We start from the raw sequence: 57,671 nt of genomic DNA on the forward strand, positions 1-57,671 counted from the left end.
ATACACTTGCTATATCACACCCTCCCCCTCCCCCACCCTCTCCCCTTCTCATGGGGGCGCTTTGCCACCCCCCCCCCCCGCCGGGGGGGGGGGGTCGCGCTCCCGCTCCGCGTGAGCGCTGGCGGATGGCTGCGCCATCCGCACAACCTCGGCGCTGCGCGCCGAGGTTGACGCTCCGTCCGCTGCGCTCCCGGAGTCGAGGAACTTTCCCCCGCTACCCTGGGCTTTCGTTTCACTCCAGCCCAGGGTCGGCGGGTCCGCTGCGCTCCCCCGCCTCAACGGTCCTTCCGGCTGCGCCTCCAGAACCGTGGGGCCCGCTGGCGCGGGCCGAGCTGGCTACGAGGATGGGGGTCGCTCGATCGGGTCGGGTTTCAGTGTAGCGGCTGCATCAAACTGATGCAGCACGTAGCGTTGGCAAAAACGTGGGGCACCCCCGTCCCGAGCTGTGGCGGGCCGCTGCTCACAAAAAGAAAGAGAAGATCATGTGGAGTGCTCAGGACGTAGCGCGAGATCGGGTCAGGCGCCACGCAGACGGCCTCAATATGGCCGCTGTTTCCGAGAAGGACGAGGAGGCCGCTGTCCGCGAGCGTGAGACGGCGGAGCAGGTGGGGCGGGACGGGCCCGCCTCCGAGTTCGCGGAGGAGCCGGAACGGCTGGCTGCCATTTGGTCGGCCCAGCACGCGGAGTGGCAGCGCGTCAGGGCCTTGATGTCTTCGCTCAATTGGGACGAATATGAGCCGGAGCAGGATGCCCAGGGCTCGTCATGGGCTCGGGAGCGCCAGGAGCGGCGGGAGGGTGCTCTTGCGGCCCGGGCTGCTTTCGAGGCGCGGCGGCGGGAGGAAGCGGATGAGCTGCGCGCAGAACTGTGGCTGTCCGCGGCGCCCAGCCGTCTCATCAGGGCGGCAGCAGATCGGGCCGGCCTTCGGCCCGCCCAGGTTCTGGCGCAGCTGGCCGAGCGGGTGGTGGTGGGTGAGGACGGTAAGGTTTCCGTCCCGCCGTTCATGCCGTCCCGGTAATTCCCGAAACAGTCACTAAAAGAGGTAGGGAAAGCTTCAGAATGCCAGCTATTCAGCTTCGGGAACACCAGGTAGACCAGAAGGTGGCTTTCCGTAAGTGGGTTGGATTCCCTGCAAGGACACCTGTCCCCCCTCGGGGGGCGCGAGGCACGATCGTGTCAGCGACTGGATCCGGGAAGACGATCACCGCCGCCGCGTGCGCGCTGGAGTGCTTCCCGGGCGGCCGGATCCTCGTCACTGTCCCGACTCTGGACCTGCTGGCGCAGACTGCCCAGGCGTGGCGTCTGGTGGGCCACCGGGCGTCGATGGTCGCGGTGTGCTCGCTGGAGAACGACCCGGTACTGGAGGAGCTGGGGGTGCGCACCACCACCAACCCGATCCAGCTCGCCCTGTGGGCCGCGAACGGGCCGGTCATCGTGCTCGCCACGTACGCCTCCCTGGTGGACCGCGAGGACCCGGACGATCCGTCGGGCCAGCGGAAGGTTCGCGGGCCGCTGGAGGCCGCTCTGGCAGGCGGGGAGCGCCTGTACGGGCAGCGGATGGACGGCTTCGACCTCGCGATCGTGGACGAAGCGCACGGAACCGCAGGTGATCTTGGACGGCCGTGGGCGGCGATCCACGACAACCAGCGGATCCCGGCGGACTTCCGGCTCTACCTCACCGCCACGCCCCGCATCCTGGCCTCGCCCCGGCCGCAGAAGGGCACGGACGGCCAGGAGCTGGAGATCGCCAGCATGGCCGACGCCCCGGACGGAACCTACGGCGCGTGGCTGGCCGAACTCGGGCTCTCAGAGGCCATCGAGCGCGGCATCCTCGCCGGGTTCGAGATCGACGTCCTGGAGATCCGCGACCCCTCACCGGCCCTCGGACTGTCCGAGGAGGCGCTGCGGGGCCGGCGCCTCGCGCTCCTGCAGACGGCGCTGCTGGAGCACGCGGCAAGGTGGAACCTACGCACCGTCATGACCTTCCACCAGAAGGTCGAGGAGGCGGCGGCCTTCGCGGAGAAGCTGCCGGAGACGGCAACGGAGCTGTACGTCAACGAGACGTCCGACGACGACCTGGCGCAGGCGGAGGAGCTGCCGGCGTCGTCGATCGACGCGGAGTTCTACGAGCTGGAAGCCGGCCGCCACGTCCCCCCGGACCGGGTGTGGTCGGCATGGCTGTGCGGCGACCACCTCGTCACCGAGCGGCGGGAGGTGCTGCGGCAATTCGCCAATGGGATCGACGCAGCCGGCCGCCGGGTGCACCGCGCCTTCCTCGCGAGCGTTCGCGTCCTCGGGGAAGGCGTCGACATCACCGGCGAGCGCGGAGTGGAAGCGATCTGCTTCGCCGACACCCGCGGCTCGCAGGTCGAGATCGTCCAGAACATCGGCCGCGCGCTCCGGCTCAACAAGGACGGCTCCACCAAGGTCGCCAGGATCATCGTGCCCGTCTTCCTGGAGCCCGGCGAGGACCCAACCGACATGGTCGCCAGCGCCAGCTTTCGACCTCTTGTAGCGGTGCTCCAGGGCCTCCGCTCCCACTCGGAACGCCTCGTAGAGCAGTTGGCCTCCCGCGCCCTCACCAGCGGACAGCGCAAGGTCCACGTCCGGCGCGACGACGACGGCCGGATCATCGGCGCCGACGACGAGGACCAGGAGCAGGACGGCACCCAGGCCGCCGCGGAGTCGGCGCTGCTGCACTTCTCCAGCCCACGCCACGCGGCGACCATCGCGGCGTTCCTGCGCACCCGGGTCTACCGTCCGGAGTCCCTGGTGTGGCTGGAGGGCTACCAAGCCCTCCTCCGCTGGCGAGCCGAGAACGAGATCACCGGCCTGTACGCGGTGCCGTACGACACCGAGACGACGGTGGGCGTCACGAAGGACTTCCCTCTCGGGCGGTGGGTGCACCAGCAGCGCAAGGCGCTGCGGGCCGGAGAGCTGGAGGACCGGCGCAAGACCCTGCTGGACGCGCCGGAAGCCGGAATGGTGTGGGAGCCGGGCGAAGAAGCCTGGGAGAACAAGCTCGCCGCGCTCCGGTCCTACCGGCGGGCCACCGGACACCTCGCACCGCGACAGGACGCCGTCTGGGGCGAGGACGAGACCATGGTGCCCATCGGACAGCACATGGCCAACCTCCGGCGCAAGGGCGGCCTCGGCAAGGACCCGGAGCGGGCTCGCGTGCGGGCGCGGCAGCTGGCCGCGGTCGACCCCGACTGGAACTGGCCCTGGCCGCTGGACTGGCAACGCCACTACCGCGTCCTCGCCGACCTCGTCGACGCCGACGGAGCCGGCGTACTTGCCGAAATCCAGCCCGGAGTGACGTTCGAGGGCGACGACCTGGGCAAATGGCTGCAGCGGCAGAAACAGCCAGGCACCTGGGCGCAGCTGTCCACCGAGCAGCAAGAACGGCTGACCAAACTGGGCATCAAGCCACTGGAGGAGCCGGCGCCCGCCCCGACGGCCGAGCGAGCGACGAAAGGCCTGAGCAAGGCGCAGCAGGCGTTCCAGCGCGGTCTGGCAGCCCTCAGGCAGTGGGTGGAACGGGAAGGCGCGGACCGACCGGTGCCGCGCAGCCACAGCGAAGAGATCGCAATCGACGGCGAGGCAGAGCCGGTGGCAGTGAAGCTGGGGGTGTGGGTCTCGAACACCAAGTCAAGGCGCGACAAGCTCACCCAGGACCAACGCGACGCGCTCGCCGCGCTCGGCCTGAAATGGGCGAGGGCGTAGAAGCCACTCGGGCTACTGTGCGTCGATGCAGGGCCCTTGGGCGCGGAAGCGCGCGCGGGTTTCCGGCCAGGGCGTCGCGCTGTCGTGGCCGGAGCAGCCGACGCCTCCGCAAAGAGGTCGTGAGTCGCGCGTCGGCCTGCCGTTGATCAGCGCCACCCGCCCGTACGCGTCGTAGCGCTCGCGGCTGTCCTCGCCGTCCACAAGATCATTGGCGAGCTCCTGCTTGGTGGAACGCACGAGATCCGCGATCGGAACACCCCACCTGCTGCGGATCATGGCTACGAGCTGTGCCTTGGAGTGGTCGCGCATCAGAGCGTTTCTCCGCTGGAGCAGCTCGTTGGCGAGCTCGGCTTCGGCTGCGGGAATCGGCGTGATCGAGCCACGGATGTACTCGGGGTCCTCGTACGCGTCGAAGATCATGATGCAGGCCGCGTGCGGCGCGAAGACGACGATCGCATCTGGATTCTCAGCCTGTGCCTCGGCGGTGGCACGTACCCAGTTGAGGGCTTCGTGGTAGCTGGAGTGTGTGCCCTGCTCGTGTGCGGTGCGCTGGAGTTCGCGGGCGCGCTGCTGCTCGGTAGTGCGTTTGGTCATGGACGGGTCCTCTCGGCACCGGGTCCTCACCCCCACACGGCAACCCGGCTCGATGGATCCTCAAGTTGTTCGTCAAGCGGTCCGTTGATCCCGGAAGACCTTCCACCATTGTTCCGGGCAGTGTGGGTGTCCGGGTGCGGTGTGGGCGTCGGCGAAGCCCAGGGCGTCAGCCCTGCGGGCAGGATACCGGCTCGGCCGTCGGCTCTTCCCTTCGTCGGCGACGGCGAAGGCGGTGGTGTTCTCCGTGTACGGGTCGTTCGGCTCATGTGCGTGCCGGACGGCGTCGCGGACAAGGCGCAGCCGAAGGACTGCGCCAGTTCTCCATCCGGCGAAGTGCTCCCGCCTCGCCCTTTTGGGACTCGATACCAGGAGGACAACACCGGGATGCCGGCGACGTCCGTCGTGAACCGCGCCGCCAGCTTGTCGCCGATGCTCGCCCAAGGGCTCGTAGCTTGCGTCAGCCAGCACTGTCCCGAGAATGCAGGAACTGGCCAGCAGGAGCGGGCGGTATGGCAGAACTGACGCGACGGACTGCAGGTGCCGACCCTGTCGGCTGGCCGCTTCGAGAGGCGGACGTGGGACAGATCAAGCAGGGTTTGGAGCGCGCGTTGCGCACCCGGTCTGTTCCCTCAAGCACCGAGGCCCGCCTGCGTTTTCTGCTGGCAGCGCATCGGGGTTCCACCCAGAGGGTGGCCACCGTGCTGGGGGTGTCGCAGCGCACCGTGCAGCGGTGGGTGACGAAGAAGCCAGGAGCACGTCGTCCGCCGGGTCCGATGCAGGTCCGGGCGATCGAGGAAGCGGTCCTGGCTCGGTGGCAGCCCCGGATACGAGCCCGTCGGCGTGCCCAGGCCGAGGCGGAAGGCTTCGTCTTCCACACCAGGGTGCGATTCGGATTCGCCGCGCCAGCAGGGTCTTCGGATGATCCGCGGGTGCGGTGGATCACCCAGGACCTTCCGGGAGAGGTCGCCCGGGAGCTGTTCGCCGCCTGGGATGCCGGCGCGGGCGAGCAACAGCAAACGGTGATCCTGGCCCGCGCGCTGGGACACGCCTACTTTCACGAATGGGGCCGCCGGGCCCACGGTCTGCACATCGCTTTCAGCGACGTCGAGTTCGCCGACTTCTCGATCGGCTGAGGCTGACTCTTCGAGCGACCGCGTCAGGGGGTTCAGCGTCGCGAGGTCCTGACGCGGCTGGCCGGCGTCGCTTCGTACCTCTCGGCTTCCTGCCGCTCGCGCCAGTCCCACTCCACACGGCCGACCGAGCCTTGGCGGCGGGCTGCGGGCGGCTGTGGCGAGCGCAGCCTGGCCGTCTCCGCCACGCGCAGCAGGTGCCCACGGTCACCTGGCGCGGCGAGCAGTTCCTGCTCCTCGCTGGATACCAGCCGGGTGAAGCAGGCCGCAGCCCGCAGGAAGACGCCCGCCCAGGGCGGTACGGGGTAGGCGGCGCAGCCGTCGGTGTAGCGGGCGCGGTCGTGCAGGGCGAGCGTGGCCGCGGCGTCGTCGTAGTCGCGGGGGCGTGCGGTGGCGAGTTGCTGGAGGGAGGCGCCGGTGATCAGTGCGGCGGCGACGGCCGCGGCGAGGTGGGGATGTGCGGTCGCCGCGTGCAGCCGGTGGGCGACCTGCTGGGCGATGTGCGCGGTGAGCGGCACGGGCGGTGGGCGGTGCCGCCAGACGATCGGGGGCGGCGTGCACGGGGCGGTGCAGGGGTGGGGGCTGTCGTAGGAGACGAGGCGGTCCAGTGCGGGCAGGGTGAGCCAGCGGTCTGCCGGCCCGGCGTGTTCGTCTGCCGGCGGGGGTTCGGTGATAGGCGTGCCGTAGTAGTGGCGGCGGGCTGCCTCGAAGTCGGCGGTGAGGGCGTAGTCGGCCGTCCGCAGGGCCTGGTGCAGAGCGGCGGGAAGGTGAGGGCGGTGGCAGACCAAGGTCAGGTGGATACCGGTGAGGGCATGTAGCTGTAGCAGGCGCATCGTGCGGCGGGCGGTGAGGCGGTGGGCGCGCAGGACGGTTAGCCGGGTGATGGGAAGGGCGGTCATCCAGGCGGCAGCGGCTTCCCAGGCGGGCTGACGGCCGCCGGGAAAGCGGCCCGGGAGTAGGGGCGGTTTACCCAGGGCGACGAGAAGGTCGTGGGCGAGGCCGGTTTCGCTGGTGGTGCCCGGGCCGGGGTGCAGGGTGATCCGGCCGGACGACGGATGGTGGGCAGCCAGGGCGGTGTGCGTGTGGATCGCGTCGTCGCCGGGGTCGATGACCACGGCGACGGGCGGCGGTGGCGCGGCGAGGGGCATGGCGGTGTGGTGGTGTGGTGGTCAGGCGAGGCGGCTGAAGGCCCAGCGCAGCAGTTCTTGGTCGACGCGGGGGCGGCCGGTGCGTGCCAGGGCGGTGCGGGTGTGGGCGGTCAGCTGGGCCCAGGCGCGGAAGTTGCCGTGTGCGGCGTGCTGGTCGGCGAACGTGATGTCGTCGGGGTCAGCGTCGGCCCAGACCGGATGGAACAGGGGGATGGCCTCCAGGACCTCACCGGGCGTGAGGCGGGAGAAGTGCTGCCAGATGAAGATGCGGGAGGACAGCATCGGTTCACGGCGCAGCACGGTGTGGCAGCCCTCCCCGCCGACGAAGATGATCGCGAGCTGAGTGGCGGGTTCGTCCCACAGGTAGCGGAAGTATTCGAAGGCCTCCCCGTTGAGCCACTGGGCCTCGTCCACGAGGAACGTACGGGGGCGCTCGGCCAGGGCCATCTTCAGCAGACGGTCGAACTCGCTGGGATGACGCGGTGGTTCACCGGCCAGATCGAGCGCGGTGAACAGCTCGTAGCGCACCGCGCGGGCCGTGGGACGGGCACGGAAGGTGACCCGTCGGACGTCCTCTACGGGTTCGAGTTCGTGCAGGCACGTGTTGACCGCGAGAGTCTTGCCGAAGCCCGCGCCGCCGTGGATGCACATCATGGCGCGCGCGGCGACGGTGTCGGCAATGTTCTCCTGTGCGGTGAGCAGGGCCCGGGTGATGACGACGGCCGCGTCGGGGAGGTCGACGTACTGGTAGGTGGCCGTGGTCATCAGGCGTCTCCTGCGGGGTGGGTGCCGGGCTCCGGCAGAGTGTCCGCTGGCAGGTCGGCTGGAGCGGGGACGGGGGGAGGTGACGCGGTGCCGGCAGCGAGGGCGGGCGGGGTGCGCCAGTGCGCTGGAGGCGGGGCGGGCGGGATCAGGTCGGGCAGTGCCAGCCGTGCGACGTCGGTGTAGTCGGCGGCGGCGAGTTCACGGTCGGCCTGGGCGGCCGTGATGGCTCCCAGCCGCTGGGCGGGCTCCGCGCTGGTGGTGGGGGCGAATCGCTGGCGGCGCAGGCGTTCGGCGGCCTTCGCGTCGGCGCGCAGGCGCCGGGCGCGCTCCGCACGTGCCTCGCGCAGCGCCTGCAGTTGCTCGGGGGTGGCCGCGTCCGCGAGGTGCGCCGGGCCGAGGTGGCGGCCTCGGGCGTCGCAAACCTCGATCTCGTGGTCGTGGTGCGGCATGTAGCGCACGCGGACCTGGCGGCCGGCCTGGCCGGTCATCCACGCGGCGGTGTAGGTGCGGCCGCGCCAGCTCACGCCGTGGCTGGTCAGCTTTCGGGGCCGCCCGTCGTCCTCGAGGGTGAAGGCCCACAGGTCGGCGGCGGGGATGTCGGTGACAGGGGTCGGATCGGCCTGCCACGCCTCCAGTGGCGTAAGGCCCGACAGAGCTTTCGGGCGATGCGCGGTGTTCCACCAGTTCGTCCACGCCAGGACCTCCGTGGTGAAGTCCTGGAACGACAGGGCGGACACCGCCCCTGCGGTACGTCCGCGCCGGTCTGAGCGGGGCCCGGTGGGCCCGGCGGTGTAGCCGGGCAGGGCGGCGAACAGCATCCGGTCCGCAGCCCGGTTGAGGTTCTCCACCGTTCCTTTCAGATGCGGGCTGTAGGCGGGCAGGTCCTTGACCGTCACGCCCATCGCGCCGAGCGCGGTGGTGACGGCGGCCGACAGGAAGTCCTTGCCCCGGTCCACCCTCACCAGCTCCGGCACTCCCCCGGCCGGGCCGTAGGGCTCATCCCGCACTACTGCGGCGCGCAAGGCGGCCAGTACCGACGCGCGGGAGGGATGGCCCGGGGTGACAGCGGTGCCGGTGATGACCTTGGTGGCGGTGTCGATGAACCAGGTGATCCACGGGCGCACCAGGTCGCCGTCGGCGTCGACCAGCACCGGGGCCTGGACGTGGTCGGTCTCCCAGGCGTAGTTGCGCCATGACGCCGGCCGCTTGCCAAACACGTCATGGGCGCGTGCTGTCGCCGGTCCGATGGCGAGACCGGCGCGCTCCCCCGCCGTCAGGTCACGGCGCAGCGCGCGCAGGAACGTCGACAGGGACGGGACCGGATCCAGCAGCGGCACCTGCGACAGGGCTGCCCCACCCGGAACAGCCACGATGTCCGGCGGGACGGGCGCGGCAGTGCCGGACGTTTGCGCGCGTACGCCTCCGGCCTCGGCTGCGGCGCGCTCCATGAGCTGGCGGTGGACTGCGGAGGCGTTGCCGTGCCAGTACGCCAGCAGCACCCGGATCTCCGCGGTGATCTCGAACCGGCCGGTGTGGCGGGCTCCGGGGTGCGCAGCCGCCGCCGGGCTCTGGGATGCCTCGGCCAGCCATCGCCACACCGTGCGCTCCGATGCTCCCAGGCACTCCCCCGCCAGCCGCACGTGCTGCCGCGTAAGACCGCCCCGGGCCCTCAGCGCCAGCAGGCGACGCACTGCGGGCGCCCGCAGTGCAACCAGCGACTGCTTTCCGAGCACACCGGCCGGATTCCCCGGCAGTGGCAGCCACTGCCCTCCCGCGTCAACGTCGTGGCCGCCGTTGGTGTCCTGCGGTCTGCTGTCTGTCATCGCGCTGTTTCCCTCCTCGCCGAACGGGGTGAGGTTCTCTGCCGTCGGAACTGGTGTGTCCCGGGCATGTGAGAGGGGCCGTCATGGGTACGGGCCGAGCCGGGCGCAGGCCTGGTCGATCGCGTCCCGCCCCACGCCCGCGTCGGGGTCGCGGCCCCGGGCGGCGCAGACATGCGAGGTGATCTTCGCCCAGGTGCGGAAGTTGCCGCGGGCGATCTGCTCATCCGCCCGTCCCAGGTCGACCGGGTCCGCGTCCTCCCACACCGGGTGAAACAGGCGCAGCGTCTGCGGCACGTGCTCCGTGTCGAGGCGGCTGACCTGGTGCCAGGTCAGGACCCGGGAACGCATCGCCGCTGCCCGGGCGAGCGCCCGCTCACTGCCCGCCCCGCAGAGCACCAGGGCGGCCGCACAGCCCGGCGAGTCCCACAGCTGCCGCAGGTAGTCCAGCACCGGCGGTGACAGACGCTGCGCGTCGTCGAGGAACAGCACACCCGGCTCGGCCAGCGCCTCCGTCAGCGCCTGGTCGACCGGTCCGGCACGGTGGGTCAGGGACCCCGATGGCAGCCCCAATGCCTCGCACAACGCGGCCCGCACCTGCGGCAGGCCGGGCCTGACTCCCACCATCACCCGCCACACCGGCACCCGGCCGGGCAGCAGGTGCAGAGCCTGCTCGACCGCGACCGTCTTCCCCAGTCCCGTGTCCCCGTACACACAGCCGATCCCCCGCGCGGCGACCGTGTGCCCCACCGCCTCCACCACCCCGGCCACCTGCCGCGTGGACACCAGTCGCGCCCCCGGCGCGTACAGGCGCACCCCGCCGGCCACCCGGGTACGCGTCACCGCGCCGGGCCGCTGTTCACCGCCCGTACCGGACGGCTCGGCATCCGGGCCGTCCACGACCGGCGGACCGTTCGCACCATCTGCGAAGCCGAGTTCGGCCAGTGCCCGGTCATACAGGCTCGGCTCCACCCGGCCCGACGCCGCGCGGGCGACCTGAAGCACCCGGCCCGCACGCAGCTCGTCCTTGATCGCACGGTGCAGCGTCGCCAAGGACGGCACAAACTCCGCCCCCCAGTGTTCCAGCACGCCCTCGTCCTGCGCCTGGAGCATCCTTCGGCGCAGCTCGGCGACGTTCCCGCCGGCCTGGGTGAGCACCTCCCACAAGGCGTCGCCCACCACGAACCCGCCCTGCCGCGGCCGCGCCTCCACCCGCCCCTCGCGTCCCTCGGCCAGCCACCGCCACACCGTCCGCTCCGTCACCCCCGCCAAACCGGCCGCGATCCGCACGTGCAACGACGACAGACCGCCCTCACCCCGGTCCACCGCCAGCAGCCGCCGCACCACCACGGCCCGCTCCACCCGCCCGGCCACCGCCAAAACAGCCGGACCCGGCACCGCCTCCCCCACCGGGGCCTGTAAAACCGTCACACGGCCAACCCCACCCGCCCCGGCCACCCACCTGTACAGAAACAGGCAAACCCAACACAGTTGGACCGCGACCTGCTACTAACCACACCGTGACAGCCACCCGGTCACCCCACGACAGCAACCAGTTCCACGACCCGGCCCGTGGACTGCTGTCAGCACCCCGCCCCGCTGACATCGCCCTGTACTGGCCCTGGCCCACCTACGAAGGCACCTGCATGCCAGCAGTGGTGGCAACTACCGTTCCGGCTCAGCGAGCCTCACGTCCGACCGGTCAAACGGCATCTGCGACAAGAAGGCGTCCCAGCGCCTCTTCCCCAGTCAGAGGTGGGGCGCTGGCAGTCAGCGACGTGCCCGGTGGAGGCGTCGGTCCAGTATTGGCTTGTGGCGTCCGGGCCGACTCTCCAAAATGTGCTCGCATGTTCGCGCTCCTGCCGCGAACTCGGCGCCGGTGCGTGCCGTCATCGCCCGGAAGAACGCCCGACCATCCGGGGACTGGCTGCTGGTCGTCCAGCGATAGCCGGGACCGTCCAGGAGTGCCCTGTCGACGAGGCGTGTGCCGAGACCTTGCCGCTGCACTTCCGGGGAGAGCGAGATTTTCGAAATGACGCCCCGCTCGCACTGATGACAGACCTTCCACACGAGCCGCGCATCGGATATCCCGTCGCGGCCGTAGACGCGAATATCCTGGAAACCAGCAGGCCGCGTCGCGGCGCGCAGCAGAAAGAACCACTCGGTCCTCGGACGGCGAAGAAGCATCCACCGCCAACGAAACTCATCCAGCCCGTCAGGCGTCCTCATCGGAGCTCCTTCGCCAGTCCACTGCCGAGTCCGAGTCTCGCGGGCGTTGCTGCGGTTGTCCTTCAAACGGTAGGAACAGCCACCTCCACGACAGCCGACCTACCCCACACTGGTTGGAAAACAGCAGCCGCTTGGTCACCTCATGACAGCGGACCTGGCCGCAACTATCCCCATGACCAGGCACCCAGCATCCCGTCCTGCTGACACCCACCCAATGCCACCAACGCGCCCACTCACACACAGCGCAGCCACGGCCCGCTCGAGCCCGCCGGCGGCTTTCCCACCACCCGCTACAGCCTGGACAAATAGCTGCACCTGCAGGGCACCCGCCGCTCGTTCCTGCACCCGAACAACAACGCCCCTCCTCACCCAGATCGGCATCAACACCGCGGTGACGACCGCCGCCAGCCCAGACGGCGCAACCTTAAGACCGGCACCGAAGAAGCCCTCACCACGCCCGCTCCTTGCCGCCGAACACGACAGCCTGGCCTGCGTAACCTCCGCAACGCCCACGACGGCTTCCGCCTGGACAGTGGCCCGCCAACCCGCACAACTACCAGCACACCAGCCACCCCCCTGCCCCTGCCCGCCGGCGCCCAGGCCCTCAACGCCACCGCCCTGGTGGGCCCGCCCTGGAACCCGAAAGGGCAGCGCAGCTACGACCGCGCCCGCGACGCCGCCGACGGCCGCCTCCTGCGGACCGAGAACGGCTTCAACGACCTCCCCACGACTGCGGAACCGACCACTGACTGTGGCGCCGGTGCGCCATGTACGACGAGCTCCCTCGAGCAGCGGCAACTCCTCACCGACACCGGCAACACCACCGAGCAGCCCGTACGGCCCGGGAACATGCACGTACAGCCCGAGAACACCAGCTGCGCCCGGCCTTGGAGACACAAGACAACGTCGGTCAAGCCAGACTGCAGATACCGGCACACTGCCCTCGCCCGCAGACACACCACAACTGATCAGCGCAGGCCAGACCACCTGGTCAGAAGAACCGCTCCTGGACACGGTGATCTGTGCGTGAGCGCGGTGATGACGAACTGTGCGGTGTCCGTGGCCTGGCACTGGCGTGGTCAGCGCGTAGTTCGTTGAGGTGCTGCTCGATGGCGGGCAGGCAGGAGGCGAGACGATCGAAGCCGCTTCCGGCGCGCCGGAAGCGGATCGGGCAGGCGATGCTGACGGCTTCGAGCACGCCCGCGCCGGCGAGCGGATCGGCGGATGAGCGGATGGGCGGTCTCTGTCATCCACCGGGAAGCCGCTCGGATGTCTTTACTGAGTGGCACCGAGGAGATCACGAAGAAGCTGCTCGACCGGATCGGCTCCTCTGCACCGCCGCGCAACGAGCCAGGGCATCACCACGCCACTGGACACCTTCCCGCGCCGGCCCTCATCAGCCGCTGCCTGAGCGCCCGCCGGCGTTGTCTTCGTCCCTGCACCTGCGCGGTCTGCGGTCTGCGGTACGTACGGGCTCGCCAGGAAGCCACCGTTGTCCTTGATGCGCCGCTTCCTTCCGCGGCCGGCCACCAGGCATGGCATCGCCGCGGCGGATTGGCGCCTCCCCGCGCCGTTGACGGGCGAGGCGGCCCCTCGCTCCCGCTGCCGCAGGTGCGTGGGCGCAGGGTTCGGCCGGCCTGGTGAGTGGGCCCTGCTGGCGGCCTGGGAGCACGATCGATTGTCAGTGGCGGGTGAGAAGGTAGAAGCATCGAGGGGAAAAGGGGGAGCGGTCATGTCTGGAAACCAGAACTACATCAACCACGTTGCTCTTGTCCTGGATGCCAGTTCATCCATGTCGCATCTGAGCCGCAAGGTCGTCGACGTCGCCGACCAGCAGATTGCCTACCTGGCCCGCCGGTCGAAGGAGCTGGGCCAAGAAACCCGCGTCACGGTGTACGTCTTCGCCGACACGGTGGAGTGCGTCATCTACGACAAGGACGTGCTGCGGATGCCGTCCCTGAAACAGCTGTACCGGGTCGGCGGAATGACGGCGCTGCTGGCAGCCACGCTCAAGTCGCAGCGGGAGCTGGCGCAGACAGCCCAACTGTACGGCGACCACAGCTTCCTGACGTTCGTGCTGACCGATGGACAGGAGAACGCAAGTCATCGCTGCCCCGATGCCCCTGCCGGGGATCCGCGTGAGCTGGTGCAGGCCGTGACAACGATGCTGCAGAGGCAGCAGGACAACTGGACGCTGGCCGTCCTTGTGCCGGATCAGATGGGCAAGCGCGAGGCCATGCAGTGCGGTTTCCCCAAGGACAACATCGCCATCTGGGACGCCACCAGCACGCAGGGCCTGGAGGAGGCCGGGCAGGTCATCCAGCAGGCCACCGAAAACTTCATGAGGGGCCGGGCCCAAGGCATCCGGGGATCGCGGGCGGTGTTCTCCACGGGGTCGGAGGCGGTCAACACCGACACGATCCAGGCAGCCGGCCTCACCCCGGTAAACCCCTCGCAGTACCAGCTGATTCCCGTGGCACGCGCAGCGGCGATACGGGACTGGGTCACCGAATGCGGCCACACCTACCGCACCGGTTGCGCATTTTATCAGCTGAGCAAGTCGGAGAAGATCCAGGCGCAGAAGCGGATTGCGGTGCTGGAGAAAAAGACGGACCGGGTCTACACGGGGCCCCAGGCCCGCTCCCTGCTCGGCCTGCCGGACGCGGAAGTCCGCGTCAACCCCGACCGCAACGACGACTTCACCATCTTCGTGCAAAGCACCAGCGTCAACCGGAAACTGGTACCGCACACCCGGCTACTGTTGATGATCTGAAGCCCTCTTGGAACCCCCGCCGGCCGGGCTGACCGAACCCCTCCTTCGGCGTTCGGCACGCCGCCTATGCCGACTGCTTGACCTAAAGGCGACGCGGGCTGGGACGTGAGCCTGGTCCGTCGAGCTGAGCCAAGGGGTCGCGCCTTTCGGTCTTCGGGGCGCGGCCCCTTCAGCATGCGGCCATGCACCCGGACACCACCGACCTGCGGCCACTACCAGCACAGACCACGCGCACCCACACCACAACCACACACACCCGGCCCCGGAACCACCGGCGCCTGCCCGGCCTCCCACCTCTGCACCACGACGGGCAGTGCGTGGTCCCGTAGCTGGTGGATGAAGCCCGTGGACCTGGTGATCCGACGCTCTAGGCGCTGGTCACCGACAGAGACCAGCAGACACCCACGCCTTTCCGCCACCACCGAACCACCCACCTCACACACCGCAATGCACTCGAGGGCACCCGGAACGGTGACCCGCCGGCAGGCTTTTCGTGCCGGCGGCCAACGGGCACCAGCGATCAGGGATCGGTTGCCCGCATGTGCGGCCCGGGAGGGCGGCCTACCGGGGAAGTCCTGTCCCCTCGCGGCCCTGGGCAGGCCTCAGAGCCCGAGCAGAGCAGCAGAGCCGGGGGGCGGGAATGTCCTGCCCCGTGCTCGCTTCGCTGCCGGTGCCCGGCCTGGGCGACCGTGCTCATGCCCGCCTTCAGCTTGGGCACCTTGGGTGCCCGGCCGTAGGACGCCGGCATCGCCTCGGCCATGGTCAACACCTCCCAGCAGGCCCGCGGTGCGATCGGCACCGCCCTGCTCACCACCACCGCCACCGCCACCGCTACTGCCGCCGCCTGCATCCGCCCCGCCACCATCCGGCCGGACGACCCAGGCCCTCGGCCACGGCTACAGCAAGCAGTGCCCTGTGGTGGGCCGCCGGCATCATCCCTCGCCACACTCCCCGCCCCGCCCGCTCCCGGACACCTCAAAACCTCTAAAGCCCGAACACGCCCGCCCACACGCAGCTGCCCCGCCCCCTGACCAGCAGCCCAGCGCTAAGGAGTGACATGTCCGTCCTGACCACCGACATCGACGCCCTCACCGGCGGCCCCGCCGACCTGACCCAGTACCAGAGCAAGGCCGTACTGATCGTCAACGTCGCCTCCCAATGCGGCCTCACCCCCAATACACCGCCCTAAAAAACTGCAACAGCACTACGACCGCGCGGCTTCACCGTCCTGGGCGTGCCCTGCAACCAGTTCATGGGCCAAGAACCCGGCACCGCCGAAGAGATCGCCGCCTTCTGCTCCACCACCTACGGCACCACCTTCCCCATGACACAGAAGACCGACGTGCACAGCGACACCCGCCACCCCCTCTACGACAAACTCACCCACACCCCCGACACCGAGAGCTACACCGGTGAAGTGCGCCGGAACTTCGAAAAAATCCTCCTCACCCCCAACAGCACCACCGCAGCACGCTTCGCCCCCAAACCCAACCCGACGCCAAGGAAGTCACCACCGCCATCGAAACCGCCCTGCCCCACTGACCACCACACACCCAGCACCGAGACACCGCACCTCTGCGCGCCACCACAACCACCCGCCCCCGCCACCAACACCCTCCCCCCACCACGACCACCACCGGACCACGCACGAGACCACAGCCATCCACCCACCACCACGCAAGGAGCAAGGCTGGAGCGGCCCAACACCCTGAAGCTGGTTCCGGTGCCTGAGCGGCACAGCCAAACCACACCACACCCCAACGCGACACCGGCGCAGCATCGGCGCGGCATCGGCGTGACGTCGAGCAAGCGCCCCCGCCCCAGCGACAGCGGCTCACGGAGCCACGGAATCAGAGAGCCGAACGGCCCCAGCGACTCAGACAGCCAGCCTGCTGGGACCCCTACCGCCGCCCCTCGCGGTGCCCACGACACACGACCGCAAGCACCAGACGCTGCAGCTCGACCGCCCCCAAGACCTCGGCCTCGGGCCGGGCCACCGCACGAGCCCGTCGACGCCGAAGCCGTGCGCGCGGGCCAAGGCGCGGCCGACGCGGATCATCCCGTGTTGCCTTCCGCGGCCGAGCGGGGCTTCAGGCTGAGGTCCGCGACGGTGACTCGCGGGCTCGTGTGCGCAGTTGCTCGTTGATGCGCTGGGCTTCTTCCAGCTGGTCTTCGAGGATGACGATGCGGCAGGCGGCCTCGATGGGGGTGCCCTGGTCCACGAGTTCGCGGGCCCGGGCGGCGATACGCAGCTGGTAGCGGGAGTAGCGGCGATGGCCGCCCTCGGAGCGCAGAGGGGTGATCAGGCGGTGTTCGCCCAGGGCGCGGAGGAAGGCGGGGGTGGTGCCGAGCATCGCGGCGGCCCGGCCCATGGTGTAGGCGGGGTAGTCGTCATCGTCGAGATTGTCGAGGGGGCGGGGACTGGCAGGGGGCATAGACCTCTTCTTTCGCGGACGCGTCGAGGGGCCCGGGTGCCAGTACCGGCACCCGGGCCCCGAGCTTTCAACACCATCTACCGGCTACCTGCGCCGGCCTTCTTCATCCGCAGTTCCGCCTGGGAGGACGGGGCTGCGGGGATCGAGGATGCGTGACCGGGGACCACCTTCCCATCCGGGGCCTGCGGTACCCGGGCGGGCTTCTCCCTCGCCCGGGCGATCCTGATGGCGTCGGCTCCTTACCTCATTCGGTTACTCGGTCGTACTGCTGGATAACGCGGGTAACGCGGGTACTGCTCGCGGCCCTGGCCGCGTCCTGCTTGGCCTGCATGCACGGCAGTTCACCTCTGCCGTGCCCACATCGACTTTCTGGGTACGACGAAAACAGTAACCCCGCAACGAGCCAATGTCTACTGTTGCCATGGTAGGTTTTCTTCAGAGTCGATGTGCGAAGTCCTGCTGCAGGCACACCTGGAAGAGTGCTTTGCCTACTTGAAGCCCGGGCCGGCGGGTACGTGCTGAGCCTGGCGGCGTAACCGATGCAGGGCGGGGGCCACGTAGGGCCGACACGGAGGCGACCCGCATGCACGCCCCAAGGCCTGTGTGGTGGTTGAGGGCGGCAGCCCCGCCGGCACCGCTCGCGCGCGCGGCGTCGCCCGCGCCTTCGCCGATGGCCGACGGAATCGATCGCGCTCGCGGGAACGATCGCGCTCGCGGAAGCGATCGCTGTCCTGGTCTCCGAGCTCGCCACCAACGCCCTGCGCCGTGGCGGTGGCCGCCGTCGAAGACGGCCACCGCCACGGTGACGAGGTCATGGAGCGGCAGGACCTGGCCGGCCCGGCCAGATCACGGATCGCGCAGCACACGTCTCACCGCCGTGCACCGTCTCCCCCCCCGGCGCGTCAGGCCGCCTGGGTGAGCTCGGCGCGGCCGAACAGCAAGGCGTAGCCGGAGGGGAGCTGGGCGAGGATGCGGCCAAGGAGCTCCTCACCGGCGAGCTGGGCCACGACGCGAAGGACGGTACCGGTGTCCCAGCGGGTGGTGGCCACCGTACCGCCGGTACGGGACGCCAGATCCTTGACGAAACCCCAGCCGGTGAGAGGCTCGGTCGCGGGGATCTGGGAGGTGAAGGTGAGGGCGGCCTCGTACGGCAGCCTGGCCGCGAGCTCCACGCGCTCATAACCCGTGACCTGGCGCCCGAGGGCAGCCAGCACGGCACGCACGCTCTCCTCGGCTCGTACACGGGTGGGGTAGGCGCCTTCGTAGCGCACTCTTTCCAGCATCTGCGCGAACGTCATGCCCACGGTGGACCGGCACGGCTCCTGCTGGGGAATCATCGGTGACTCGGTTGCCTTTCTCATCTCTCATCCGAAGTGGTCGCGTCTCATTCGAAATGGGCGCGAGGCGGTGGCCGGGGCTCGCTCGCCGCCGGCCACCGGTATCGCTCGGTCGGGGAAGGGGGGTGCCGCCCATGGGCTGTGCAGCACTGTCGCTGCCTGTGGGCTATGCGCGCTGTCGCTGCCCCGGGGGCTGTACGCGCTGGGGTGGCCAGGGGCTATATGTGCTGGGGATGGCCGAACAGCAGGTCGTAGCCCGCCGGGAGCTGGAGCAGGACCCGCCGGGTGAGCTCTTCGCCCGCGGCGTCCGCGGCCACGCTGAGCACCGCGCCCACATCCCACGCCGCGGTCCGTTCCGTGGCCCCCTCGATCCATGCCGCGGTGGCCCGCACGAACCGCTCAGGGGAGAGTGGCTCGTGCGCCTGTAGCGGATTGAGCAGGATCAGCGCCAACTCCTCCGGCAGCCGGGCTGCCAGTTCCGCCCGTACCTCCCCCACCAGGTGCGCGCCCAGCAGCGCAAGCACCGTACGGGCCGCCCGCTCGGCCTCCTCAGTGGTCTTGTACTCACCGCGTTCCTTGACCTGGTCCAGGAACACTTCCCATCGCATGGCCATCGCTGCTCCCTTGCATATGCGGCGGCGAGCGGAGGACGGGGCGGCCGCAGGCAGGGCCGCCCCCGGCGTCTCCGGCGCGGCCGGGAGGGGACTCAGCCGCTGATCTCAGCCGCTGATCTCCTTGTGCGCGGAGCCGCCGCCGATGGCGATCTTGCGGGGCTTGGCGCGCTCGGCGATCGGGATCCGCAGGGTCAGCACACCCGCGTCGTAGTCCGCCTTGATGTGCTCGGCATCCAGCGTGTCGGCCAGCACGACTTGGCGGGAGAAGACGCCCAGGGGCCGCTCGGAGAGCTCCATCTGTACGTCGTCCGCGTTGGGGAGGGGCCGCCGCTCGGCCTTGACGGTCAGCATGTTCCGCTCGACGTCGATGTCGATCGCGTCCGTGGAGACGCCGGGCAGGTCCAGGGCGATCACGTACTCCTCGCCCTCACGGTAGGCGTCCATCGGCATCGCCGACGGCCGCGACCAGGTACCGGTCGTGTTCAGGAGCTGCTGGGTGAGCCGGTCCAGCTCACGGAAGGGGTCGGTGCGCATCAACATCGTGAAACACCTCCAGCATTCAGGGGCCAGGCACTGTGCCGCCAATGCGTTCACCTGCCATCGTTGTAACATGTCGTCCAAGCGATGACAAGTAGAATGTCATCGAAAGGATGACATCGGCGACGCCATGTTGGAGGCTCCATGACCACGGACGACCACCAGTCCGCCCCTCGCGCCCGCGGGCTCACCCCCTCCTCCTTCCTCGCCGCCGCGGCGCTGCACACGATCCACGAAACCCTGCACACCGCCCACACGCCGCAGGACGGCGAGCACCCCGAGCCCGGCCCGGCCGGCTCGGAACAGGCACTGGCCGCGCTCCTGCTGCTGCGCGAAGTACGCGACCAGCTCGCCGCATGGGAACCGGGCCTGATCGAAGAGGCCCGCAACGCGGGCGCCAGCTGGGCCGACCTCGCCCACCCCCTCGGCGTCTCCAGCCGCCAAGCCGCCGAACGCCGCTACCTGCGCCTACGCCCCGGAAACCCCGGCACCACAGGCGAACAACGCGTCCAAGCCACCCGCAACCGCCGCGCCGCCGACCGCACCATCACCGCCTGGGCCCGCACCCACGCCGCAGAACTACGCCAACTCGCCGGCCAAATCACCGCACTCACCGACCTCCCCACCACCGCCCACACCCCCCTCACCAACCTCACCACCGCCCTCGCCCACAACGACCCAGCCGCCCTCCTCACCCCCCTCACAGACACGCACACATACCTCACACCCCACCACCCCGACCTCGCCGCACGCGTCGATGACGTCGCCCGCCACACCGACCGACTCCGCCAGCACAGCAACGACCAACGCCAGAACCCAACATGACCCCCGCGACCCCGAGCCCCTCCCACGCGATCCCCGGACCTCACACGCTCGAACAAGGAGCAACGACCCCGGCTAGGGCACCTGAGCACGCCAACCCCGCCTGAACCCACTCCCACTCCCCCGGACGCTTTCGCGGGTGCAGGGCCGGGCCGGCCGGCAGCCGGCGTTCTACTACGACGACAAGGCCGTCACCGACGCCGACAATCACGACATCGACCACCTCACCCCGGCCTGGGCCCCAGCGCCCCAGTTGGGCCACGAAACCCCACGAGGCATACGCCAACCACCTCGGCGCCGAACGCAACTTCACTGCTGTCAGCCTCGACCCCAACCGCGGCAGAAGCGATCAAAACCCCGCCAAGTGGATGCCCCCGACCGAGAACACCAGGAGCCGGTCGAGATCGGAGCACGTCAGGCTTTCCTCGTGGCCGCAGACTTCCGTGTGCGCCAGGCCCGGGCTGCTGATGTTCCCGTACTGGCGTGGCTGCGATGGGCATTCAAGTAAGAGGACCACGAAGGCGGTTCTTGCGCGAGAGGTCTGCGGGCGTGTCTTCCTCCGCCTCGTGGAGCGAGTACCGGAGCCCTGGACAACCCGCATATCGGCTGCGTGACGCGTTTCTACATGGTCCCCGGGTACCGCAACCACGGCGTGGGGGCGGTCCTTCTCAAGGCCAAGGCCCCGTGGCAGCACGCCCGGCAGATGGGCATGGTCGTGCTCACTGGCTGGCCGTCCGAGCGCAGTGTGCCGCTCGACCGGCGGCAGACTTCCGGCGGGCAGACTTCCGGCCCTCGACCGATCTGCGGGAAGCGCGATGCGCTCAAAGACGCAAGCGGTGAAAGTCTGTCCACCCGACCGAGGTGTCCATGAGGATCTTGTGTGAGGCCCTCTTACGCCACTGAGGGATCCAACGAGCCTTAAACCCATGAGAACGAGGAACGCATTGACCAGGTGGTCCGCCGCGCTGCCCCAGGCCGGCATCAACGAGCCCTCCCTCCGGCGGGATTACGGCGCCCAGCGCCAACTGGTGCAGAAGTTCAAGCCCGACCAGTTCCTGGCCGTTCGGCTGCTGCTGCCCGCACACCTTCAGCCCGCCGTGGTCGCCGCTGTGGCGTTCATGCACGAGACCGACAAACGTATCGACGCGGGTGAGCTGAGCATCCGCCGTGAGGCGCTCCGGACCTGGGACCAGCAGACCCGGGAGGCCGTGGAGCACGGCACATCCGACCAGCCCCTCCTCAGAGCTGTGGCCGACACCGCCAAGCGTCACCCGCAGCTGAGGACGCACATCACGGCCTTCCTCGACGGCGCCCCCACCGAAGCCGGCTGGACCGGTTTCGCAACCGACAGCGACTTTCAGCAGTACGTGGACGCCTACTCACTGCCGGCCCTCATGCTCACCGCATCACTGATCGCACCCCCACCGGGGGCAAACCAAGAGGAAGCCTTCCTGCGCGGCTGCCGGACCCTGATCGAAGCCATGCAACGCACCGACTTCCTGGCGGACCTGTCCGAGGACGCCAGGCAGGGCCGGATCGGCATTCCCCACGCAGAACTGGCGCGCTACGGGCTGGAAGTCGAGGAGGTACTGCGCCGAGCGCCGCGGTGCGTACCCGCGCTGGGGCAGCTCGTCGCGGATCAGGCGAGTGCCGCCGGCGCCGGCCTGAGGGCCTGTCGAGAGCTGCCGGACCTGGTGGCAACGGAGACCCAACCGTTCCTGCGCGCCTGCGTACGCGTGGCGGAACTCGAACTGGAGGCTGTGCAGCGCAAGGGCGGCAAGCTCCTGCACGAGGAGGCAGGAGCATCGAAGACGGCCGCCCTGAAAGTGCTGTTCCAGCAATGGCGCGCCACCCGCAAGCAGCAACGCCGACGCCCTTAGATCCGCCACCCGGCGCCTGGGACCGGCGCAGCCGTTGGAGGTCGGCGCGAGGGACCGTGCAGGCCTGCCGGCGCACATCAACCCGGCTCGCCGTCCGGCTTCGCCCGCCCCGGGCGTTGCGGACGATGTCGAGAACGCTGCTTCAGCGACTGCCCGGCAGCAAGTTCATGACGTCCGGGGCTTGGCCGATTTCTTGATCTGCTCGCTGCGACGGCTGCCGTGGATCGCTGCCCGCAGTGCCTCCCGGAAGCCCGTCCACCAGCTCATCGTCGCCCGCGGTCGGGCGGCCCCGCAGCGCGAGATGCTCAAGGCGTGGTCCTGGAGGCAGCGGGCAAGCAGCTGTGAGGAGTGTCTGTGGCCCTCCGGCAGTGCGTCTCACCTCCGTTGGGTTTGGAGGCAGGTTTCCGGGACAGGGCAGGGGCGTCACCGGTCACGGCAGGAGCGCGGGAGAGAGGGCCCGGGTGCGTACACCGTCTGAGGGCTGACCCGCAAATGATCTCCGAGACGATGTGAACACGGTTGGTCTCGCTCCTCGCCGCCCCTGCGACTGCCACCGGACCCGCGACGCCGAGGCCTCCGTCCCGGAACTCACCACGCCCGCTCCTGCGCGTCGCCCTCGTTAATCCTTGGGGTCGTCAGAAGGCTTCAGGCAGGGGAGGCAGGTGGCATTGCGCCGTACGTGGGTCGCAAGTTTCTGGGGCTGTTGAGGCATGTTGATATGTGCGCCACGTTTTGCCGCGTGGAGATCCCTACCGGCCACGGCGGCGGGCGTCGCGCTCATCTCCGAGCTGTACGAGCTGTACGAGCCGTACGCGGAGGGGTGAGCCGCTGCAAAGATGGGCAGCGCGCCCGATCGCCGTGACGGTCATGACAGCCCGTCAGGTGCGGCTCGGTGCCGACTTCGGCTCGGGGAGAGGCGCTGCCGCGCGGCGAGGGAGCAGGAGCGGGGTCGCCAGCAGGAGCACGCCGGCCAGGCCGATGGCTGTACGGGGGCCGAGCAGACTGCCCAGCACGCCCCAGACGGCCGTCAGGACCGCGGTCGAGGCCTTGGTCGTCACCGCCCAGGCGGTCAGCGTGCGGGTGACCCGGTCGGTCGCGGTGCGCTCGATGCGGTAGGTGGCGTAGACGGGGTTGAAGACTCCGCAGCAGAAGATGAGCCCGAGTTCGACGCCCATCACCAGCAGCAGCCCACCGGTGCCCGGCCCCAGGAAGGCCAGGCCGACGGGCCAGAGCGCGCGCAGCGCCCCGACCACGACCAGGACCTGGTGCTGCCCGAACCGGGTGACGAGCGGTCGGGCCAGTCGGGAGCCGAGCAGCCCGCCGATCGAGGGCGCGGCGAAGGCGAGGCCGTACTGCCACGGTGTGAACCCGAGCGGGCCGAGCATCAGGACGGCCAGCAGCGGCTGGGCGGCCATCACCAGGCCGTTGAACAAGGCGGTATTGAAGAACAGCGGACGCAGCGTCGCGTCGGCGAAGATGTACCGCCAGCCGTCGAGCAGGTCCCCGGCCCTCATGCGCGCGGCCTCACGGCGCTCGGGCCGCGGCTCGTGCCTGCCCGTCGCGCGGATGCCCAGGGCCGAGAGCAGGTAGCTGACCGCGTCGGCCACCACCGTCGCCACCGGGCCGAGGAGCCCGATCGCCGCGCCGCCCAGCGGTGGTCCGATGATGGTGGTCGTCCAGGCCGTGGACTCGAAGCGGGCGTTGGCGATGAGCAGGTCCTCGGCCGGCAGCAGCGTCTTCAGGTACGCGCCGGAGGCGCCGCGGAAGGTGATGTCGGCCGCCGCGACGACGACCGAGACCAGTAGGAGCTGAAGGAAGGTGAGCACGCCGAGCGCGAACGCGGCGGGGATCGTCAGCAGCGCCGCGCATCGCACCAGGTCCGTCGCGATCAGCACCGGCCGCTTGCGGCGGTACTCCACCCACGGGCCGAGCGGCACCGCCACGGCCGCGCCCACCGCAGTCCCCACGGAGGAGAGCGCGGCGACCTCGGCCGGTCCGGCGTGCAGCACCCGGATGGCGATCAGCGGGAACGCGCCGAAGGCCAGCCACGTGCCGAGCGCGCTGGTCCCGTACGCTCCCCACAGCCACCCGAACCGCCGCCCCAGCCGGTGCCCGCCCCGCCGCCCCAGCCGATGTCTGAGCAGATGTCCGCGCAGATTTCTCAGCCGGTGCCCGCTCCGCATGCCCGACGCCCCTCTCCACTCACCAGCACAACCGATCCGCGATCGGAAGCATCAAAGCGATGGCCGCACTCAGGGATCAAACAACCGCCGGGCCGCTCTGCCACAACCAATGGTTGTACCCATAGGCTGTCGGCATGGACCTCGACGCCGTCCGGACCTTCGTCGCTGCCGCCGAGGCGGGGCAGTTCCAGGAGGCCGCCGCCGAGCTGGCGGTCACCCAGCAGGCCGTCTCCAAGCGCATCGCCGCGCTGGAGCGCAACCTCGGCGTGCGGCTGTTCACCCGCACCCCGCGCGGCGCCGAGCTCACCATCGACGGGCAGGCGTTCCTGCCCCACGCGCGCGAGCTGCTGCGCGTCGCCGAGCGCGCGGTCGCGTCCGTTCGCACCGGCCGCCGTCCGCTGCGCGTCGACGTGATCGCCTCACGTGTCGCGCCGTCGGGCCTGATGCGCGGCTTTCACCGCGCACACCCCGAGATCGAACTCGACGTGGTGATGCTGTTCGACATCGAGGCGGCCGTAGCCGCCATCCGATCCGGTGCGATCGACGCATCCTTCCGCGCCGTCGCCGCGCCCGGGCGGCCCCTTCCCGAGGACATCGAGTCCGTACGAGTGCTCGACGAGCCGCTCCAGCTCCTCACCGGCCCCGCCCACGCGCTGGCGGGCGCCCGGTCGGTACCCCTCGCTCAGCTCGCCGGGCACCGGATCTGGATGCCCGGCATCGTCCCCGGTACCGAGTGGGCCGCCTACTACGACGACCTCGTCGCCGAGTTCGGCCTCACCATCGAGGCGACTGGCCCCAACTTCGGCTCCGACGCGCTCCTCGACACCATCGCCGACACCCCGGCCCTGGCCACCTTCATGGGCGAGCACACACGCCTCGTCTGGCCCGCCGGCCACGGCCTGCGCCGCATCCCGGTGACCGACCCAATGCCCGTCTACCCGCACTCGCTCCTGTGGCACCGCGACAACCCCCACCCAGCGCTGGCCACCCTCCGCGCCCACCTCGCCACCACTGCGGCCACAGCGGCCACAGCGGCCAACCACGAGACCGCCGGGACCTGGGCGCCGGGCTGGGTGATTCCGCGCTGAACCCCGCCACGTCTTCGATCACCGTGGCCGGATCGGCGGAGGGTGACTCGGGACAGCCGTGGCCAGGGACAGGCGCGGCAATCGGCACACCCGGGCTCTCCTCCTCCGTATGCCGCAGACGAAGGTGCCGTCGCGCCCATGGCCATCACACCGTCGGTGCAGTCGAGAAGAAGAATCCTTGATGAGCTGACCCGCGGGCCTGCTCGTTCGATGTGAGGGACGGGCTGGGATCCAACTTCCAGAGCGTGTTCCAGCGGGTCGGTGAGGCGCCTGCCGTGCTGGTCGCTTTCGAGGCCGGTGCGGGCGGCACGCAACCCACCACCGGCTTGATCGCCGCTTGCGTTGAACAGGTTGCGCTGGGCGGCGGCGTGCCCGTTATCCGCGTCGTCGCGGCGGCGCCCGTAGGGCCTAGGCGCCAGGTGTGGCGTTATCGCTGGTGCGAGTGGTCCGTATCTGCCTCGGCGATGGTGGGGGTGGGGGTGGGTTGGGTGTTTTCGGTGGCGGCCCAGGTGGCGAGGAGTTGGAGGGCGTCGTGGTCGGGGGTGCCGGGGGCGGTGCTGTAGGCAGTAAGCGTGAGGCCGGGCTGGGCGGGCAGTTCCATGGCGTCGAAGTCGAAAGTGAGGGTGCCGACAGCGGGGTGGTGGAAGGACTTGCGGCCGGTGTGGTGCAGGCGGACGTTGTGTTTGGCCCAGGCAGTGCGGAACTCCTCGCTGCGGGTGACGAGCTCACCGATGAGTCCGGTCAGATCGCTGTCGTGAGGAGCGCGCCCGGCCTCTGTACGCAGCAGGGAGACGGTGGTGTTCAACGCCTCCTCCCAGTCAGGGAAGAAGTCGCGGCCGCGTGGGTCGAGGAACTGGAAGCGGGCGATGTTGACCGTCTCGGTGGTGGGGTCGGGGAACAGCGGGGCATAGAGGGCGCGGCCGAGGGGATTGGTGGCAAGGATGTCCAGGCGGCCGTTGCGGATGAAGGCCGGGGAGTCGGTCATCGAGCGAAGCACGCGCAGGACGCTGTCCGGCAGCGGCCCGCGGGCGCGCTTGCCGCGGCGGGCGGGGCGTTTGGCGGCGGCGCGGGCCAGGTCGTAGAGGTGGGCGCGTTCGGCATCGTCCAGCTGGAGGGCGTTCGCGACGGCATCGAGGACTTCTTCAGAGGCGCCGGCGAGGTGGCCGCGCTCCAGGCGGACGTAGTAATCGATGCTGACGCCGGCGAGCAGGGCGACTTCTTCGCGGCGCAGACCGGGCACACGCCGGTGTCCACCGTAGGCGGGCAACCCGGCCTGCTGCGGGGTGATCTTGGCGCGGCGGGACACCAGAAAGTCGCGGATGTCGCTCTCGGTACTCACACGTTCCAGGCTAGGCCGAACGGTGCGTATGTGGGGGGTCCTGTTAGTACCTGTAACGGTAGGCCCTTCCCCGCTCCCTTGAACTGCGGTTTTCTCGATGTTGGCGGCGGTTGAAGCCCCCGGGACCGACTGGGGTACGGGCTCTGGCGGCTGCCTGAAGGCCGCCGCCGACGCACAGTGGTCTTGGCCGGTCCAGAGCCGACTGACCAGGGGCCCGTACGCACTGGGCTCCGGCCTCGCCCGCACCGACGCCGCCCGGCCGCCCGATCGCCCCCGACAGACTCCACCACCAGCATTTGGGAGAGAGACCATGGAATTTGTTACACAGCAGGCCACCACGAAGGCTCCTGCGGACTGGTTCACCGGCGACGTGTGGTTCGACGTGATCTACGCGGGCAAGGAGCCGTCCCGCATGCGCGCCAATATGGTCCGCTTCTCCCCCGGTGCCCGCACTCACTGGCACTCCCACGTGCTGGGTCAGACCCTGCACGTCGTCTCCGGAATCGCCCTGATCGGTACCCGTGACGGCACCGTCTTCGAAGCCCCCCCGGCCAGACCGTCACGTGCCCCCCCCCGAATGAGGAGCACTGGCACGGTGCCACCCCCGACCGCTTCATGGAGCACATCGCCATGTGGGAGGGCAAGGGCGACGGCAGCGAGGAGACCACTTGGAACGAGCCGGTCACCGACGAGCAGTACAACCGCCCTCGCAGCCGGTGAGCAGGCACGACAGCCGGTGACGTGGGCACCACCCGCCGGAGCCGGTGCTGAGCGGAGCAGAACTGAGCAGAGCTGAGCAGGGCAGTCGGACAACCGATCTGGCAGTCGGGGCGACGCCCGCACCACTGATGAGGAATACACCGGTCCGCGCATGAACGCGAGCTACCTGGGCCTGCGCGACTCGCGGACCAGCGAAAGGACATGCATTGACCGACCAACACAAGCAGATCGGTGGCGGGCGCCGCACGATCGGCGATTTCGCTCCGAAGCTCGCCGAGCTCACCGACGACGTCCTGTTCGAGGACGTGTGGAATCGCACCGAGCTGGCCGCCCGCGACCGCAGCCTGGTCACCGTGGCCGTGCTCGTCGAGGCGATCACCCACCTCGCCTTCTACGCCGGCTGGCCCAAGGCCATGACGGCGATCACGACCGCGAAGCAGGTCTTCTCCGGCTGAGCACCGAGGAGGAGCCGTCGGGGCTCCTCCCTTCCGGCCGGTCCGCACAGCGGTGTCGGACCAGACGGATTTCCGCAGCCTCGAGATGGATTTCCTCGGCTTCGGTCGGAAACCCCGAAGCCTGGCCAAGGCTTGGTGGGCGACCGCAAACGGAAGGAGACACCCCATGCAGGGAGCAATCATGCAGGAGAGCGGCGATGTCCGGGGCGGCGAGCAGGACAATTCGACCGTCCGTGCGCCCCTCGTCGAGGGGGCGGTGTCGTAGTGAGTCGGATCCTGGTGACCGGTTCCGCGGACGGCCTCGGGCGTGCCGCGGCGGACTCGCTGTTGGCCGCGGGGCATGACGTGGTGGTGCACGCGCGGAACCGGGAGCGTGCGACGGGTCTCGACCCGCTGGTCGAGCGCGGGGCACAGCTTGTGGTGGGCGATTTCATGGCGCGTGACGCCGTGCGGCGCATCGCCGCGGAGCTGAATGACGCCGAGCCCCTCGACGCGGTCATTCACAACGCCGGCGTGTGGAGCGGACCGGCGGTCATGCCGGTCAACATCATCGCCCCGTACCTGCTCACGGCCCTGCTGCGCGGGCCGCGCCGGCTGGTGTACCTGAGCAGCGGCTCGCATTTCGGTGGGCGCCCCTCGCTCGACGGGGTCGACTGGCGGGGTGAGAGCCCAGGCTCGTACGCCGACAGCAAGCTGTTCGTCACAACGCTCGCGGCCGCGGTGGCCCGCCTGCGCCCGGGGGTGCTGAGCAACGCCGTGGATCCGGGCTGGGTGCCGACGAAGATGGGTGGTCCGGGCGCACCGGACGATCTTGAGCTCGGCCATCGGACGCAGGAGTGGCTCGCGTCGAGCGACGAGCCCCAGGCCCTGACCACCGGCGGGTACTGGTACCACCACGAGCGGTTGCAGCCGCACCGCGCGGTCCACGACGAGGCGTTCCAGGACCGCCTCCTGCAGGCGCTGGCCGAGGAGACGGGCACCGCGCTCTGAGCGGCGAGCGCAGTGGATCGACAAGTGCAGTGAATCGACGAGCGCAGTGAATCGGCGAGCGCAGTGGATCGACGAGCGCAGTGGATCAATAAGCGCAGTGGATCGGCGATCCCGGGCTCGACGTGACCGTTCGTCCCCTTCCGAGTCAGGTTCGCGTCTCCCTGTCACCAGTAGGTCCCGCTTTCCGGAATCCGGGCGCTGCCCAGCTGGCGAGGAGTTTGAGCCGGTCCTCGTCGGTGGTGCCGGGTTCGGCGGTGTAGATGGTCAGGGAGTGGGCTTCCTGGGCGGACATGGGCAGGTCCAGCGGCTGGTAGGTGAGCGTCAGGGGGCCGGCGTCGGGGTGGTGGAAGCGTTTGATGCCGCCGTGGTGGATGCGCACGTTGTGGGCGGCCCACCGGGTACGGAACCCGGCGCTGACCGTGGACAGCTCGCCGACGAGCTCGCGCAGCGCCTTGTCGCTGGGGTATCGGCCGGCTTCGGCGCGCAGCAGCGCGGCGGTGGTGTCGGCGGCGCTGTCCCAGTCGTCGGCGAAGTCCTGCGAGGTGGGGTCGAGGAAGTAGTACCGGGCGAAGTTGGGGCGGCCGCGGTCATCCGTGGTGGCACTGACGAACATCGGCGCGAACAGGGCGCGGGCGAGTGCGTTGGTGGCCACGATGTCCAGGCGTCCGTTGCTGACGAACGCCGCGGACAGGGTCATGGAGTCCAGCAGCCACTGGACGCGGGGCGGGACCTCGACGGCCTTGCGGCGGCGCCGTGGCGCGGGGCTGGGCTGGGCGGCTTTGGCCAGGTCGAACAGGTAGGTGCGTTCGTCCTCGCTCAGCTGCAGGGTGCGGGCCACCGCGTCGAGGACGTCCTCGGACACGCCGCTGATGTGGCCTTTCTCCAGCCGCGTGTACCACTCGGTGCTCACGCCCGCGAGGACCGCGACCTCCTCGCGGCGCAACCCGGGCACCCGGCGGCGGCCGCTGGTGGGCAGCCCGACCTGCTCCGGGGTGAGCTGGGCGCGGCGGCGGGCGAGGAAGTCACGGATGTCGGCGCGGTTGTCGGAGCGGCTTTCCATGCTCTCCACGCTAGGGCCCGAACCCGGCGGGAGGGGGGTTGAGCTGGTACCCCCATAAACGCAGCCTCCCGCGCACGCGACAGGGGCGGTTTCCTGGGATGCGCACCCCGTTCTCGAACCTTTGCGGAGACCACGCATGACTACGCGAGGAGGAACCCTCCACGCCCCCGCCGACCTGCGGGTCGGTGACCGCGAGCGGCCGCACACCCGGCTTCCGCTCGTCGTGTACGTGCTCGCCCTGGGCACCTTTTTGATGGGCACGACCGAGTTCGTGGTGGCGGGCCTGCTGCCGGAGATCGCCGACGACGTGCAGATCAGTGTGGCCCGGGCCGGGCTGCTGATCACCGTCTTCGCAGTCGGCATGATCGTCGGCGCGCCGCTGATGGCGATGCTGACGCTGCGGCTGCTCAGGCGGCTGACGCTGATCCTCGCGCTGGGCATCTTCGCGGCCGGACATGTCATCGTCGCGGTGGGCTCCGGTTTCGCGCTGCTGCTGGCGGCGCGGTTCTTGACGGCCCTGGCGACCGGGGCGTTCTGGGCGGTGGCCAACGTGGTGGCCGCACGCGCCGCCGGTCCCGCCGCGAGCTCCCGCGCCCTGGGCGTCGTGGGCGCCGGTGCGATGCTCGCCAACGTCGTCGGTGTGCCGCTCGGCGCCTTCGCCGGGCAGCTCATGGGCTGGCGGGGCCCCTTCTGGGCACTCGCCGTCCTGGGCGCGGCGGCCATGGTGCTCATCGCCCGCCATGTTCCGCGCGACACCGCCGGCCACCAGGCGTTGTCGATCCGGTCCGAGCTGTCCGCTCTGCGCTCGGGTCGGCTGTGGCTGGCGCTGGCGGCCTGTGCGACCACGACCGGCGGTGTGATGTCGACGTACTCGTACATCTCGCCGCTGCTGACCGGCCGGGCACAGCTGGCCGCCGGCCTTGTGCCGCTGGTCCTGGTCGGTTTCGGCGTCGGCGCCCTGGCGGGCTTCCTCGTGGGAGGCCGTCTCGGCGACAGGCGTCCGCACGCGACGACGGTCCTGGCCCCTGCGGCGACCACGGTCCTGCTGCTGGCGATCTGCCTGCTGGCCGGCTACAGCGTGCCGACGATCGTGCTGGTCGCCCTGCTGGGGCTGTTCGGGCTCGGCGCCAATCCGGTACTGATCTCCCTGGGCGTCCGGTTCGCAGGCCAGGCTCCCACCCTGGGGTCCGCACTGACCGTTTCGGCGTTCAACCTCGGCACCGCCATCGGCTCCTGGATCGCCGGCCTCGCACTCGATTCCTCCCTGGGGGCTACGGGCCCCGCCGCCGTGGGCACCGGCATCGCCGCGCTCACGCTGATCCCCACACTCGCCCTCGCCGTCATCCAACGACGTCGGTCCGCGATCCCCAGGGACGCAGCCGTGCGCCGGTCAGCCGGAACGTAAGACGTGTCCCCGCCGCCTGCGTGGTCGGCGGGGAGAGAGGACCTGTCCGGAGCGGACGCACGGACACTCGGACGCACTGACGGACGGACGCACGAGCGCACGGGCGCACGGACGCACTGACGGTCGGACGCTCGGACGCTCGGGCGCGCGGGTGATGGAGAGGCCGACACCCCCGCGCCGCACAGCGCCCACCGGTCCGAGCCCTTCCCCTTGCAAAGAACCATCCCGTTGCAAAGAACCAGCCCGTGGCAAAGCACATCCCGGCCGCCTCGGCGGCCGACCCACAACCAGTAGGAGTAACACTCATGCGCGCTGCTGTACTGCACGCTCCCGGTGACGTCCGCGTGGAGGAGGTCGCCGACCCGAAGATCACCGCCCCGACGGATGCCGTCATCCGGCTGTCGGCGACCTGCGTCTGCGGCTCGGACCTGTGGCCCTACCGCGGCATCGAGTCGGTCGAGGAGCCCATGCCGATGGGGCACGAGTACGTCGGCATCGTCGAGAAGGTGGGCAGCGAGGTCAAGAACGTCAAGCCCGGCCAGTGGGTGGTCGGCTCGTTCGTCGCCTCCTGCGGCACCTGCGAGCTCTGCCGCTCCGGCTACCCCTCCTCCTGCGTCCACCGCGTGTTCATGGCCCAGGTCGGCACCCAGTCCGAGCGTGCCCTGATCCCCCACGCCGACGGCACCCTCGTACCCCTGCCGGGTACGCCCGACGCCGATCTGATCCCCGACCTGCTCGCCGCCTCCGACGTGCTGGGCACCGGCTGGTTCGGTGCGGTCGCCGCGGAGGCCGGTCCCGGCAAGACCGTCGCGGTCGTCGGCGACGGCGCGGTCGGCCTGCTCGCCGTACTGGCCGCCAAGCAGCTCGGCGCGGAGCGGATCATCGCGATGAGCCGCCATGAGCCGCGCCAGAAGCTCGCCCGCGAGTTCGGCGCCACCGACGTCGTCACCGAACGCAGCGACGCCGGCGTAGCGAAGATCAAGGAGCTGACCGGCGGCCTGGGCGCCCACTCCGTCGTCGAAGCGGTCGGCACCCAGGAGTCCATGAACCAGGCCATCCGCTCCTCCCGCCCCGGCGGGCACGTCGGCTTCGTGGGCGTCAACCACGACGTCGCCCTGAGCGGCGAGGAACTCTTCTTCTCCCAGGTCCACCTGCTCGGCGGCCCCGCCCCGGTACGCCAGTACCTGCCCGAGCTGATCGACCTGATCTGGCAGCGGAAGATCAACCCCGGCAAGGTCTTCGACCTCACCGTGCCCCTGGACCAGGCCGCCGAGGCGTACAAGGCCATGGACGAGCGTCGCGCCGTCAAGGCCATGCTCACCGTCTGACCGGGCCTTCTTTCCGGGCGGTCCGGCCCTGCCCCTGCCGGGCCGGGCCGCCCGGCCTCCCGGCCTCCCCTCTTCGCTACTCCGCAACTCCGCTACTCCGCTACTCTCTGGAGCTGATCATGACCACGTTCGCCCTCGTCGGCGCCGGCCCCGGGCTGGGCCTGGCAGCTACCCGCCGCTTCGGCGCCGCCGGCCACAGCGTCGCCTTGATCTCCCGCAGCAGCGCGCACCTGGACCAGCTGTGCGCCGAGCTGGCGCGAGACGGCATCACCGCGCGCGGTTTCGCAGCCGACGTCCTCGACGCCGGCTCCCTCACGGCGGCGCTCGACGCCGCAGCCGGGTCCTTGGGGCACGTGGAGATTCTGCAGTACAGCCCCGTACCGCGCGCGGACTTCATGAAGCCCGTCCTCGACACCGGCGCCACCGACCTGGACGACCCGCTGGCCTTCTCCCTCAAGGGGCCGCTCACCAGCGTGAACGCCGTGCTGCCCGGGATGCGGAAGCTGGGCCGCGGCACCCTGTTGTTCGTCAATGGCGGCAGCGCCGTGCGCCCTCACCCCGACCGGGCGGGCACGTCCATCGCCTTCGCCGCCGAGAGCGCTTACGCGGCCATGCTCCACCAGGCACTGGCACCGGAGAACATCTACGCCGCCCAGTTGATCGTCCCCGGCGCCATCCATCCCGATGCCGGCAACAGCAGCCCCGACGCGCTCGCGACGCGTCTGTTCTCCCTGCACCAAGAACGCGAGGGCTTCCGCCACTACGCCGAACCCATGCCCGGCTGACCCCGTCCGGCCGTGCCCGCGCGTACGACTGATTCGTCAACGATGCGAAGGCGTACACATGTCATCTGAACCTGCGGTCCCATCTCCCTCCTCCTCCCGCGTCTCCGACTCCTCCCCCGCCTCCGACTCTTCCCTCACGTCCACGTCCACGTCCACGGCGCCGAGCAGGCGCGCCTTCGTGGCCACCACCGCAGTCGGCGGAGCCGCCGTCGCCGGCAGTGTGGTCGGAGGAACATTCCTCGCCGGCCCCAAGGAGGCGGCTGCCGTTGAGGCGCCGCCCGCCGGCCGGGTGTCCCTGACGGTCAACGGCACCCGGCGGACCGTGACGGTCGACAACCGCACCTCGCTGCTCGATCTGCTGCGCGAGCACTTCCGACTCACCGGTTCCAAGAAGGGCTGCAACGCCGGAGCGTGCGGCGCGTGCACCGTCCTGGTCGACGGGCAACGGGTGAACTCCTGCCTGACGCTCGCAGTACGCCTGGAGGGTGCCGAGGTCACCACCATCGAGGGCCTGGCCGACGGCGGCCAACTCCACCCACTCCAGCAGGCGTTCATCGACCGGGACGCCTTCCAGTGCGGCTACTGCACGCCCGGCCAGATCATGTCCGGCGTCGGCTGCATTCAGGAGGGCCACACCGGCTCGCCGGAGCAGATCCGGGAGTGGATGAGCGGCAACATCTGCCGCTGCGGTTGTTACGTGAAGATCGTCGAAGCGGTCGAGCAGGCCGCAGGGCGGAAGTGAGGGCCTTTCATGTACCCCTTTGCCTTCACCAAGGCGTCCGACACCCGTGAGGCCCTCGACCGGGGCCGCCGCGGCGGTCGTTACATCGCCGGCGGCACCACTCTGGTCGACCTGATGCGCGAGACCGTCGAACGTCCCGAGACCTTGGTCGACATCACCGGCCTGCCGTTGCGCGAGGTCACCGTCACCGAGCGCGGCGGGCTGCGCCTCGGGGCGCTGGTGCGCATGGCGGAAGCCGCCGCCCATCCCACGGTGCGCGCGCTGTACCCGGTCGTCTGCGAGGCGCTGGAGCTGAGCGCCTCGGCCCAGCTGCGGAACATGGCCACCCTCGGCGGCAACATCATGCAGCGCACCCGCTGCACGTACTTCCGCGACGTGACCGCCGACTGCAACAAGCGCGCCCCCGGCTCCGGCTGCGCCGCGCTGAAGGGATACAACCGCACGCACGCGATCCTGGGCACCTCGGACTCGTGCGTGGCCACCCACCCCTCCGACGTGGCCGTGGCGTTCGCCGCACTGGAGGCGACCGTGCACCTGCTGGGGCCGGACGGAGAACGCCGGGTGCCGTTCGCCGATTTCCTGCTGCGGCCCGGCAGCACCCCTGACCGTGAACAGGCCGTCCGCAAGGGCGAGTTGATCGCAGCGGTGGAGATCCCCGCCCATCCGCGTCCGCTGAAGTCCGGCTACCTGAAGGTGCGCGACCGGCAGTCGTACGAGTTCGCCCTGACCTCGGCAGCGGTCGCGGTGCATGTCCGGGGCGGGGTCATCCGGGAGGCAAGGGTCGCCGCCGGCGGGGTGGGCACCGTGCCGTGGAAGCTGCCCGCAGTCGAGCGGCGCCTCCTCGGCGAGCGCCCCTCCGAGGCGCTGTGGGCAGCCGCTGCCGAGGGAGCGGCGGACGGCGCCCGGCCGCTGGAACACAACCGTTTCAAGGTCGAGTTGCTGAAGCGGACCGTCGAACGTCAGCTGCGCATCGTAGGAGGTACGAAGTGAGCCCCCAGCCGCAGGCAGCCGTGGGTGCGCCGCTGTCCCGGGTGGACGGGCGGCTGAAGGTCACGGGCCAGGCGCTGTACGCCGCCGAACACAACGTCGACGGGGCCGTGCACGCCGTCATCGTCGACAGCAGCATCGGCCGCGGCCGCATCACGTCCCTCGACACCCGTGCTGCCCTGGCCCACCCGGGCGTACTGCGTGTGATCAGTCACCGCAACGCCCCGAAACTGCCCTACCGTGACAACTCCGGGTCGAACAATCCGCCCGGCCGGCGGCTGCGCGTCTTCCAGGACGACCACGTGCTCTTCCACGGCCAGCCGGTCGCCGTCGTCCTCGGCACCACCCTCGATGCTGCACAGCACGGCGCCGGCCTGGTGAAGGTCCGCTACGAGACCGAGCAGCCCTCGACCGACCTGCGCGAGGCCGAGCGGAACGACCGGGACGACCGGGACGACCGGGACGACCAGGAGGACCAGGAGGACCAGGACGAGGGTGCCGAGGAGGCCGAGCCGACGACGTACGCGCGCGGCGACGCCGAAGCCGGGCTGCGCAACGCGGCCGTACGGCTGGACCTGACCTACCGCACGGCCCGCAACCACCACAATCCGATGGAGCCGCACGCCACCATCGCCCGCTGGGACGGCGACCGGCTCACCGTGTGGGACAAGACCCAGTGGATTCTCGGCACCCAGACCGAGCTGGCCGCCGTGTTCGACCTGCCGCTGGACTCCGTGCGCGTCATCTCGCCGTTCATCGGAGGGGCCTTCGGCAGCGGGCTGCGCTGCTGGCCCCACACCGTCGTCGCCGCGCTGGCCGCCCGCGTGACCGGCCGTGCGGTCAAACTGGTGTTGAGCCGCAAGCAGCAGTACTTCGGCACCGGCTTCCGGCCCTCCTACGACTACCGGCTGCGGCTGGGCAGCGACCGGCGCGGCCGCCTGAAGGCCATGGACCACGAGATGGACGCCGAGACGTCCTCGTACGAGACGTTCACCGAGTCGGTCCTGCCGCCCGGGCAGATGCTCTACAGCACGCCCCACATTCGCCAGACGTACCGGACGGTGCCGCTGGATGTGAACACCCCGGTGTGGATGCGCGGCCCCGGCTTCGCCACGGCCTCGTTCGTCATCGAATCGGCCATGGACGAACTCGCGGACAAGCTCGGCATCGACCCGATCGAGCTGCGCCAACGCAACGAACCGGCGCAGGACGAGTCGTCCGGTCTGCCGTTCTCCACCCGCCGCCTGCGCGAGTGCTACACCGTCGGCGCCCGCGAGTTCGGCTGGCAGCGCCGCTCTTCCGAGCCGCGCTCGCGGCGTGAGGGCGACTGGCTGATCGGGCTGGGCATGGCAGCCGGCGTCTACGACACCGCCCGCAACACCGCCCGGGCCCGCGTCCGCCTGGATGCCGACGGCACCGCCGTGGTCGAGGCCGCCACCAGCGACATGGGGCCGGGCACCTACACCTCCCAGACCCAGGTCGCCGCCGACGCCCTCGGCCTGACCATGCGCACCGTCACCTTCAGACTCGGTGACTCCCGCTACCCGGCGACCCCGCCGCACGGCGGCTCGATGACCATGGCCAGCGTCGGTTCCGCCGTACTCGACGGCTGCAACCGGGTCCGGCAGCAAGCGGTCCAACTCGCCGTGACCGACCGCCGATCCCCGCTGTACGGCGTGGACCCCGACGACATCGTCGTACGCGCCGGCCGGCTGCACGTGAAGAACAACTCGGCCCGTGGCGAGACCTACCGCAGCCTGCTCGCCCGCCACCACCGCTCCCACCTCGAAGCCCTCGGCTCCTTCACCGGGCCCACAGGTGCGGAGCGGCACTCCTTCTACGCCTACAACGCCACCTTCGCCGAGGTCGCCGTGGATGCGACACTCGGGCTGGTACGGGTGCGGCGCATGCTCGGTGTGTACGACGCGGGCCGCATCATCAGCCCCAAGCTCGCCGAGAGCCAGGCCATCGGTGGCATCGTCGGCGGCATCGGCACGGCCCTGCTGGAGCATACGGTCACCGACCACCGCGACGGCCGGATCGTCAACGCGAGCCTGGCCGACTACCTCGTCCCGGTCAACGCCGACGTCCCGGACGTCCAAGCGATCTACCTGGACGGCGAGGACCGCGAGGCCGACCCCCTCGGCGTCAAGGGGCTCGGCGAGGTCGTCCATGTCGGCGTGGCACCGGCGATCGCCAACGCGGTCTTCAACGCCACCGGCCGTCGTATCCGTCAACTGCCCATCACTACCGAGGCGTTGACCTGATCCCTGGAGGTGCTGACGCAGATCAGGTCACGAGGCGGGGGCGGCGCCTGCGGTAGCCAGCAGGGCGTGGATCCGGGGGCCGGCTTGGTCGATGTCGGTCACGGGCGCCTTGAACGGCAGACGGACATCGCGGTGGGTGTGCGGGTATTCCAGGCGCAGGGTCACGCCGTAGCGGTCCATCGCCACCGGCAGTGCGCGCGTCATTCCCTTGCGAGGGAGCGGACGGACAAGACGCAGCAGAAGGGGGAGGAGTTCGGAGTGCTCGTCCATGAGATGGGTGAGCATGTCCGCCTCGCGTGTCGCGAGCGGGTCCAGTTCCGTGGCCGCCAACGTGTGGAGGGGGATGAAGGCCCGGTGACCAGCGTCTTCGAGGACCGCCTGACCGAACTCCATGCAGGTGCTTTTCTCGGACGTCGCGTCGTACGGGGTGAGCAGCAGGCCGGTTACGGTGACGCGGGCCCGCAGCCGGTCGCGTACGGGCGTGGGGGCGATGTCGGTGAACTCCAGCCGCACCGGCACCCGCATCGCGTCGCCGTGGGTGCCGGTGCCGGTGCCGGCGTCTTCGGCCGGCGCGTGCAGATGGATGTGCCCCATCGCTCCCGCACCGTCGAGGCGACGCACTTCAGTGGCAAGCCCGTCGCTCACCACCGTCATGGAATGTGCGGCACTCATGATCGACAGGACGCGTTCTGCGGCAGTCGGCATGGTCGCGCGGGCCCTGAAGGGACGCATCCAGGTACTCCAAACCGTCCGGGAGTAGAAACTTAGGTAAGCCTAAGCTAACTCGCTGGCGAGATCCAGGCAGCCCTCGGGGGGGGAAGGCAGTCGGGGCCAGGGGCGGGACCCGAGGCGCGGCGTGGCGCTGCCGGTGCAAGCCGCTGTGCGGGAACCCTGTACGTGATTGATACGTACGCAATTGCTGCGTACCGCAAGAGCCATTGAGGAGGAGTCCTGTGCCATTGACACCTGAAGAACGTGAGCGGTTTTTGGCGGAGCCGCACGTCGGCGCGCTCGCCGTAGCGGCCGGGGAAGGGCGGGCACCGCTCTCCGTCCCGATCTGGTACCACTACGAGCCGGGCGGTGAGTTGTGGATCCTGACGGGTCGGGACTCGCGCAAAGCTCGGCTGATCGACGCTGCCGGCCGCTTCACGATGATGGTGGACCGCGTGGAACCCACCGTCCGGTACGTCTCCGTCGAGGGCCCGGTCACGGCGGTGGAACCGGGCACCCGGGAGGACCACCTGAGGCTGGCCGCCCGGTATCTGCCCAGGGAAAAGGCCGAGGCGTTCGTCGACTACGCGGAGCAAGAGCTGGAGCCGCACGTGATCATCCGGATGCGTCCGCAGCGCTGGGTCAGCTCCGACCTGGGCCAGGCATGAGACCACCAGCCAGGAATGAGACCGCCGCCCTGGCATGAGAAGGCCGCTCTGGCATGAGAAGGCCCGGGGTCAGTGGGAGTCCGCCCGGCCGGGCCGTCGCGGGCATCGACACGCTGCCCGCCCTCCTGGCCGCCACCGCGCTGTACGACCGCCGCGCCGACGGTCTCGCCCTCGGCATGCTGCTCATGTACGGACTGTCGGCGGCCTTCGCCGCGGCGACCTCGGAGCCCCGGCTGCTGCTCCTGCGCGATCCGCTGGTGAGCACCCTCGCCGGGCTGGTGTTCGTCGGGAGCCGGCTGAGGGGCACCCCGGCCACCGCCTACCTGGCGCGCAAGCTGCACGGCCACCCGCTCAGCGCCCCCCGCCTCCACCGCGCGCACCGGACGCAGACCCTGGTACTGGGCACCGGGCTCCTCGCCGAAGGGCTCACGCGCGTCCTGCTCGTGTGCGCGCTGCCGATACCGACGGCCGCCGCGATCACGCCTCCGCTGGAATTCGCGGTGCTCACGCCGCTCGTCCTATGGACGATCCTGCAGCGCCGAAAGATCCTGGCCCGCCCTGCCCAGCGCGCGCCGGCCGCCCTCGCCAATGCCGTCGCGGACACCGGCGACATGCGCGCCCCATAGTTGGCCAGTTAGTTGGCCACTAACGCGGAATATCACTCCCCGAGCGCGCCGACCTCGCGGAGCAGCTTGAGGTTGTCCCAGTTCCACCAGCCTTCCTGGATCTTCCCGTCCTTGGTGAACCGGAAGATGGTGACGCCGGACATCGCGACCTTATTGCCGCTGGCGGGCAGGGTCCGGAAATCGCCTCGGTGGGTGCCGCGCCAGCTCCACCTGGTCGTCACCTTGTCACCCTCGGCGATCTGGTCGTCGACGGTGAAAGCGAAGTCGGGGAACGCCTGTCGATAGCCCGAGACCTCCTGCCGGATACCGTCGGCTCCCCTGGTGTCCTGCTCATTGGCGATGTCGTGGTCGTGATAGTCGGCCGTGAACATCTCGGTGAATCCCGCGGCGTCGCCCGAGGTGCTGACTTCCTCGAAGAAGCGGCGCGCGGTCGCCTTGTTGAGCTGGTCTTCGCGCACCACGTCGAGATCGGTGAACGTCGGCGTCTCCTGGCAGAGCGCCACCATCTCCTGGAAAATACGGTCCGTCTCCGGAAGCTGCGAGTTGCGCACCGCATCCTCGTACGACGGAAACTCGATCATTTCGATGAAGTGATCGGCGTCGGACCGGTCCCTGCCGACGGTCGCGTGTGTGGCCGTCCTCTTCCCCTTCGTCTGCTCGACCCAGGTGTCCATGAGCCGATTCATGGTGTCGAATTGGTCGGTCTTGCAGTCGATGATCTGAACGAAAGTCATGATCTCTCCCACGGGCGAAATTCTGAATGGAATATCCCTTATGTTCAGGTTAGTTCTTATGGGGCTCCGGGGCGCAGTGCAGGCAAGCAATCGAGCAAGCAAGCTTGATGGTCGGCGGGGGCGCGCCCGCCGACCCCTGCGTGACCGGCCTGCCACCAGCGCGTTACCAGGGTTTTCGGGTGATTGATGGCGGCGTTCTTGAACAGGCGGGGGCCGGGCCGCGGCCGTAAAATCCAGGTATGGCTGAGCGGTCGGATTCTCCTACCGCGCCTGAGCTCGTCGTCGAAGCCGGGGGCGGCACCCAGGTGCTGAGTCCGCTCCGGACATATCACGTGGGGCGCGACCCCGCGGGCGAGGTGGTGCTGGACGACATCCGGGTCTCCTGGCATCACGCGGTGCTGCGGACCACGGCCGGCCACTGGGTGGTGGAGGACGAGGAGAGCACCAACGGTACGTACACCGAGGGGCGGCGGGTGCGACAGTCGGGCGTGGGGCCGGGGAGCGTGATCAGGTTCGGCAATCCGGCCGATGGCCCGTGCGCGGTGCTCACCGGCGTACCGCGACCGGCGGAGCCCGCCGACCGGCCGTCCGCCGTCACCTCCGTCCCGCACCCCGCCGCCACCCGCACCTTCCGGGAGCCGAGCGCCGTGCGCCCGCTGCCCTCGGCGCGGGTCACCCGCATCGGCCGGGCGCCCGACAGCGACCTGGTCGTCGAGGACCTCATCGTCTCGCGTCGGCACGCGGAGCTGCGGGCGGGTCCGGAGGGGTACGAGATCGTCGACCTCGGCAGCCACAACGGTACGTATCTCAACGGCCGCCCGGTGACTCGCGCTCCGGTCGTCCCCGGCGACATCGTCGGCGTCGGTCACTCCGCGTTCGTGCTGGTGGGCGAGGAGCTGCAGGAGTTCATCGACACCGGTGAGGTGTCGCTGGACGTGCAGGATCTGGCGGTACGGGTCGACAAGGGGCGCCGGACGCTGCTGGGTCAGGTTTCCTTCCCCGTCGGCGAGAAGTCGCTGCTGGCCGTGGTCGGGCCGAGCGGTGCGGGCAAGTCGACGCTGCTCAACGCGCTGACGGGGCTGCGGCCCGCCGACGAGGGCACGGTGCTGTACGACGGCCGTGACCTGTACCGGGACTACGCCGAGCTGCGGCAGCGCATCGGGCTCGTACCGCAGGACGACATCCTGCACTCCCAGCTGACCGTGCGCCGCGCCCTCGGTTACGCCGCGCGGCTGCGCTTCCCCGAGGACACCGCGAAGGCCGAGCGGCAGGCACGGGTGGACGAGGTCATCCACGAACTGGGGCTGGACCAGCGGGTGAACCAGCCGATCCACTCGCTCTCGGGCGGCCAGCGCAAGCGGGTCAGCGTGGCCCTGGAGCTGCTGACGAAGCCGTCGCTGCTCTTCCTCGACGAGCCGACCTCCGGCCTCGACCCGGGCATGGACCGCTCGGTCATGCACATGCTGCGCGGGCTGGCGGACGACGGCCGTACGGTCATCGTCGTCACCCACAGCGTGCTCAGCCTGGACGTCTGCGACCGGCTGCTCGTCCTCGCACCGGGCGGGACGATCGCGTACTACGGGCCGCCGGACGAAGCGCTGCGGTACTTCGGATTCGACCAGTGGCCGGAGGCGTTCGAGACCTTCGAGAACGACAAGGACCGGGACTGGGCGGGGGCGTTCCGCGCCTCGCCGCAGCACCGTCGCTATGTCGCGGCGGAGTCCCGGCAGCCCCGGCGCGCCCCCGAGTCCCCGCGGAGCCCGGTGGCCGCGCCCAAGGCGCAGAGCTGGGGTGCGCAGCTGCGTACGCTCGTACGGCGTTACACGGCGGCGCTGACCGCCGACCGTACGTTCCTGGTCATCATGGTCGCGCTGCCGTTCGTGATGGGCGCGATGGCGCACGCCCTGGCCGGCAGCCGGCTCACCCGCGACTCGGCGCTCAACGCGCTGCTGATCCTGTGTGTCGGCGCGGTGCTGACGGGCGCCGCCAACGCCGTACGCGAACTGGTCAAGGAACGCACGATCTACCAGCGGGAGAGAGCCGTCGGCCTGTCCAGATCGGCGTATCTGATGTCCAAGGTGCTGGTGCTGGGGACGATCACGGTCGTCCAGGCGGTGGTACTGACCATGGTGGCGCTGTTCGGCGTCAAGCTGAACGCGCCGGACGGAAAAGGGGTGTTGCTGCCGCCGCTCGTCGAAATCACCCTTGCCGTCGCCCTGTTGGCCTTCACCGCGATGATGCTCGGCCTGTTCGTGTCGGCGCTGGTGCGGAAGGAGGAGGTCACCATGCCGCTGCTGGTCCTCCTCGCGATCGTGCAGGTCGTGTTCTGCGGCGCGCTGCTCAAGCTGCAGGGCGTGCCGGGGCTGGAGCAGCTGGCGTGGCTGGTGCCGTCGCGGTGGGCGCTGGGCGCCATGGCGGGCACGATCCATCTGCACCGGATCGTGCCGCAGGGCATCACCGCCGATCCGCTGTTCCGGCACGAGGCGGGGATCTGGCTGCTCGACATGGGCATGTTGATCGTGCTCTCGCTCGTCCTCGGATTCCTGGTCGCCAAGCTGCTGCGGCGGCGCGAGCCCGAGATCATGCGCAAGTAGCCCCGTCCTGCACGAAGCTGCCGATTCCCTCCCGTACGGAGCTGCTGACCCCGTCCCGTGCGGAGCGCCGAGGAGCCGCCTGTGACCGCCCCCGACTTCGTCCCCAGCCATGTCGTCCCGCCGGAGGGCCTGACGACCTGGTCGGCGCCGGACGCCGAGTGGCCGATGGTGCCGCTCGACCCACTGCTGCCCGTCCAGGTCGTCGAGCGCCGGGGCGACTGGGCGCTGGCGCTGTGCTCCAACGGCTGGTCGGCGTGGGTGGACGGGCGGCTGCTGCTGCCGGTTCCGCACGGCCCGCCGGCCGCCGGGCAGCCCGCCGCCAGGACCGCGGACCCCCGGCCGTTGCTGGGCGCGGTCGAGGAGGAGCTGAGCCGGTACCGACGGCTGATCGAGGAGCTGTCCACGGGGCGGCTGGACGCCGCGTCCTTCGCGGAGCGGACCCGGGGCACCCGGGTGGGGGTGGTCGTGGACGGCGAGGCGGTCTGGCTGTACGACGCGCCGCATGAGCGGTGGTGTTACTGCGACGGGGTGTCGCTGGAGACGTTCGCGGTGGCGCGGGGGCCCGCGGAGGGCGAGCGGTGAACGCCGGGGAAGCCCAGTGGCGCGACCGGACGCCCGGCCGCGTGCCGGAGCGCGCGACCGCCCCCGACGCTTCCGGGCTGCGCGGGCGCCGCATCGCCGGATATCTGCTGGAGGACGAGATCGGCCGCGGCGGCATGGCGGTCGTGTACCGGGCGCAGGACCTGCGGCTCGGCCGTACGGTCGCGGTGAAGCTGCTGGCGCCCGAGCTGGCGCGCAACGACACCTTCCGGCAGCGCTTCGCGCACGAATCACGCGTGGCGGCGTCGATCGACCACCCGCACATCGTGCCGGTCTTCGAGGCAGGCGAGACCGACGGCGTGCTGTACATCGCCATGCGGTACGTCGAGGGGCGGGACCTGCGCGCGCTGCTCGACCGCGACGGCCGGCTGCCACTGGAGACCGCCTGCCGTGTCGCCCTGCAGGTGGCCTCCGCGCTGGACGCCGCCCATGCGCATGATCTGGTGCACCGGGACGTCAAGCCGGGCAACGTCCTGGTGGCCGACGGCACCGACAGCGACCACCCGGAGCATGTGTATCTGACCGACTTCGGGCTGACGAAGAAGTCGCTGTCGCTCACGGGCTTCACCCGTGTCGGGCAGTTCGTGGGGACCCTGGACTATGTGGCGCCCGAGCAGATCTCGGGGCGCCCGGTGGACGGCCGCTGCGATGTGTACAGCCTGGCCTGCGTCGTCTTCGAGATGCTGACCGGGGCACCGCCGTTCCGGCGCGATGACGACATGGCGCTGCTCTGGGCGCACCAGTACGATCCCGCGCCGCCGCTGACGAGCCTGCGGCCCGACCTGCCGCCGGCCGTCGACGCGGTACTGGCCAACGCCCTGGCCAAGGCGCCCGGTGACCGCTACGGCACCTGCCGCGGGTTTGTGACGGCGCTGCGTACGGCCGGGCGGACCGCGGCGCCCGTCGCACCGCCGAGCACCCCTCAGGAGCACGCTCCGACGCGGGTGGACGCCCAGCTGGAGGCGTACGGCAACCTGCCGCGCTACACGGCTCCGCCGGCGCCGCCTGACTGGGCCGCGCCGGTGTTTCCGGGGCGAACGGGCTGAGCTTCACGGCTGTCCGAGCCTCGCGTCCCGTACCTCCCCCGGATGCCGTACGCGCCGCGCCAGGAGGCTGCCGAGGAACCCGGTGACCAGCCCCCACCCGGCGCCCGCCGCCACCAGGCGCGGGAGCTCCGGCTGCAGGGAGACCTCGCCGCCCAGTCCGCCGCCGAGGTCCCCGATGCCGATGAGGGAGAGCCCGTAGTGCGCGGAGATCCGGGTGAGCAGTCCGACGACGAGCAGGGTGAGCGCCAGTGCCGCGGCCATCTCCAGTGCATGCCGCCAGGCGGGCAGCAGGGCCGGGGACCGTACCGCCGCGGTGAAGGCGGCGGCGAGCAGCACAATGGCCGCCACCGCCACGAGGAGCCAGGCGCGCCCGTCGTACTCCGCGATCGTGCCCAGGTCCAGGGTCCGTTCGCCGCCACGGGTGCGCAGCACCTCGTCGAGTACGTGCGGCATCGGCAGCCCCATCGCTTTGTCGACATGTCCGGCCCAGGCGCCGCCGGTGCCGATCCCCAGCGCCATCCAGACCAGGTTCGGCAGGCCGAGAAACAGTACGGCGAAGGTCTCGGCAGGGTGCCCGCGGGTGAAGAGCACGATCACGCCGACGACCAGCCCGATTGCGACGTAACCGACCAGCACCAGCAGCATCGCGAAGGCGGGCGGCCGTACGGAACGCTGGAAGTGCAGCAGCCGGGAGGAGAGCGGGGCCTTGCGCGACACGATGAACGTGAGGGCGAGGACGGCCAGCACCCAGAGCAGTCCGAAGCCGAGTGTCGCGGGGACATCGGCCCGGAATCCCACGGTGGGGCTCGCGCCGAGCTCCGCTCCGATGTCCTCGGCGATGTCGTTGCCGGTCGAGATCCGGAAGCTGTGGCGCGCGAAAAGGGCGAGTACCAGCAGGAACAGCAGCCAGCATGCGGCCGTACGGGCGATGCGGTCCAGCAGTTCGCCGGTGGCGGCCACCGCCCGGTGGCGCAGCGGAAGCAGGAAGACGGCGGCCGTCACCAGGGCGCCGGCCAGCGTCACCGAGAGCGGTACGGCATCGACGGCGGCGTCCGCCCGCGCGATGACGCCGGTGTCGCCGGAGAGGTCGACCGAGCCGCCGGCCGCGATGACGACAACGGCCGCGACCACGTGGGGGTACGCCCCGCCGGGCAGGTGCGCCGCGCCCGCCGCCCACAGTCCCAGCGCGGCGACCACGAGCATGGCGACGATGCCCGCGCCCGCCGCGGCGAGCGCTTCTCGCGTCCGGCTCACGTGTCTCCTCACTTCTCACCCCCTTGTCCCTCACCCTCGGCTACCGCGTTCACCACCGTAAGTACGGGCACGCCGCCCCGCTTGCGGACGGCGCCGGTACTGAGCACACAATGGCGTAAAGGGGGAATAAACGGGTGAAATTCGGGTCCCGCCGGATGGTCCACGCGGCGACGCCCGACACGCGTGGGAAGAAGGACCGACCCGTGACATCTCAACCACCGCCCGACAGCCGGCCGACCGGCCCACCATCGGGTCCGCCGTCCGGCCCGCTCTCCGGGCCGTCGTCAGAGCCGCAGTCAGGGTCGCAGTCGGGCCCCTCCCCGGGCCCGTCGTCAGGGCCGTCCTCGGGCGCGCCTTCCGGGTCCGATCACGAGCCGACTCAGGTGGGCTCCAGTTCCGGCTCCGGCTCGGGCTCCGGGGACTGGCCGGGCGGGGCCGGTGGGTCCGGTGGATCCGGTGGATCGGGCGGACCCGGTGGCGGCAAGCCCTGGTGGCGGTCCTCGTCACGCGTCGCGCTCATCACCGCCGTCCTCGTCGCGGCCGTGGCCCTGACCGTCTTCCTCACCCGTCCGGACAGCGGTACCGGCTCGGGCGAGGTCTTCCTCCAACCGGCTGCCGCGCAGGGCAAGGACCCCTTCACCAAATCGACGGCCAAGGACTCCACCGCGCCCGCTTCGCCGACCGCGACGCCGACGGCGCCGTCCGGTGACACGGGCGGCGCGACCGGCGTCGCGGGCTCGGCGCCCGGCCTGTACGGCGGCAGCCGCTCCGCGCCGAGCTGTGATGTCGAGAAGCAGATCGCCTTCCTGCGGGGAGCGCCGGCCAAAGCCAAGGCGTTCGCCGACACCGAGGGCATCGCCCGGACCGAAGTGCCCTCCTACCTCCGGTCGTTGACCCCCGTACAGCTGCGCAAGGACACCCGGGTCACCAACCACGGCTTCAAGGACGGCAAGGCCACCGGCTACCAGTCGGTCCTGCAGGCCGGCACGGCCGTACTGGTCGACTCGCGCGGAGTGCCGCGCGTGCGCTGCGCCTGCGGAAACCCGCTGCTGCCGCCGGTGGCCGTCAAGGCGACACCGAAGCCGGTCGGCAAGCCGTGGCCGGGGTACCAGCACTCGGACGTGGTGGTCGTGCAGCAATCGACCACCGTGGTCAATGTCTTCGTCCTCGTCGACCTGGACACGGGAGCCTGGTTCAAGCGCGCCGCGGGCGATGAAACGGGCAGGACGGACGCCCCGACCACTCCGCCGCCCTCCGAAACCGCCTCCCACTCCCCGTCATCGACCTGCCCGCCCTCCGCGTCCCCGTCGTCGACGTGCCCGTCCTCCGAATCGACATCCCCCTCCCCGACCTCCGAGACCCCCTCCTCCCCCGCCACAGAACCCGCGACTCCCTCCGCACCGTCGGACACCCCGACGCCCGCCTCCCCCAGCCCGCCCCAGGAAGAGCCCGGCACGACCCCGGAGGTCCCACCGCCCGGCACGTAAGGCCGGGCGGGTAACGCCGCAGCGGCTGTACGGGAGTCCCGAGTACCGCCTCGGACGTCAACACGCTTTCGCTACCCGGATGTAGCCGCCGCCGAGTCGGGGCGGCTCTCCGCCGCGCTCATCGAAAACCCGGTCGGAACCCGGTCGGAACCTACTCGGAACCCACTCGGACGATGCCTTGTCCGGCCATAATTTCTCCGCGGGAAGAACCACTCATCTCTTGCGGGATTACTCCGTCCGAGTGTGTTCGGAGCCCTGCTGGAAGTGGTACCTGCCTGCTGTTCGGCAGGTACGAGCGGCAACCGCGGTTGGGCGACCCTATGGGTATTGACGAGGTGTTTTTGGGGTGCGGCAAGGGCGGCGGGGGCTTCGCCGGGGACGGATGGCATCATGAGCCGCAGGCCGTTTGCGGCCGGGGCGTGGTGGGCTGTCACGAACTCGAGCGCGGCTACCGGCAATTTCGGAGCATCGGTATGCGGTTCGCAACGGTCGTGCTCAGGGCGAGCAGGACCTTATACTCAACGACTTCGACAACATGGTGAAAACGTCGTCGCCGCAGCCCTGCTTCCGGCGAAGCTCTGACGGGCATTGCCGTGGAGGGCCGGCGAGCAATGCCCGGGCCGGGAACGCGCATCGGCAGCTGTGGCGCCGGTAAGGGATACCGGCAGTACCGCGGCAGTGGTCAAGGCCGCCGCCGCTCCCCGCTCCGCACCGCCACAGACCCGCACAAGTACATCCAGCGCCCGCCAGAACAAACTGGCTCTGGGCCGACCGAAGAAGAAAGGCACCACATGACCGCTACCGTCAACACACCGGGCAGCATCACCGCCACAACGGACCTGCTGCAGGCAGAACTTCCCCGACTGGAGGCACACCAGCAGACGCTGGAAAAGGAACTGGCCGCCGTCACCACCCGGCTGGATTCCGTGCGCACCGCCCTCAACGCACTGCAGGCGCTGGCCACCACCCAGTCCGTGCCGCAGCCCGCTGAGAATGCCGCCCCCGAGCCGGACACTGCTTCCGCATCGGCCCCCGCATCGGCGGCCTCCGACAGCACGACCGCATCCGAGCCCACCGCCGCGGCCGTCGCGCCGGCGAGCGAGGCAACTACCGAAACCGCCCAGGCGTCCAAGGCGGACGCCGCCCCGGCTCCGGCTGTGCCCAAGCCCCGCAAGGCGCCCGCCGGCGCTGGTCGCAAGAGCACAGCGAAGGCGCCCGCCGCATCGGAGCGCAAGAGCCGCCCCGCCGCCAAGTCCGCCTCGCCCAAGAACGCCTCGTCCAAGAACGCCAAGACGAAGACGGCGAAGACCACGGCAGCGAAGGCCACTGCGGCCAAGGAGACGGCCAAGGAGGCCGCCCCCATCGCACCGGCCAAGGACGGCAACGGACTCACCGAACAGGTCCTGAAGGCACTGACGCAGATCGGCAGCAGCCCTGTCCGGGCGCGGGATGTCGCCGAAGCCGTGGGACGCGCCCAGGACACGGCCGGTATCAACACCGTACGCAGCACCCTGGACCGCCTGGTCGCCTCCTCCAGGGCCCAGCGGGCCGGCCGCGGCCTGTACCAGGCTGTCACCGCCTGATCGGCCGTGCGGGCCGGCGAGCAGCGCGTGGAGCGGGGCGGCGCCCTCGGCTCCGACTTGCTCCAGCGCCGCCGGCCTCCCGTTGTCGAGGAGACATGATGGCGGCGTACGGCTATCGGACGCCGATGACGTCACGATCTGGGTGAGTCACTCCAGTCCCGTGATCTGCGTCCGTGACGTGAGGCCGAGTTTGTTCAGGATGTGTTCCACGTGGGCGTCGGCTGTGCGTTTGGAGACGACGAGGCGTTCCGCGATCTGGCGGTTGGTCAGTCCCTCCGCGACCAGGGCGGCCACCTGGCGTTCGCGGTGGGTGAGGCCGGGCGGTCGGGTGGTGGTGCGATGCGGTGCCGAGGGAATCGCGGTGTCCGGTGCGGTCTGTGGCGTGGGGGTGGCCGCCATGGTGCCGGTCGGCGCTGCCTTGGTGTTGTCGGTCGCGGGGGCGGGGAGTGTGTTGGTGTCCTGTACCGCGTACGTCACCGACTCTGTGAGGTCCAGGGCCGCGCCGCGGGCGTGATGGTCGGCGTATACGGAATCGCCCAGTGCCGTGCGCGCCGTGGTGACGGCCGTGTCCCGTTCCGCGTTCAGGGTCGGTACGTTGAACAGTCGCACGCCGCCGATCCTGGTCCAGAACGCCTCGGCGGCGCCCAGCAGCCAGGCGGCCCGTTCGAAGCGCTCCGACCGGGCGGCGGACCAGGCCAGCAGTTCCATGGCGATCGCCGCGCCGAGGCGGTCGTTCACTGCCAGCTTGAGGACCAGCGCCTCGCGGCCGAGCCGGTCGCGTTCCTCGGCCCGGGAGTCCTCGTGCGCCATCCACAGCGCCAGCTGCCGGTACAGCAGGCAGTAGCTGCGGGTCCAGCACTCGCCGGGGGCCGACTCCAGCGCCCGCAGGCCCTCCCCGGACACCTCCCAGGCGCGCTCGACGTCGCCGACGAGTGCCGCGCCGAAGGTCTGGATGAAGCAGGTGATGCCCAGCCCGTCGTGGTCGCGCAGCGTGCGGAAGGCGCGGCGGGCCTCGTCGAGGTCGCGGTGCGCCTCCGGCAGCTGCGAGCGGAACAACGCCAGACAGCCGCGGAACTCGATCGCGTACGCCGCGCCGCGCCGGTCGCCGATCCGTTCGGCCATGGCCAGCGATTCCAGGAGGTGTGGTTCGGACGCGTCGCTCTGTCCCAGGACCATCAGGATCCAGGCGAGGCGGTGCAGTGCCTCGACGCGCTCGGTGCAGTCGTGCTTCACCTTGGCCAGGCCGTGCTCGAGCCAGCGGGCGCCCTCCTGCATCCGGCCCGTCATGATCCAGTGCGTCCACAGCCGGGCGGCCAGGTCCAGGCCGCGCAGCGCCAGTTCGGGGTCGTCGGTGCCGGTGCCGTACTCCAGGGCGATGCGGAAGTTCTGCAGCCAGCGCGCGAGGGCCCGTAGGTGCTCCGCCTGCCGGTCGCTGTGGAAGGGCTGGTCGGCGCGCTCGGCGAACGCCGCGAAGTAGTCGAAGTGCGCCCGGCGGTACTCTTCCTCCTCGCCGCTCTGGGTCAGCCGCTCGGCACCGTACTCGCGCAGGGTGTCCAGCAGTCGGTAGCGCGCCTGCTCCGCTTCGATACGCAGTACCACCGACTTGTCGACCAGCCCGATGAGCTGCTCCAGCACGTCCTCGGCAGGCAGCTCACCGCCTCCGCACACGGCCTCGGCGGCTTCGGCGTCGAATTCCCCGGCGAACACGGACAGCCGCCGCCACAGCAGCTGTTCCTGCGGGGTGCACAGGTCGTGGCTCCAGTCGATGGCGTCCTGCAGGGTACGGTGCCGGGGCACCGCACCACGGCGGCCGCCTGTCAGCGCCTGGAACCGGTGCTCCAGCCGGGCGGCCAGATCGCTGAGTGACAGCACCCGCAGCCGTACCACGGCCAGTTCGATCGCCAGCGGCATCCCGTCCAGCCGACGGCAGATGGAGGTGACGTCCTTGCGGTTGCCGTTGGTGACGGCGAAGCCCGGTACGACGGCGGCGGCCCGCTCGGCGAACAGCTGTACCGCCTCGCGGTCGGTGGGCAGCGGCGTGATCGGGTAGACGAACTCGCCCGGGACGTCCAGGGGTTGGCGGCTGGTGGCCAGTACTGTGACACCGGGCGCCATGCGCAGCATCAGATCGGCGAGCATCGCACAGGCGTCCAGCAGGTGCTCGCAGGTGTCCAGGACGAGCAGCAGCCGCTTGGCGGCGAGGTAGGAGACGAGGAGGCCCACCGGGTCGCGGTCCCCCTGCTCGGACAGGCCGAGCGCCGCCGCCACGGTGTGCGGCAGCAGTACCGGGTCGTGCAGGGACGACAGCTCGACGAAGCAGGCGCGGTCGGGGAAGTACGGCAGCGCGGTACGGGCGGCCCGCAGCGCGAGCCTCGTCTTGCCGACTCCGCCGGGCCCGATGAGCGACACCAGCCGGGCCTTGTCGAAGAGCGCGCCGACCTCCCGCAGTTCCTGTTCCCGCCCGACGAAACCCGTGACTTCCACGGGCAGTCCGCCGGCCTGCTCCCTGACATATCCCAAGGCCATGTGGTGCTCGCCCTCCGCCTGCCGTGCGCCCCAGTGGGAGTTCCTACGCTACGCGGAGCAGCACGGCCTTCGATGCGGTTCCGAGCAGTCTCTCCGGCCGGACCATGCCGGGCAGTGCATCGATGGCGTACGCGTCCCGGTCGGGGTGGCGGGCCGACCGGGGAGGCGGGCCGGCCGGGCGAGGTCCGCCGGCGTGGACGCCAGGTCTCGTGCGGGGGCGGGCTGATCGTTATGCTGCCGTCAAAACGCTCAAACGAACGCAGGGGGGCGCAGCGACATGCGGGAACCGGTCGATCTGAGGCGGCAGCGGATCTTGGGCGTGGTGCGGTCGCGCGGGGCGGTCCGCGTCGGCGATCTCGCGGCCGAGCTGGACGTTTCGGTGGTCACCGTGCGCCGGGACGTCGAGGAGCTGGCCCGCGCGGGGCAGCTGCGGCGCGGGCACGGAGTGGTGCGTTCGATCGTGCCGGTCGAGGAGGCGGTGGGCTCGGTGGGCGCTGCGGCGGGAGTGCCGGGGGCGCGGCCGGGCGAGGACGGTGCCGCGATAGGGCTGGTGGTGCCCGAGCGGCACTCATACCTCTTCGAGATCCTGCACGGTGCGCGCACCGTGCTGGAGGAGGCCGGCATACGGATCGCGCTGCACATCGCGCCCGCCGTCTCCGGTGGCGAACGCCCCATGGTGGAGCAGGCGTTGGCCAGCGGCGTGCAGGGCCTGCTGATCGCGCCGCGCTGGCGCGGGCTGGGTGCCGAGGAGGCCGACTACGGCTGGCTCGGGTCGCTGGACGTACCGGCCGTACTCATGGAGCGCCGCCCGCGGCCCGGCAGCGCGCTGCACGCGCTGGACTCGGTCTGCTCCGACCATTGGTACGGGGTCCATCTCGCCGTCGAGCACCTGATCTCGCTGGGGCACCGGCGGATCGTCCTGGGCGCCCGGGACGACAGCCCTACGGCCCGGGCGGTGCGTGCGGCGTTCGCGGCGATCGCGGCGGAGCGGGCGGAGGTCGAGGACTGGGCCGTGACGCTGAGTTCGCCGACCGCCGTGCCGGAGCCGGCGGAACGGCTGGGCGTGGCGGAGGAGCTCCCCCCGGCCCCCCAGCCCGACGTCCTCGACCTCCTGCGCGCCCGTGGCGCCACCGCCGCCCTGCTGCACGGTGACGTGGACGCGCTGATGCTGGTCCAGCGGTTCCAGGAGGCCGGGATACGGGTGCCGGAGGACTTTTCGGTGGTGGCGTACGACGATGTCGTCGCGGCGCTGGGCAGTACTCCGCTGACCGCGGTGGCGCCGCCCAAGACGGAGGTGGGGCGGGCGGCGGCCGAGCTGCTGCTGCACCGGCTGCGGCGGCCCGCCGGGGAGCGCCCCGCACCCGTACGGCGCATCGAGCTGCTGCCGGATCTGCAGGTGCGCGGTTCGACCGGACCGGCGAAGTCTGCTGGTGAGTGACCGTCAGGAGAGGACTCGCCCGCACCCCATGAGCGTTCGATCGTTTCATTTTCTTCTGATCGGTCTATTGACCGGGTTGTGTTGTACCGATCACTATTCCCGTGTCCCGAACGAGCCGCGGGAGGCTTGCATGCCCGGTCGACACAGCCGTCGCTCCGTGCTCGCTGCGCTCGCCGCCCTGTCCCTGCCCGGTGTGAGCGCCTGCACCGGCAGCAGTGACAGCAGTGGCGGCAGACAGCCGCACCACACCGGCAAGAACGCCGGTAAGAACACCGGCAAGCGCACCACACGCATCACCTTCTGGTCCGCCCTGCGCGGCAGCCAGGAAGTGGTGGCGGAGTTCAACCGCACGCACGACCACATCCAGGTAGACTTCCAGCAGGTCCCGTCCGGCGCGCTGGGCGGCTACGCCAAGCTGAGCAACGCCGCCCGCGCCGGTAACGCGCCGGATGTCGCCACCATCGAGTACCCCCAGGTCCCCGGCTTCGCGATCGACGGCGTCGCCCGTGACATCACCGACCTCGTCGACGACGGCCTGCGCGACAAGCTGCTGCCGCAGGCCCTGGAACTGACCACCTTCGACCGCCGGGTCTTCAGCGTCCCGCTGGACATCGAGCCGATGGTGCTGCATTACCGTGCGGATCTCTTCCGCAAGTACGACATCGATGTCCCCGGCACCTGGGACGAGTTCGAGGAGGCCGCGCGCCTGGTGCGGAAGCGCGCGCCGGACCGCCGGCTGACGCTGTTCCCGACCGATGGCATGACGCAGTTCGCCGCGTTCTCCTGGCAGGCGGGCGCCCGCTGGTTCGACACCTCCAAGGGCGCCTGGAACGTCTCCATGGCCGATGCCCCCACCCGGCGGGTGGCGCGCTACTGGCAGCGGCTGGCGGACCAGGACCTGGTCGCCAGGTTCGCCACCGACGGCAATCGCTACCCGGCCGAGATCGGGCAGGGCCGGATCCTCAGCCGGGTCCACGGCGCCTGGGACGCTGGCGCGCAGATGAACGCCCATCCGGGGCAGGCGGGCAAGTGGGCCATCGCGCCGTTCCCCCAGTGGGACACGCGACGGCCGGTGAACGCCACCCACGGCGGGTCCACGTTCGCCATCACCAAGGACTGCCGCCGGCCGGAAGCCGCGATGGAATTCATCAGCTGGCAGGTCACGCACCCCGACGCGCTGCGCGCCCGCCTCTCCAGCGGCACCAGCAGCCAGTTCCCCGCGGCCCCCGGCCTGATCGAGGTGGGCCGCAAGGCCTTCGACCGCCGCTACTACTCCGGGCAGGACATCTACGCGCTCTTCCGCGAGCAGGCCGAGCTCATAGACGACCGGTGGACGTGGGGGCCGCGCATGACGGCCACACAGAAGGTCATGCAGGACGGGTTCGCCCGTGCCGCCGGCGGCCAGGGCACGATCATCGACGCCGTACGCGAGGCACAGCGCGGCACCCTGCCGGACCTCAAGGCCCTCGGCCTGTCCACCACCGAACGCAGCAGCTGACCGACCGTCAGAGAGGTAGGTGACACCATGACCACGACCACAACCAGTACGGACGCCGTCGCGCTCGCGCCCCGGACCGCTCCCCTGTCGTCCGCCGCCCAGCGGCGCGACGCCCGCAGGCGGAAGCTCGGCGCGTGCGGTGTGCTGATGACCCCGTTCTTCGTCCTGCTCGTGACGGTCTTCCTCATCCCCGTCGGCACCGCCGTGTGGCTGAGCTTCTTCGGCGCCGACCAGCCGGGACTCGGGTTCGGCCCGGAGCGGACCGTCTTCGTCGGACTGCGCAGTTACGCGGCGGTCCTCACCGACCCGACCTTCCTCGGCGGCCTCGGCACGGTCGCCGCGTACTGCCTGGTCTACATCCCGCTGATGGTGGTGTGCGCACTGGCGCTCGCCCTGCTGCTGGACTCGGGCGTGGTACGGCTGCGGGCCTGGGCGCAGTTGGCGCTGTTCCTGCCGCACGCCGTGCCCGGCATCATCGCCGCGATCATCTGGCTGTACCTCTACACGCCCGGCATCAGCCCCGTGATCGGCCTGCTGGCCCAGGCGGACATCACCATCGACTTCCTGGGCGTCCACACGGTGCTGCCCTCGATCGTCAACATCGCGGTGTGGAGCAACCTCGGCTACAACACCATCATCTTCTACGCCGCGCTGCAGGCCGTCCCGCGCGAGGTGATCGAGGCCTCGGTGGTCGACGGCGCGGGGCCGGTGCGCAGCGCCCTGCAGGTCAAGGCGCCGCTGGTGCGCTCCTCGATCGTGATGGTCGCGATGTTCACACTGATCTGGGGGCTGCAGCTGTTCACCGAGCCGATGCTGCTCGGCCAGCAGACCCCGATGATCAACTCGCGCTTCACCCCGAGCATGTACATCTACGACGCCGCCTTCAACCGCAACAACTACAGCCTGGCGGCGGCCGCCTCGGTGATCCTGCTCCTCTTCACCATCGCCCTGTCCTACGGCGTGACCCGCTGGACCAACCGGTCCGCCGAGAAGCAGGAGGCCGCCCGATGACCACCACCTCCGCAGCGCTGCGCCCCCGGCTGCTCGGCCGGACCGCCGTGAACGCCGTCGTCGGCGTGTGCGTGCTGTACACCCTGCTGCCCGTCCTGTGGCTGGTGCTGGCCGCCACCAAGAACCGCGACGCGCTCTTCAGCAGCGACCTGCTGTCCCTCGGCGACTTCTCGTTCTTCGCCAATCTGGGCGAGCTGTTCTCCATGGACGGCGGGCTGTTCAGCCGCTGGTACGGCAACAGCCTGCTGTACGCGGTGCTGGGTGCGGCGCTCGGCGCGCTGATCAGCATGGCCTGCGGTTACGCCTTCGACAAGTACGCCTTCCGGCACAAGGAGAAGCTGTTCGGCGTGGTGCTGGCCGCGGTGATGGTGCCGCAGACCGTGCTCGCGCTGCCCCTGTACCTGATGGCGTCCGGCGTCGGGCTGGTCAACACCTTCTGGGCCGTCTTCATCCCCGTCCTCTTCAACCCCTTCGGCGTCTACCTCGGCCGGATCTTCAGCCAGGGTTATGTGCCCGACGAGGTACTGGAGGCGGCCCGCATCGACGGCGCCGGCGAACTGGCCACGTACTTCAGGGTCGCCCTGCGGATGCTCGGCCCCGGTCTGGTGACGGTCTTCCTCTTCCAGCTCACCGCCACCTGGAACAACTTCTTCCTGCCGATGGTGATGCTCTCCGACCAGGACCTGTATCCGGTGAGCCTGGGGCTGTACACGTGGAACAGCTCGGCGACCGTCTCGCCCGAGTACTACCCCGTCGTCGTCATGGGCTCGCTGCTCGCGGTGGCGCCCCTGATCCTCGCCTTCATGCTGCTGCAGCGCTTCTGGCGCTCGGGGCTGACGGCGGGAGCGGTGAAGTAAGCAGGCGTACGACAAGTCGAAGGAGATTCATGCCCGACGTCCCTCGCCGGCCGCGTGCCGCGCTCGCCATGAGCCAGGACGCCGCCACGGCCGTCTTCGGTCCGGACGAAACGGCGGCCCTCGCCGCCGTGTGCGAGCCGGCGCCCTTGCCCGTACTGGACGACCTGACGACCGAACGGGCCCGTGCGGTCCTCGCCACGACGGAAGTGCTGGTCACCGGCTGGGGGTGCCCGCCCGTCGATGCCGCGGTGCTGGCCGCGGCGCCCCGACTGCGGGCCATCGCACACTCGGCGGGCAGCGTCCGCCACCACCTCACCGACGCCTGTTGGGACCGCGGCATCGAGGTGTCCTCGGCGGCCGCCGCCAATGCCCTGCCGGTGGCCGAGTACACCGTCGCGATGACCCTGCTGGCGAACAAGCGCGTCCTGGAGCGCGCCCGCGACTACCGCGCCACCCGCAGCCGCGACGCCTGGCTGCGCACCGACCGCTCGGTGGGCAACTACCGCAACACCGTGGGCATTTGCTCAGCGTCGCTGATCGGTCGGCGGGTGATCGAGCTGCTGCGCCCGTACGACCTCCAGGTGCTGCTCTACGACCCGTACGTGTCCGAGGCCGAGGCCGCGGCGTTGGGAGTGACGGGCGTCGGTCTTGAGCAGCTGTTCGCCGCGAGTGATGTCGTCAGCGTGCACACGCCGCTGCTGCCCGAAACCCGTGGCCTGGTCAGCCGGGAGCTGATCGGCCGGCTGCGCCCGGGCGCCACGCTGATCAACACCTCCCGGGGCGCCGTCGTCGACCAGGACGCGCTCACCGACGCGGTGACCTCCGGCCGCCTGCACGCGGTCCTGGACGTCACCGAACCGGAGCTGCTGCCGCACGGCCATCCGCTGTGGGACTGCGACAACGCCCTGCTGACCCCGCATCTGGCGGGCTCGCAGGGCAACGAATGGCGCCGCCTCGCCGATCTGACGGTGAGTGAGGTGGCCCGGTGGGCCGCCGGTGACGGCTTCGCCCATCCCGTACACCGCGAAAGGCTGGCGTTCCTGGCATGAACGACGTCATCATCGGCACGAACGCATCCGAAGGCACGCACGCATCCGAAGGTACGAGCCGTTTTCTCCAACTGCCGCCCGATGATTATGAGTTGAGCCCGTACACCGGCTACACCCGGGCCCACTGGGAGGCCGCCGCCGACGGCCTGGTCCGCGCGGCCTTGCGCTGGGCCACGCCCGGCGGGGCGCTGCTGGACCTGCCCGGGCGGCCCTCCCGGTCCGGCGTGCGCTCCGACGGCCTGGAGGGGTACGCGCGGACGTTCCTCGCCGCGGCGTTCCGCATCGCGGGCGCGGGCGGCGCCGACCCGCACGGCTTCCTGCCCCGGTACGCCGACGGGCTCGCCGCCGGCACCCGCACACCGGGCCGCGAGGACGCCGAGTCCTGGCCGCTGATCCTCGACCACGACGTCCAGGGCCAGCCGATGGTGGAGTCCGCCTCCGTCGCGCTCGGCCTGCGGCTGACCCGCCCGTGGCTGTGGGACCGCCTCGACGCCGACGTACAGGACCGCGCCGAGGAATGGCTGCGCGGCGCCCTGCGGCACACTCCCGCACCGAACAACTGGTACCTCTTCGCCGTCACCGTCGCCGGCTTCCTGGAGTCGGTCGGCCGCGGCGATGCGGAGACCCGGCGCGCCATCGACCGGGGCCTGCACCTGCTGGAGACCTGGTACCGCGGCGACGGCTGGTACGCCGACGGCGACGGCCGCGCCTTCGACCACTACAACGGCTGGGCCCTGCACCTCTACCCGGTGCTGCACGCCCAACTGGCGGGCGACAAGGGCCTGCTGGACCTGTACGGGCCCCGGCTGAGCGAGCACCTGGAGGGTTACTC

Annotated in this window: 46 protein-coding genes and 2 pseudogenes (1 of these 48 running past the window's edge); 31 read left to right on the forward strand and 17 right to left on the reverse strand. The window is 70.5% G+C overall.

Annotated features, from left to right (window positions below):
- Positions 1 to 542 precede the first annotated feature (542 nt).
- Together ABT381_RS03945 and ABT381_RS03950 are read left to right on the forward strand one after the other, a co-directional pair.
- A complete protein-coding gene (locus tag ABT381_RS03945; protein ID WP_351587312.1) occupies positions 543 to 1,016 on the forward strand; it encodes a hypothetical protein in 474 nt (157 codons plus the stop codon).
- 41 nt (positions 1,017 to 1,057) lie between these two features.
- On the forward strand, positions 1,058 to 3,724 hold the full coding sequence (locus ABT381_RS03950) for a DEAD/DEAH box helicase (protein WP_351587314.1): 2,667 nt from the start codon (positions 1,058 to 1,060) through the stop codon (positions 3,722 to 3,724).
- A 12-nt stretch (positions 3,725 to 3,736) separates the two neighbouring features.
- On the opposite strand, the gene ABT381_RS03955 is transcribed toward ABT381_RS03950, so the two are convergent.
- On the reverse strand, positions 3,737 to 4,318 hold the full coding sequence (locus ABT381_RS03955; RefSeq protein ID WP_351587316.1) for a hypothetical protein: 582 nt from the start codon (positions 4,316 to 4,318) through the stop codon (positions 3,737 to 3,739).
- A 509-nt stretch (positions 4,319 to 4,827) separates the two neighbouring features.
- On the opposite strand from ABT381_RS03955, the gene tpg reads away from it, so the two are divergent.
- Positions 4,828 to 5,451: a telomere-protecting terminal protein Tpg gene (gene tpg, locus ABT381_RS03960; RefSeq protein ID WP_351587318.1), complete on the forward strand. Its 624-nt coding sequence runs from the start codon at positions 4,828 to 4,830 to the stop codon at positions 5,449 to 5,451.
- A 32-nt stretch (positions 5,452 to 5,483) separates the two neighbouring features.
- On the opposite strand, the gene ABT381_RS03965 is transcribed toward tpg, so the two are convergent.
- From ABT381_RS03965 to ABT381_RS03985, 5 genes are all read right to left on the reverse strand, one after another.
- Positions 5,484 to 6,596, reverse strand: a complete 1,113-nt coding sequence (locus ABT381_RS03965) for a hypothetical protein (RefSeq protein WP_351587320.1) — start codon at positions 6,594 to 6,596, stop codon at positions 5,484 to 5,486.
- A 21-nt stretch (positions 6,597 to 6,617) separates the two neighbouring features.
- On the reverse strand, positions 6,618 to 7,361 hold the full coding sequence (locus tag ABT381_RS03970; protein ID WP_351587322.1) for an AAA family ATPase: 744 nt from the start codon (positions 7,359 to 7,361) through the stop codon (positions 6,618 to 6,620).
- On the reverse strand, positions 7,361 to 9,184 hold the full coding sequence (locus ABT381_RS03975) for a TnsB C-terminal domain-containing protein (RefSeq protein WP_351587324.1): 1,824 nt from the start codon (positions 9,182 to 9,184) through the stop codon (positions 7,361 to 7,363). The genes ABT381_RS03970 and ABT381_RS03975 overlap by 1 nt, the downstream gene beginning before the upstream one ends.
- Before the next feature lie 81 nt (positions 9,185 to 9,265).
- Entirely contained in the window at positions 9,266 to 10,612 is a 1,347-nt protein-coding gene (locus ABT381_RS03980) for an AAA family ATPase (RefSeq protein ID WP_351587326.1), read from the reverse strand.
- A 339-nt stretch (positions 10,613 to 10,951) separates the two neighbouring features.
- Entirely contained in the window at positions 10,952 to 11,410 is a 459-nt protein-coding gene (locus ABT381_RS03985) for an N-acetyltransferase (protein ID WP_351587328.1), read from the reverse strand.
- Positions 11,411 to 12,509: 1,099 nt separating this feature from the next.
- Between ABT381_RS03985 and ABT381_RS03990 the strand changes: the two genes are divergently transcribed.
- The 3 genes and pseudogenes from ABT381_RS03990 (at position 12,510) to ABT381_RS35870 (ending at position 16,329) form a co-directional block, all read left to right on the forward strand.
- Entirely contained in the window at positions 12,510 to 12,638 is a 129-nt protein-coding gene (locus ABT381_RS03990) for a hypothetical protein (RefSeq protein WP_351587330.1), read from the forward strand.
- A gap of 504 nt (positions 12,639 to 13,142) precedes the next feature.
- Positions 13,143 to 14,183, forward strand: a complete 1,041-nt coding sequence (locus ABT381_RS03995) for a vWA domain-containing protein (protein WP_351587332.1) — start codon at positions 13,143 to 13,145, stop codon at positions 14,181 to 14,183.
- 1,057 nt (positions 14,184 to 15,240) lie between these two features.
- Positions 15,241 to 16,329: pseudogene (locus ABT381_RS35870) on the forward strand (glutathione peroxidase).
- Here ABT381_RS35870 and ABT381_RS04010 read toward each other — a convergent pair.
- From ABT381_RS04010 to ABT381_RS04025, 4 genes are all read right to left on the reverse strand, one after another.
- Positions 16,274 to 16,618 carry a MerR family transcriptional regulator gene (locus ABT381_RS04010; RefSeq protein WP_351587334.1) on the reverse strand — a complete coding sequence of 115 codons (345 nt, stop codon included), beginning with the start codon at positions 16,616 to 16,618 and terminating at the stop codon, positions 16,274 to 16,276. The pseudogene ABT381_RS35870 and the gene ABT381_RS04010 overlap by 56 nt on opposite strands.
- A 902-nt stretch (positions 16,619 to 17,520) precedes the next feature.
- Positions 17,521 to 17,955 (reverse strand): DUF2267 domain-containing protein, encoded by a 435-nt coding sequence (locus ABT381_RS04015; protein WP_351587335.1) that lies wholly within the window; start codon positions 17,953 to 17,955, stop codon positions 17,521 to 17,523.
- Positions 17,956 to 18,173: 218 nt separating this feature from the next.
- Positions 18,174 to 18,569: a DUF2267 domain-containing protein gene (locus tag ABT381_RS04020; protein ID WP_351587337.1), complete on the reverse strand. Its 396-nt coding sequence runs from the start codon at positions 18,567 to 18,569 to the stop codon at positions 18,174 to 18,176.
- A gap of 105 nt (positions 18,570 to 18,674) precedes the next feature.
- Positions 18,675 to 19,109, reverse strand: a complete 435-nt coding sequence (locus ABT381_RS04025) for an Hsp20/alpha crystallin family protein (RefSeq protein ID WP_351587339.1) — start codon at positions 19,107 to 19,109, stop codon at positions 18,675 to 18,677.
- A 141-nt stretch (positions 19,110 to 19,250) separates the two neighbouring features.
- Between ABT381_RS04025 and ABT381_RS04030 the strand changes: the two genes are divergently transcribed.
- Together ABT381_RS04030 and ABT381_RS04035 are read left to right on the forward strand one after the other, a co-directional pair.
- The gene (locus ABT381_RS04030) at positions 19,251 to 19,931 is read left to right on the forward strand and encodes a type III effector protein (RefSeq protein WP_351587341.1); all 681 of its coding nucleotides are present in this window, start codon (positions 19,251 to 19,253) and stop codon (positions 19,929 to 19,931) included.
- A gap of 941 nt (positions 19,932 to 20,872) precedes the next feature.
- Positions 20,873 to 21,808: a squalene/phytoene synthase family protein gene (locus ABT381_RS04035; RefSeq protein WP_351587342.1), complete on the forward strand. Its 936-nt coding sequence runs from the start codon at positions 20,873 to 20,875 to the stop codon at positions 21,806 to 21,808.
- A gap of 878 nt (positions 21,809 to 22,686) precedes the next feature.
- Here the strand turns inward: ABT381_RS04035 and ABT381_RS04040 are convergent.
- Positions 22,687 to 23,991, reverse strand: coding sequence for an MFS transporter (locus tag ABT381_RS04040; protein ID WP_351587344.1), 1,305 nt, complete (start codon positions 23,989 to 23,991; stop codon positions 22,687 to 22,689).
- Between the two features lie 134 nt (positions 23,992 to 24,125).
- Between ABT381_RS04040 and ABT381_RS04045 the strand changes: the two genes are divergently transcribed.
- A complete protein-coding gene (locus ABT381_RS04045) occupies positions 24,126 to 25,079 on the forward strand; it encodes a LysR family transcriptional regulator (RefSeq protein ID WP_351587346.1) in 954 nt (317 codons plus the stop codon).
- Between the two features lie 427 nt (positions 25,080 to 25,506).
- Here the strand turns inward: ABT381_RS04045 and ABT381_RS04050 are convergent, their stop codons facing one another.
- Complete coding sequence (locus ABT381_RS04050) at positions 25,507 to 26,427, reverse strand: helix-turn-helix transcriptional regulator (RefSeq protein ID WP_467754762.1); 921 nt, start codon at positions 26,425 to 26,427, stop codon at positions 25,507 to 25,509.
- A gap of 301 nt (positions 26,428 to 26,728) precedes the next feature.
- Here ABT381_RS04050 and ABT381_RS04055 point away from each other — a divergent pair.
- From ABT381_RS04055 to ABT381_RS04065, 3 genes and pseudogenes are all read left to right on the forward strand, one after another.
- A pseudogene (locus ABT381_RS04055) lies at positions 26,729 to 27,138 on the forward strand ((R)-mandelonitrile lyase).
- Positions 27,139 to 27,344: 206 nt separating this feature from the next.
- On the forward strand, positions 27,345 to 27,593 hold the full coding sequence (locus ABT381_RS04060) for a carboxymuconolactone decarboxylase family protein (RefSeq protein ID WP_351587350.1): 249 nt from the start codon (positions 27,345 to 27,347) through the stop codon (positions 27,591 to 27,593).
- A gap of 264 nt (positions 27,594 to 27,857) precedes the next feature.
- The gene (locus ABT381_RS04065) at positions 27,858 to 28,583 is read left to right on the forward strand and encodes an SDR family NAD(P)-dependent oxidoreductase (RefSeq protein WP_351587352.1); all 726 of its coding nucleotides are present in this window, start codon (positions 27,858 to 27,860) and stop codon (positions 28,581 to 28,583) included.
- 145 nt (positions 28,584 to 28,728) lie between these two features.
- On the opposite strand, the gene ABT381_RS04070 is transcribed toward ABT381_RS04065, so the two are convergent.
- Positions 28,729 to 29,643 (reverse strand): helix-turn-helix transcriptional regulator, encoded by a 915-nt coding sequence (locus ABT381_RS04070; protein ID WP_351587354.1) that lies wholly within the window; start codon positions 29,641 to 29,643, stop codon positions 28,729 to 28,731.
- A gap of 136 nt (positions 29,644 to 29,779) precedes the next feature.
- Here ABT381_RS04070 and ABT381_RS04075 point away from each other — a divergent pair, with 136 nt between their 5' ends.
- The 6 genes from ABT381_RS04075 (at position 29,780) to ABT381_RS04100 (ending at position 37,157) form a co-directional block, all read left to right on the forward strand.
- Positions 29,780 to 31,048: an MFS transporter gene (locus ABT381_RS04075; protein WP_351587356.1), complete on the forward strand. Its 1,269-nt coding sequence runs from the start codon at positions 29,780 to 29,782 to the stop codon at positions 31,046 to 31,048.
- 305 nt (positions 31,049 to 31,353) lie between these two features.
- Positions 31,354 to 32,376, forward strand: a complete 1,023-nt coding sequence (locus ABT381_RS04080) for a zinc-dependent alcohol dehydrogenase family protein (protein WP_351587358.1) — start codon at positions 31,354 to 31,356, stop codon at positions 32,374 to 32,376.
- A 119-nt stretch (positions 32,377 to 32,495) separates the two neighbouring features.
- Positions 32,496 to 33,161 carry an SDR family NAD(P)-dependent oxidoreductase gene (locus tag ABT381_RS04085; RefSeq protein ID WP_351587360.1) on the forward strand — a complete coding sequence of 222 codons (666 nt, stop codon included), beginning with the start codon at positions 32,496 to 32,498 and terminating at the stop codon, positions 33,159 to 33,161.
- A 178-nt stretch (positions 33,162 to 33,339) separates the two neighbouring features.
- Complete coding sequence (locus ABT381_RS04090; protein WP_467754761.1) at positions 33,340 to 33,903, forward strand: (2Fe-2S)-binding protein; 564 nt, start codon at positions 33,340 to 33,342, stop codon at positions 33,901 to 33,903.
- 9 nt (positions 33,904 to 33,912) lie between these two features.
- Complete coding sequence (locus ABT381_RS04095; RefSeq protein WP_351587364.1) at positions 33,913 to 34,893, forward strand: FAD binding domain-containing protein; 981 nt, start codon at positions 33,913 to 33,915, stop codon at positions 34,891 to 34,893.
- A complete protein-coding gene (locus tag ABT381_RS04100; protein WP_351587366.1) occupies positions 34,890 to 37,157 on the forward strand; it encodes a xanthine dehydrogenase family protein molybdopterin-binding subunit in 2,268 nt (755 codons plus the stop codon). Before ABT381_RS04095 ends, ABT381_RS04100 begins: the two co-directional genes overlap by 4 nt.
- A gap of 27 nt (positions 37,158 to 37,184) precedes the next feature.
- Here the strand turns inward: ABT381_RS04100 and ABT381_RS04105 are convergent, their stop codons facing one another.
- Positions 37,185 to 37,889, reverse strand: coding sequence for a DUF2470 domain-containing protein (locus ABT381_RS04105; RefSeq protein ID WP_351587368.1), 705 nt, complete (start codon positions 37,887 to 37,889; stop codon positions 37,185 to 37,187).
- 221 nt (positions 37,890 to 38,110) lie between these two features.
- Between ABT381_RS04105 and ABT381_RS04110 the strand changes: the two genes are divergently transcribed.
- A complete protein-coding gene (locus ABT381_RS04110; protein WP_351587370.1) occupies positions 38,111 to 38,536 on the forward strand; it encodes a pyridoxamine 5'-phosphate oxidase family protein in 426 nt (141 codons plus the stop codon).
- A 53-nt stretch (positions 38,537 to 38,589) separates the two neighbouring features.
- Entirely contained in the window at positions 38,590 to 39,162 is a 573-nt protein-coding gene (locus tag ABT381_RS04115; RefSeq protein WP_351587372.1) for a VC0807 family protein, read from the forward strand.
- A gap of 32 nt (positions 39,163 to 39,194) precedes the next feature.
- Here ABT381_RS04115 and ABT381_RS04120 read toward each other — a convergent pair whose 3' ends face one another.
- Positions 39,195 to 39,896 carry an ester cyclase gene (locus tag ABT381_RS04120; protein WP_351587486.1) on the reverse strand — a complete coding sequence of 234 codons (702 nt, stop codon included), beginning with the start codon at positions 39,894 to 39,896 and terminating at the stop codon, positions 39,195 to 39,197.
- Between the two features lie 239 nt (positions 39,897 to 40,135).
- On the opposite strand from ABT381_RS04120, the gene ABT381_RS04125 reads away from it, so the two are divergent.
- From ABT381_RS04125 to ABT381_RS04135, 3 genes are all read left to right on the forward strand, one after another.
- Positions 40,136 to 42,490 (forward strand): ABC transporter ATP-binding protein/permease, encoded by a 2,355-nt coding sequence (locus ABT381_RS04125; protein WP_351587374.1) that lies wholly within the window; start codon positions 40,136 to 40,138, stop codon positions 42,488 to 42,490.
- 81 nt (positions 42,491 to 42,571) lie between these two features.
- Positions 42,572 to 43,072: a hypothetical protein gene (locus ABT381_RS04130; protein WP_351587376.1), complete on the forward strand. Its 501-nt coding sequence runs from the start codon at positions 42,572 to 42,574 to the stop codon at positions 43,070 to 43,072.
- A gap of 41 nt (positions 43,073 to 43,113) precedes the next feature.
- Entirely contained in the window at positions 43,114 to 44,136 is a 1,023-nt protein-coding gene (locus ABT381_RS04135; protein WP_351587489.1) for a serine/threonine-protein kinase, read from the forward strand.
- Between the two features lie 3 nt (positions 44,137 to 44,139).
- Here the strand turns inward: ABT381_RS04135 and ABT381_RS04140 are convergent, their stop codons facing one another.
- Positions 44,140 to 45,390: a streptophobe family protein gene (locus ABT381_RS04140; protein ID WP_351587378.1), complete on the reverse strand. Its 1,251-nt coding sequence runs from the start codon at positions 45,388 to 45,390 to the stop codon at positions 44,140 to 44,142.
- 383 nt (positions 45,391 to 45,773) lie between these two features.
- On the opposite strand from ABT381_RS04140, the gene ABT381_RS04145 reads away from it, so the two are divergent.
- Together ABT381_RS04145 and ABT381_RS04150 are read left to right on the forward strand one after the other, a co-directional pair.
- On the forward strand, positions 45,774 to 46,877 hold the full coding sequence (locus ABT381_RS04145; RefSeq protein ID WP_351587380.1) for a DUF6777 domain-containing protein: 1,104 nt from the start codon (positions 45,774 to 45,776) through the stop codon (positions 46,875 to 46,877).
- A 791-nt stretch (positions 46,878 to 47,668) separates the two neighbouring features.
- On the forward strand, positions 47,669 to 48,460 hold the full coding sequence (locus tag ABT381_RS04150; RefSeq protein WP_351587382.1) for a hypothetical protein: 792 nt from the start codon (positions 47,669 to 47,671) through the stop codon (positions 48,458 to 48,460).
- Positions 48,461 to 48,607: 147 nt separating this feature from the next.
- Here ABT381_RS04150 and ABT381_RS04155 read toward each other — a convergent pair whose 3' ends face one another.
- Positions 48,608 to 50,986 (reverse strand): ATP-binding protein, encoded by a 2,379-nt coding sequence (locus ABT381_RS04155; protein ID WP_351587384.1) that lies wholly within the window; start codon positions 50,984 to 50,986, stop codon positions 48,608 to 48,610.
- A 277-nt stretch (positions 50,987 to 51,263) separates the two neighbouring features.
- Between ABT381_RS04155 and ABT381_RS04160 the strand changes: the two genes are divergently transcribed.
- From ABT381_RS04160 to ABT381_RS04185, 6 genes are all read left to right on the forward strand, one after another.
- Positions 51,264 to 52,424, forward strand: a complete 1,161-nt coding sequence (locus ABT381_RS04160; RefSeq protein WP_351587386.1) for a substrate-binding domain-containing protein — start codon at positions 51,264 to 51,266, stop codon at positions 52,422 to 52,424.
- 130 nt (positions 52,425 to 52,554) lie between these two features.
- Positions 52,555 to 53,922, forward strand: coding sequence for an ABC transporter substrate-binding protein (locus ABT381_RS04165; protein ID WP_351587388.1), 1,368 nt, complete (start codon positions 52,555 to 52,557; stop codon positions 53,920 to 53,922).
- Between the two features lie 27 nt (positions 53,923 to 53,949).
- The gene (locus tag ABT381_RS04170; RefSeq protein ID WP_351587390.1) at positions 53,950 to 54,933 is read left to right on the forward strand and encodes a carbohydrate ABC transporter permease; all 984 of its coding nucleotides are present in this window, start codon (positions 53,950 to 53,952) and stop codon (positions 54,931 to 54,933) included.
- Positions 54,930 to 55,790, forward strand: coding sequence for a carbohydrate ABC transporter permease (locus ABT381_RS04175; protein ID WP_351587392.1), 861 nt, complete (start codon positions 54,930 to 54,932; stop codon positions 55,788 to 55,790). The genes ABT381_RS04170 and ABT381_RS04175 overlap by 4 nt, the downstream gene beginning before the upstream one ends.
- Before the next feature lie 29 nt (positions 55,791 to 55,819).
- Positions 55,820 to 56,839 carry a hydroxyacid dehydrogenase gene (locus ABT381_RS04180; RefSeq protein WP_351587394.1) on the forward strand — a complete coding sequence of 340 codons (1,020 nt, stop codon included), beginning with the start codon at positions 55,820 to 55,822 and terminating at the stop codon, positions 56,837 to 56,839.
- A gap of 92 nt (positions 56,840 to 56,931) precedes the next feature.
- Positions 56,932 to 57,671, forward strand: partial view of a DUF2264 domain-containing protein gene (locus ABT381_RS04185; RefSeq protein WP_351587396.1) — the 5' end (the start) only. It continues 1,138 nt past the right edge of the window; only the first 740 of its 1,878 coding nucleotides appear in the window; the start codon lies at positions 56,932 to 56,934; the stop codon falls past the right edge of the window.

It is taken from the genome of Streptomyces sp. NPDC000151 (assembly GCF_040301705.1).
Taxonomy (GTDB): Bacteria; Actinomycetota; Actinomycetes; order Streptomycetales; family Streptomycetaceae; genus Streptomyces.

What these genes read in the sequence shown, in the direction of transcription:
- ABT381_RS03975 (WP_351587324.1), bottom strand. Translation starts at nt 9,184, where the DNA reads ATGACAGACAGCAGACCGCAGGACACCAACGGCGGCCACGACGTTGAC.
- ABT381_RS03970 (WP_351587322.1), bottom strand. Translation starts at nt 7,361, where the DNA reads ATGACCACGGCCACCTACCAGTACGTCGACCTCCCCGACGCGGCCGTC.
- ABT381_RS04080 (WP_351587358.1), top strand. Translation starts at nt 31,354, where the DNA reads ATGCGCGCTGCTGTACTGCACGCTCCCGGTGACGTCCGCGTGGAGGAG.
- ABT381_RS04165 (WP_351587388.1), top strand. Translation starts at nt 52,555, where the DNA reads ATGCCCGGTCGACACAGCCGTCGCTCCGTGCTCGCTGCGCTCGCCGCC.
- ABT381_RS03995 (WP_351587332.1), top strand. Translation starts at nt 13,143, where the DNA reads ATGTCTGGAAACCAGAACTACATCAACCACGTTGCTCTTGTCCTGGAT.
- ABT381_RS04010 (WP_351587334.1), bottom strand. Translation starts at nt 16,618, where the DNA reads ATGCCCCCTGCCAGTCCCCGCCCCCTCGACAATCTCGACGATGACGAC.
- ABT381_RS03945 (WP_351587312.1), top strand. Translation starts at nt 543, where the DNA reads ATGGCCGCTGTTTCCGAGAAGGACGAGGAGGCCGCTGTCCGCGAGCGT.
- ABT381_RS04020 (WP_351587337.1), bottom strand. Translation starts at nt 18,569, where the DNA reads ATGGCCATGCGATGGGAAGTGTTCCTGGACCAGGTCAAGGAACGCGGT.
- ABT381_RS04160 (WP_351587386.1), top strand. Translation starts at nt 51,264, where the DNA reads ATGCGGGAACCGGTCGATCTGAGGCGGCAGCGGATCTTGGGCGTGGTG.
- ABT381_RS04150 (WP_351587382.1), top strand. Translation starts at nt 47,669, where the DNA reads ATGACCGCTACCGTCAACACACCGGGCAGCATCACCGCCACAACGGAC.
- ABT381_RS04015 (WP_351587335.1), bottom strand. Translation starts at nt 17,955, where the DNA reads ATGATTCCCCAGCAGGAGCCGTGCCGGTCCACCGTGGGCATGACGTTC.
- ABT381_RS03985 (WP_351587328.1), bottom strand. Translation starts at nt 11,410, where the DNA reads ATGAGGACGCCTGACGGGCTGGATGAGTTTCGTTGGCGGTGGATGCTT.
- ABT381_RS03965 (WP_351587320.1), bottom strand. Translation starts at nt 6,596, where the DNA reads ATGCCCCTCGCCGCGCCACCGCCGCCCGTCGCCGTGGTCATCGACCCC.
- ABT381_RS04040 (WP_351587344.1), bottom strand. Translation starts at nt 23,991, where the DNA reads ATGCGGAGCGGGCACCGGCTGAGAAATCTGCGCGGACATCTGCTCAGA.
- ABT381_RS04085 (WP_351587360.1), top strand. Translation starts at nt 32,496, where the DNA reads ATGACCACGTTCGCCCTCGTCGGCGCCGGCCCCGGGCTGGGCCTGGCA.
- ABT381_RS04180 (WP_351587394.1), top strand. Translation starts at nt 55,820, where the DNA reads ATGCCCGACGTCCCTCGCCGGCCGCGTGCCGCGCTCGCCATGAGCCAG.
- ABT381_RS03955 (WP_351587316.1), bottom strand. Translation starts at nt 4,318, where the DNA reads ATGACCAAACGCACTACCGAGCAGCAGCGCGCCCGCGAACTCCAGCGC.
- ABT381_RS04120 (WP_351587486.1), bottom strand. Translation starts at nt 39,896, where the DNA reads ATGACTTTCGTTCAGATCATCGACTGCAAGACCGACCAATTCGACACC.
- tpg (WP_351587318.1), top strand. Translation starts at nt 4,828, where the DNA reads ATGGCAGAACTGACGCGACGGACTGCAGGTGCCGACCCTGTCGGCTGG.
- ABT381_RS04045 (WP_351587346.1), top strand. Translation starts at nt 24,126, where the DNA reads ATGGACCTCGACGCCGTCCGGACCTTCGTCGCTGCCGCCGAGGCGGGG.
- ABT381_RS04105 (WP_351587368.1), bottom strand. Translation starts at nt 37,889, where the DNA reads ATGCGTCCCTTCAGGGCCCGCGCGACCATGCCGACTGCCGCAGAACGC.
- ABT381_RS03950 (WP_351587314.1), top strand. Translation starts at nt 1,058, where the DNA reads ATGCCAGCTATTCAGCTTCGGGAACACCAGGTAGACCAGAAGGTGGCT.
- ABT381_RS04030 (WP_351587341.1), top strand. Translation starts at nt 19,251, where the DNA reads ATGACCACGGACGACCACCAGTCCGCCCCTCGCGCCCGCGGGCTCACC.
- ABT381_RS04115 (WP_351587372.1), top strand. Translation starts at nt 38,590, where the DNA reads ATGAGAAGGCCCGGGGTCAGTGGGAGTCCGCCCGGCCGGGCCGTCGCG.
- ABT381_RS04170 (WP_351587390.1), top strand. Translation starts at nt 53,950, where the DNA reads ATGACCACGACCACAACCAGTACGGACGCCGTCGCGCTCGCGCCCCGG.
- ABT381_RS04125 (WP_351587374.1), top strand. Translation starts at nt 40,136, where the DNA reads ATGGCTGAGCGGTCGGATTCTCCTACCGCGCCTGAGCTCGTCGTCGAA.
- ABT381_RS04095 (WP_351587364.1), top strand. Translation starts at nt 33,913, where the DNA reads ATGTACCCCTTTGCCTTCACCAAGGCGTCCGACACCCGTGAGGCCCTC.
- ABT381_RS04075 (WP_351587356.1), top strand. Translation starts at nt 29,780, where the DNA reads ATGACTACGCGAGGAGGAACCCTCCACGCCCCCGCCGACCTGCGGGTC.
- ABT381_RS04155 (WP_351587384.1), bottom strand. Translation starts at nt 50,986, where the DNA reads ATGGCCTTGGGATATGTCAGGGAGCAGGCCGGCGGACTGCCCGTGGAA.
- ABT381_RS04025 (WP_351587339.1), bottom strand. Translation starts at nt 19,109, where the DNA reads ATGTTGATGCGCACCGACCCCTTCCGTGAGCTGGACCGGCTCACCCAG.
- ABT381_RS04070 (WP_351587354.1), bottom strand. Translation starts at nt 29,643, where the DNA reads ATGGAAAGCCGCTCCGACAACCGCGCCGACATCCGTGACTTCCTCGCC.
- ABT381_RS04175 (WP_351587392.1), top strand. Translation starts at nt 54,930, where the DNA reads ATGACCACCACCTCCGCAGCGCTGCGCCCCCGGCTGCTCGGCCGGACC.